A 57021-nucleotide genomic window follows, 5' to 3' on the forward strand; every position below is an offset into this window, starting at 1 on the left:
GCCAGTTCTGGTGGTAGCCGTTTTGCGGGCGTTCGTCGCGGTAGTATCCCTGACGGGGTTCCTGGGTCTGGCGAACGGTGTCGGGACGCGGCTGGATCGGCAGATCATTGGCCGGCAGTTGCGGCGGCGGTGGCGGCTGGCGCACCGGGTTGGGGTTGTAGGCCGGACGCGGCTGGTTCTGGTTCTGCCACTGGCCATTGTTCTGCTGGCCGCGGTTCTGCTGCCCGTTGTGCTCGAACTGGCGGCTGTTGTCGCCACGAATGATGTCGTTGTTCTGCCGCTGCGGATTGTCTTGGCCACGCTGCTGATTGCCACCGCCATGGCCCTGATTGTTGCCCTGGTGCTCCGGCCCGCGTCCGCCGCCGTCGGGGCCGCGATTCTGCGGCTCATCCGCCAGCGCTTGCGCACCGACACTCACACACAGCAAACCAACACTGGCCAGACGCCAGATGCGCGACTTCATGAAATTCCTCACTGCGGACTAGAGCCTGAAATTAAGAGGGCGTGTAGCTAAGACCGGGGATGGGCACACCGGGTTCTGCTACAGGTTATCAGTCACGTCATTTATTTATTGAGCGAGATGGGTCAAATCGCGGGCAAGAAAAAAGGGAGACCCGTCGGCCTCCCTTCTAGAGAACTTCGTCCTGGCTCGACGCTTTTGACGTCGGCTCACCTCACGCCGTCTTCTGGACAGTGTGCAGCTCGGGGGCCGGCACAACCCCGGTGGGGGTGGCGGCCGCGGCAGGCCGGATTGGGCGGGCCGCGTGGACTGTGTTACCGAGCAGTGATTCTGGTGATAAGAATAGGCCCGAAGCTGCGACAGATGATTGCGAAGATTGCTCAAATAAACATCACTTGCGCAATTTTTAACCCTGGATAGATAATCCGCCGCAATAGTTAAGACAAAGGATCGTTTGATGAGCAAACTCGACCGTTACGACCTCAGTATTTTGGCGGAATTGCAGCGCGACGCCCGCATCTCCAACCAGGAACTGGCCGAGCGCATCGGTCTGTCGCCCTCCCCGTGCTCGCGCCGGGTCAAGCAGCTGGAGGACGATGGCTACATCTCCCGCCAGGTCGCCCTGCTCGATCGCAAGATGCTCGGTCTGAGCCTGACCGCCTACGTGCTGATCGGCATGGACCGGCACACGCCGGAGCGTTTCGAGAACTTCGAAGCGGCGATCCGTACTTTGCCGCAAGTGCTGGAGTGCAGCCTGGTGACCGGGGTCGATGCCGACTATCAGCTGAAAGTGGTGGTGCCGGATATGGATCACTATCAAAAGCTGCTGCTGGGGCATCTGACGCGGATCGAAGGCGTGACCAGCGTGCGTTCGAGCTTTGTGTTGAATCAGGTGCTCAACAGCACTGAATTGCCGCTGACTCATCTGCGCAGCTGAAATCGACGAATGACTGCGGCACACCGACGCAGGTCAATGCTGCGTCGTTCGCCGCTGGCGTATACTCCCGGCCGCCCTTTCAGCCGCGCAGCGCCGGAGATGCCCGATGGATCCAGCAGTATTTGAAGAGTGGATGATGACCGGTCTGGTCAGCATCCTGATCATTTTCATGGGTTTCATCGTCTGGGATCTGGCGAAGAAGTCCAAGGCCGGGCGCTTTGGCTCGTTCATTCTGTTCTTCGTGCTGGGCCTGGGCGTGGCCGCGTTCATTATCAAGAGCGTGGTGATCGGCCTGATCGAGTCCGGCGCCTTATAAGCGCGCCGGCACTTCTTTCCACTGGCCCTGATCGAGCCCTTCGATCGTCCAGTCACCAATTCTGACCCGCACCAGCCGCAACGTCGGCAGCCCCACCGCCGCCGTCATCCGCCGCACCTGACGGTTGCGCCCTTCGCGAATCACCAATTCCAGCCAGGTTGTCGGAATCGTTGCGCGAAAGCGTACCGGCGGATTGCGCGGCCACAGCTCGGGCTCATCCAGTTGCCGCGCTTCGGCGGGCAAGGTCAGGCCGTCATTCAATTCAACACCGTCACGCAGACGCTGCAACTGCTCGGCCGTCGGCACGCCTTCGACCTGCACCCAATAGGTTTTCGCCAGTTTGTGCTTTGGGTCGGCGATCCGCGCCTGCAACTGGCCGTCATTGGTCAGCAGCAGCAAACCTTCGCTGTCGCGATCCAGCCGCCCTGCCGGGTAGATGCCCGGAATGTCGATGTAATCCTTGAGCGTCGCCCGCCCTTCGCCGTCGCTGAACTGCGTCAGCACATCGAACGGTTTGTTGAACAGGATCAGCTTCGGTTCGGCCGGTGGTGCCTTGGCGACCCGGCGCGGGGCTGAAGAAGCTGGCTTCGCGCCGGGGCGGCGGGAAGGTGGACGCGGTGGACGGGACATAAGAGAGAAGACATTTAGCGATCAGGGCAGACAATGCTAGTGCCCCGACCGCCAAATGACCACGACAAACCGTTAGCGGAACGGCGGCTCGTCGAAGCTGCGCAGTTTGCGCGAGTGCAGCGAGTTGAGTTCGGTACGCAGCAGATCCACTGCTTCGATGCCGATCTTCAAGTGCTGGCTGACCGCACGCTCGTAGAACGCGTTGGCCGAACCCGGCAGCTTGATTTCACTGTGCAGCGGCTTGTCCGACACACACAGCAACGTGCCGTACGGCACCCGCAGGCGATAACCCTGGGCGGCGATGGTGCCGCTTTCCATGTCCACCGCCACGGCGCGGGACAGGTTGATCAGCGGTCGCTCCTGAGCCCAGCGCAGTTCCCAGTTACGGTCGTCGTAGGTCAGCACGGTGCCGGTGCGCAGGCGTTTTTTCAGCTCTTCACCTTTTTCCCCGGTGATGTTGGCCGCCGCTTGCTGCAACGCCAGCTGCACTTCGGCCAGCGCCGGGATCGGAATGTTCGGCGGCACCACCCGGTCGAGAATCCCGTCGCGACGCATGTAAGCGTGAGCCAGCACGTAGTCGCCGATGGTCTGCGACTGACGCAGGCCGCCGCAGTGACCGATCATCAGCCAGCAATGCGGACGCAGCACGGCCAGGTGGTCGGTGATGTTCTTGGCGTTGGACGGGCCGACACCGATGTTCACCAGGGTCACACCGTGGCCATCACTGGCGATCAGGTGATAGGCCGGCATCTGGTAGCGGTGCCAGACCACACCGGCCGCAATCGCCGAGGCTTCGCCGTGATCCATACCTTTTTCGATGATCACGTTGCCAGGCAACACCATGCGTACGAAACGCGGGTCGCGGCGCAGTTGCTCCAGACCATGGACGATGAACTGGTCGACATAACGGTGGTAGTTGGTCAGCAGGATCCACGGCTGCACATGGCGCCAGTCGCTGCCGGTGTAATGCACCAGACGACGCAGCGAGAAATCGACGCGGGCTGCATCGAACAGCGCCAGCGGCAGCGGATCGGTGTTTTCCCAGTCGTAGAGACCGTCGGCGATGCCATCGGTGGCAGCGGACAGGTCAGTACTCGGGAACACTCGCGCCAGCACGGCGGCAGTGACGCCGGAGCCGGCCAGTTCATCGCCCTGCTCGACCACGTAGGGGTACGGAATGTTTTGCTCGCTGACCCCGACTTCGACGGTCACGGTGAAGTCATGCATCAGCGGCGTGAGCTGTTCCAGCAGGTATTTGCGAAACGCCGCCGGGTGGGTGACGGTCACGCTGTAGGTGCCCGGCAACTGCACCTTGGCGTAAGCGCGGGTGGTTTGCGGGACTTCGCCCTGGCAGTGGTAGGTCAGACGCAGTTCGGGATAACGGAACAGGGCACGTTGCTCGGCGTCGGGCTCGACGCGATCCTTGAGATAACGCTTGAGCGCCGAGTTCAGCGCCGTGGTGGCCCGCTCATGCAGCTCGGCGAGACGATCCACGGCCTGTTCGGCGGTTTGAACGACAATAAACGCTTCGGTCACGATCAGCTTCCTGTGTTCTGACTTGCAGAGCTTCATCTTGCCTGCATCGTGGCGTCACGGAAACAGTGGCGTTGTGGCTATTCATCAATCTGACAGGCATATGCGGTCCCTGTGGGAGCGGGCTTGCCCGCGAAGGCGTCAGCACAGCCAACATTGATGTTGAATGTACCGGCCCCTTCGCGAGCAAGCCCGCTCCCACAGGGATGCTTCAGAAACCTTGCGGCGTAGAGCGGGCGACGATGGCCTCAACATCCAGCCCGCGCGGCAACGCGCCGTAGGCCCGCCCGCCTCCGTTCAGACGACTGGCGATGAACGCATCGCTGACCGCCGAATTCCCGGCTTCCAGCAGCAGCTTCGCTTGCAGTCCCAAAGCGATGTCTTCGGTCAGTTGCCGAGCGCGGTATTGAATGTCGCTGGTGTCCTTGAACTGTGCCTGCAATTGCTGAATGTGCGCGGCCAGTCGCTTGTCGCCATGACCGTCGCCCAACTCGCTGAACAACACATCGAGTACTCCCGGCTCTTTCGACAAGGCGCGCAACACATCGAGGCATTGCACGTTGCCGGAGCCTTCCCACGTCGAGTTCACCGGCGCTTCGCGGTACAGCCGCGGCAGGATGCTCTCCTCGACATAGCCAGCACCGCCCATGCACTCGGCGGCTTCGTTGATCATCCCCGGCGCACGTTTGCAGATCCAGTATTTACCCACCGCCGTCACCAGTCGGGCAAACTGCGCTTCATGGCGATCGTCCAGATGATCCAGCGCCTTGCCCATGCGCAGGCTCAGCGCCAGCGCGGCTTCGCTTTCCAGCGCCAGATCGGCCAGCACGTTCTGCATCAGTGGCTGTTCACTGAGCAGTTTGCCGCCGACCTTGCGATGGGCGCAGTGATGGCTGGCCTGAGTCAGCGCCTGACGCATCAGCGAGCTGGAGCCGACCATGCAATCGAAACGGGTCATCGCCACCATCTCGATGATGGTCGGCACGCCGCGCCCTTCTTCGCCGACCATCCACGCCAGCGCGCCTCGGAATTCCACTTCGCTGGAAGCGTTGGACTGGTTGCCGAGCTTGTTTTTCAGGCGCTGGATGTAGAACTGATTGCGCGTGTCGTCCGGGCGATGGCGCGGCAGCAGGAAGCAGCTCAAGCCCTTGTCGGTCTGCGCCAGCGTCAGGAACGCATCGCACATCGGCGCCGAACAGAACCACTTGTGCCCCACCAGTTCATAAGCCTGACCGGGCCCGCTGGCGCCGACCGGATAGGCCTTGGTGGTGTTGGCACGGACGTCGGTGCCGCCCTGTTTCTCGGTCATCGCCATGCCGATGGTGACGCCAGCCTTGTGGGCCATGCCGACATTGCGCGGGTCGTATTCGGTGGCGAGAATTTTCGGCAGCCACTGTTCGGCCAGATTCGGCTGCAAACGCATCGCGGGCACACTGGCGAAGGTCATGGTCAGCGGGCAACCGCTGCCGGCCTCGGCCTGGCTGTGTAGGTAGCTCATGGAAGCGCGGGCAACATGCGCGCCGTCCTGTGGATGAGCCCAAGGCAACGACGTCAGGCCATGTTCAATGGCGGTGCGCATCAGCTCGTGATACGCCGGATGAAACTCCACCAGGTCGATGCGATGACCGTAGCGGTCATGGCTGGCGAACACCGGTTTGTTCTGGTTGGCGAGGAACCCGGCCTCCATCAGCGGCCCGCCGGCCAGCGCGCCGTAGGCATCAATCCGCGACTCGGCCCAGCCGGCGCCGAACCGCCGCGACCACTCCTGCAACGGCAGATCGATGCGGTACAGATTGGTGCCGTCCAGCGACGGTGGCTGGTTGGTGACTTCGTGGGTTTCGGCGAACTGATGCAGGTTCATGACGGGGCTCCTTGATCGGCCAGAGCTTCAGTTAAGCACCGGCCCCGCACCGATCAAAGTGTCATATTGGCCTAAATACCGGCGCTTTCACCCTATCAGCAACTCAATACCCGCCGCTGCATCGCAACCTGCAGATCCTCGAATTTCACCGGTTTGCTCAGGTAATCGATCGAACCACCCGACGCGCAATGCTCGCGATCCGCCCCCAGCGCGATCATGAACACCGGCAAATGGGCGCATCCCGGCAGGTCACGAATCTGGCAACACAGCGATGCCCCATCGAGCGGCGGCAGCTGGCAATCGATCAGCACGGCATCGAAGCGCTCGCGCTGCAAACAGTCGAGCGCCGCCGCGCCGTGGTCGGCGGTACGCACGCGGAAACCGAGCTTGAGCAACATGCCGCGCATCACCAATTGATTGACGCTGTTGTCGTCCACCAGCAGCACGGTGCAATCTTGCGGCGCGCGCACGGTGTCGCGGGTGAACGCGGGCACGGCTTCCTCTTCCGGCAACTCAAACTCGACATCCAGTTGAAAACGGCTGCCACTCCCCGGTTCGGAGCGGTGTGTGAGCTTGCCACCGAGCAACTCCACCAATTGACGGCAGATCGCCAGACCGACACCCAGCCCGCCGTATTCGCGGGTCATCGAACCGTCGAGCTGGAAGAACCGTTGATACATCGTCGCCTCGCCAAGATCGGTGAAACCGATGCCGGTGTCGATCACCGCGAAGGACAGCGCCAGGCGATTGTCCGTCGATGGCTTGCCAGTGACCCGCAAGGCCAGACCGCCGACGCGGGTGAACTTGATCGCGTTGTCCAGCAGGCATTCCAGGCATTGCGCGAGTTTCGCGCTGTCGCCATGCAGGCGATCCGGCAGGGTCGACAGTACGTCGACCTTGAAGTCCAGCGACTTGCTTGAGGCGTTGCCATCGAACTGAATCCGCAACGCCTCGACCACCCCGCGCAGGCTGAAACTGCCCGGCGTGGCCTTGAGCTTGCCGGCCTGCAGTTCGGTCAGGGTCAGGATGCCGTTGACCATGCGCATCATGTCCCGCGCCGAACCGGCGGCGGTCTGCTGGTATTGCTCCAGCTCCGGATCGAGTTCGACGGTCTGCATCAACTCGAGCGAACCGATCACCCCGTTCATCGGCGTGCGCAGTTCGTGGGTCAGGGTCGCGAGGAATTCGTCCTTGAGCTTGTTGCTGTGGGCCAATTGCTGGTTCAGCACTTCGAGTTTCTGGCCGGCGTCGAACAGGGTCTGCGCCTGTTGTTCGCGCATCGCGTTGATGCGGTCGGCCAGCGCCAGAGACAGCAACGCCACTTCGATGGCTGAACCGATCTGGCTGGCGTACATGGTCAGGAACACGTTTGGCAGCAGGCCCAGCACCATCATGGTGTTGACGATGCCGCCGATCAGGAACGCCGACCAGGCAATGATGAAATAACGCGCCACCCGCAGGCCGCGCCACCAGGCCAGGATCCCGGCGGCGAAAATAACCACGGTAAAGGTCAGTGCCAGGGTCGTCGCCAGGCGCAGGGCCAGGCCATAACTGGTCATCAACGACAGGCCGATCACCACGGCGCCGAACGCGATCAGGGCCATCAGCAGGCGATCGAGCCAGCGGCTGTGGTTCTTCGTCTGCAGGAAACTACGGGCGAACTGGCTGCCGAACAGTCCCGCGCAACCAATGAAGAACGGCGTGGCGGCGTTGGCCCACCATGGGTTGTCCGGCCAGAAATACTCGACCGCCGCGCCATTGACCGACAGCTGATAAAGGCCGAACGAAGCGATATAGAAGATGTAATAGAGGTAACTGGTGTCGCGCACGCTGAGGTAGATGAACAGGTTGTAGACCAGCATCCCCAACAGCACGCCATAAATGATCCCCAGCACGTACAGGCGCACCGGCTGGTCTTCGAGGTACGCGGTGCTCGACCACAGCGTCACCGGCGCCTGGATCGAGCCTTCGCTGGACAACCGCAGGTAAACGGTTCGCTGTTGATCCGGCTTGAACGCCAGGTCGAACAGGTAATTGTTCTGGCGGATCTCGCGACTGGCGAACGGCAAGGCGTCCCCGGTCTGCCGCACCAGACGATAGTCGCCGGCGGCATCGGGCAGATACAGGTCGAGATGATCGAGCGGCGGATACGCCAGCTCCAGCAACCAGCTGCGCTGCGCCGACGGATTGGTCGGGCGGTAATGCAGGTCGATCTTCAGCCAGAACGCCGAACGCGAATAACCGGCATTGAGCGTGGCTTTGTCATGGGGTTTGAAGTTTCCGGCGGCGGCTTGCGCGCGGACGTCGGCAATGCTCGCCTGACCGCTCGGGTCTTCGAACACTTGCAGGGATTGACCCAGCGGGAGGCTCTGGGTGAACTCGTCGAACTCGACGGCGCTTGCCAGGAGGGGCAAGCAGAACAGCAACATCAACAAATAGCGCATTGAAGCCCCAGCGTGGCTTGGCCGGTTGTGTCAGGAAGCCCCCCATTCCCTTTGAGATGACGTAAAACCGGTATTACCTGTTATTGGTTTGGATCCACTCTAGCATAGCCGTTGATGGCCATTGAGCACCATGGAAATTTTTCCTACAAAGGCTCTAGAACGGGCGTTCCAGAGCAGAACGCCGGGCTAGAGCTGTTGGCTCGGTCAGATTGTGACAAGCGCTGTGGATCTCGCTACCCGTGTTATCGGCCGCGCACTGCGCCACAACACCCGGAAAACAGGTTTGGTGGTAAGCTCGCGCACCATGAATATCTACAGCTCACGCCCCGTTGTCCTCTGTCTCTCCGGCCACGACCCCAGTGGTGGCGCCGGCCTGCAGGCAGATATCGAAGCCCTGCTCGCTCAGGGTTGCCATGCGGCTCCGGCCGTCACCGCCCTGACCGTGCAAGACACGGTCAACGTCACTGACTTTCGCGTCCTCGACCGTGAGTGGGTACTGGCTCAGGCCAATGCCGTGCTCAACGACTCCGAAGTCGCGGCAGTGAAACTGGGCATGCTCGGTTCCCTGGAAATGGTCGACACCGTCGTCGAACTGCTCCAGGCGCACCCGCACCTGCCAGTGGTCTGCGACCCGGTGCTGCGCGCCGGCGGCGGTGGACGCCTGGGCAAGGACGAAGTCGGCTACGCCATGCGCGAACGCCTGCTGCCGCTGTCGATCATCGCCACCCCCAACCTTCCCGAAGCCCGGATCCTCGCCGAACTGCCAGAAGGCACCGCGGACGAGTGTGCTGAAAAACTGTTGCCGTACATCAAGAACCTGCTGATCACCGGCGGTCACGGCGACGAAACCGAAATCCACAACCGCCTGTACAGCCGCGACGGTCTGCGCGAAACCTTCAAGTGCCAGCGCCTGCCGGGCAGCTATCACGGTTCCGGCTGCACCCTGGCCAGCACCCTCGCCGGTCGCCTGGCACTGGGCGAAAACCTCGCCAGCGCGGTGCGTACCGCGCTGGATTACACCTGGCGCACCCTGCGCGATGCCGAACAGCTGGGCAAAGGCCAGTTCGTGCCGCGTCGCCTGCCGCTGGATTTCTGTTCCTGAAGTTTCGAGCCTGAGGTCTGCGCGATGAAACTACGTGGCCTGTATGCCATCACCGACAGCCAGTTGCTGGCCGGCAAGTTTCTGTCCTACGTGGAGGCGGCGCTGGAAGGCGGCGTCACCCTGCTGCAATACCGCGACAAGAGCAGCGACGAAGCCCGTCGCCTGCGTGAGGCCGAAGCCCTGCGCGATCTGTGCGAGCGCTACAAGACGCAACTGATCATCAACGATGACGCCGAACTGGCCGCGCGCCTGAACGTCGGTGTGCACTTGGGCCAGACCGACGGCCCGCTGTCGCCGACCCGCGCCCTGCTCGGTTCCAAGGCGATCATCGGTTCGACCTGCCACGCGCAGCTTGAACTGGCCGAACAGGCCGCCAAAGAAGGCGCGAGTTACGTCGCCTTCGGTCGCTTCTTCAATTCCAATACCAAACCCGGTGCACCGAGTTGCAGCCTCGATCTGCTCGACGAAGCCAAACGCACCCTGCACCTGCCGATCTGCGCGATCGGCGGCATCACCCTCGACAACGCCGCGCCGCTGGTGGCCCACGGTGTCGATCTGCTGGCCGTGGTCCATGGCCTGTTCGGCGCCGACAGCACCGCCGAAGTGACCCGCCGCGCCCGCGCCTTCAATGAATTACTAAAAGTCTGAGAGCCCGATCATGTCTCGTTCCGAAACCCTGTTTGCCAACGCCCAGAAACACATTCCCGGTGGCGTGAACTCGCCGGTGCGCGCGTTCAAGAGCGTCGGCGGCACGCCGCTGTTCTTCAAGCACGCCGAAGGCGCCTACGTCACTGACGAAGACGACAAGCGTTATGTGGATTACGTCGGCTCCTGGGGCCCGATGATCCTCGGCCACAGCCACCCGGACGTGCTGGACGCAGTGCGCAACCAGTTGCAACACGGCCTGTCCTACGGCGCGCCGACCGCGATGGAAACCGAGATGGCCGATCTGGTCTGCTCGCTGGTGCCGTCGATGGAGATGGTGCGCATGGTCAGCTCCGGCACCGAAGCGACCATGAGCGCGATCCGTCTGGCCCGTGGTTTCACCGGCCGCGACAGCATCATCAAGTTCGAAGGCTGCTACCACGGTCATTCCGACAGCCTGCTGGTCAAGGCCGGCTCCGGCGCACTGACCCAGGGCGTACCGAGCTCGGCCGGCGTACCGGCAGCGTTCGCCAAACACACCCTGACCCTGCCGTTCAACGACATCGACGCCGTTGAAAAAATGCTCGCCGAAGTCGGCCAGGACGTCGCGTGCATCATCGTCGAGCCAGTGGCCGGCAACATGAACTGCGTACCGCCGGCGCCGGGTTTCCTCGAAGGCCTGCGCAGCCTGTGCGACAAGCACGGCGTGGTGCTGATTTTCGACGAAGTGATGACCGGTTTCCGTGTTGCCCTCGGCGGTGCCCAGGCTTACTACGGCGTAACCCCGGACCTGACCACCTTCGGCAAGATCATCGGCGGCGGCATGCCGGTCGGCTGCTTCGGCGGCAAGCGCTCGATCATGGAGCGCATCGCGCCGTTGGGCCCGGTCTATCAGGCAGGCACCTTGTCGGGTAACCCGCTGGCGATGGCCGCCGGCCTGACCACCCTGCGCCTGATCAGCCGTCCGGGCTTCCACGCCGAGCTGACCGACTACACCACGCGTCTGCTCGATGGCCTGCAACAGCGCGCCGATGCCGCCGGCATTCCGTTCGTGACCACCCAGGCGGGCGGCATGTTCGGTCTGTACTTCAGCGGTGCCGACGACATTGTTACTTTTGAAGACGTGATGGCCAGCGATGCGGCACTGTTCGGCCGCTTCTTCCACCTGATGCTGGAAGGTGGCGTGTATCTGGCACCGAGCGCCTTCGAAGCCGGTTTCACCTCGATCGCCCATGGCGAAGCCGAGCTGAAACTGACCCTCGACGCCGCCGAGCGCGCCTTCGCCAAGTTGAAGTAAAACGCCCCGCCGCTGACGTTGGCCATTGCCAGCGTCAGCGTTCTCCTACATCCGCACGCCTTTTCCGACACTCCTGCCAAAAATCTCCCCTAAAGTGGGCGATATATTTCCCGCGCAGCAGAAAATCGAGTAAAGACTTTGTAAGGATGGCCCTGCTTATTTCATAATGCGCGCTTATTGGATCCCTCGACGGGTCCGCGCGCCCTTCAGAGGTAAGTCGATTCCCATGAACCGCACCGGCCGCACCCTTGCCTTGGGCTGCCTGTTGCTCCTTCAGCCGCTGCTCGCACATGCACAAGCAGGCGGCAACTCGTTGTTGATCCCGGCGATGGGTCGCTGCACCCTCAATACTCAGCCGCAAGATGTCACGCAGGCCCTCGCCGCCTGCCAAAAGGCAGCGGATGAGGGGGATGCGCAAGCGCAATACGAGTTGGGTGAGTTCTACTACGACGGCAAGAACGCGCCGCGCGACCTCAATCAAGCCCTGAGCTATTTCGAAAAGGCCTCGCTGCAAGGCCACGCCCAGGCGCAATTCAAGCTCGGCACCATGTTCTTCCACGGCGAAGGCGTGCAGGCCAACAACATTCAGGCCTACATCGTGCTGAAGATGGCGGCGGTCAACGGTGCTGAAGATGCGCTGGATACGGCCGACGAAGTCTCCGAAAAAATGTCCCGCGAAGATCTTGAGACTGCCACGCAAGTGCTCGGGCAAATTTTCCGTAAATACCTGATGGAATTGCAGAGCGCCGACGGGCGTACGCCGTTTTCGCCTCTTCCCTGATTTCTCTATAGATTTTTCTGGCCTCTTCGCGAGCAAGCCCGCTCCCACATTGGAATGCATTCCTCTGTGGGAGCGGGCCTGCTCGCGAATGAGGCGACCCGGACTTACGGTTTACTTCTCGGGCATCGGCACCGGAAACGGCATCACGTTGCCAACGCCGCCACGGGCTTCGCTGATCTTTGGCGTACCCAGACGCTCCACTTCATCGATGCGCACGATCGAGTGCATCGGCACAAAGCTGCGCACCACGCCTTCGAACTGCGCCTTGAGCTTTTCTTCGCTCGGATCGACGACCACTTGCGTGCGCTCGCCAAAGACGAACTCTTCCACTTCCAGGAAACCCCACAGATCACTTTGATAGATCTGCTTGGCGTACATTTCGAACACCTGGCCCTGGTTGAGGAAAATCACCTTGTAGATTGGAGCTTCGCGTTTGGTCATGGCGGGCGGACGACATCGGGGTAAAAATGAGGGCGCGAACTATAGCATAGCCACCGGACGCGCAGCGGTAGGAACCTGGGGACATGTTCCCTATAATGCGCGGTTCTTTGAACCACGTGACGACCCTATTCCATGGCCAAGAAGCTTTACATCGAAACCCACGGTTGCCAGATGAACGAGTACGACAGCTCGCGCATGGTCGATCTGCTGGGCGAACACCAGGCCCTGGAAGTCACGGCGCGCGCCGAAGATGCCGACGTGATCCTGCTCAACACCTGCTCGATCCGCGAACGCGCCCAGGACCGGGTGTATTCCCAGCTCGGCCGCTGGCGCGAACTGAAACTGGCCAACCCGGACATGGTGATCGCCGTCGGCGGTTGCGTGGCCAGCCAGGAAGGCGCAGCGATCCGTGATCGCGCCCCGTACGTCGACGTGGTGTTCGGCCCGCAGACCCTGCACCGTCTGCCGGAAATGATCGACGCCGCGCGCATCAGCAAGCTGCCGCAAGTCGACGTCTCGTTCCCGGAAATCGAAAAATTCGACCACCTGCCCGAGCCGCGCATCGACGGCCCGAGCGCCTACGTGTCGGTGATGGAAGGCTGCAGCAAGTACTGCACGTTCTGCGTGGTGCCTTACACCCGCGGCGAAGAAGTCAGCCGACCGTTCGACGACGTGATCGCCGAGATCATTCACCTGGCCGAACACGGCGTGCGCGAAGTGACCCTGCTGGGGCAGAACGTCAACGGCTATCGCGGGCTGACCCACGACGGTCGCCTGGCGGACCTGGCCGAACTGATCCGTGTGGTCGCAGCGGTCGATGGCATCGACCGCATCCGCTACACCACCTCGCACCCGCTGGAGTTTTCCGACAGCCTGATCCAGGCCCACGCCGAAGTGCCGGAACTGGTCAAGCACCTGCACTTGCCGGTGCAGTCGGGTTCGGATCGGATCCTGGCCGCGATGAAGCGCAACCACACGGCGCTGGAGTACAAATCCAAGCTGCGCAAACTGCGCGCAGCCGTACCGGGCATCTGCATCAGTTCGGACTTCATCGTCGGCTTCCCGGGGGAAACCGAGAAAGATTTCGAACAGACCATGAAGCTGATTGCCGACGTCGGTTTCGATTTTTCCTACTCGTTCGTCTACAGCCAGCGCCCGGGCACCCCGGCCGCCGATCTGGCCGACGACACCCCGGAAGAACTGAAGAAAGAACGCCTGAACGCCTTGCAGCACCGTTTGAATCAGCAAGGGTTCGAGATCAGCCGACAAATGGTCGGTTCGGTCCAGCGGATTCTGGTGACCGATTATTCGAAGAAAGACCCGGGCGAGCTGCAAGGGCGCACCGAGAATAACCGTATCGTCAACTTCCGCTGCGATAATCCGACCCTGATCGGCCAGTTCGCCGACGTGCACATCGACGCGGCGCAACCGCACTCGCTGCGCGGCTCGCTGATCCAGTAACACCGCAAGGAGACCCCGCCAGACGGCTGAATCGATGCAAGGCTTTTTAAGAGCTTTCGCACCCACGCCGCTGGCGTTATCCTTGATTTCATCCTAATTGCCCCAGGGCGGCTAAATACGACCTTGAACGCACCCATCGAACCACATCGTTTTATCCTCGAGCCCTTTGAGGCTCGCCGCTTCGCCAATCTGTGCGGGCAGTTCGACGAGCACCTGCGCCTGATCGAACAGCGCCTGGCCATCGAGATCCGCAACCGCGGCAATCAGTTCGAGCTGATCGGCGAACCCAAGCACACCACTTCCGCGGAAAACCTCATTCGCCGCCTGTACCGGGAAACCAAGGGTTCAGAGCTGTCGCCGGATACGGTTCACCTGTTTCTCCAGGAATCGGCCGTCGAGCAGCTGGACAACCACGCCCCCGCCGAAGCCTCCGTCGCCCTGCGCACCAAGAAAGGCATGATTCGCCCACGCGGCTTGAATCAGTTGCGCTACGTGAAGGAAATCCTCGGCAACGACATCAACTTCGGCATCGGCCCGGCCGGTACCGGCAAGACCTATCTGGCTGTCGCCTGCGCGGTGGATGCCCTGGAGCGCGAGCAGATCCGTCGCATCCTGCTCGTGCGTCCGGCGGTCGAAGCGGGTGAAAAACTCGGCTTCCTGCCCGGCGACCTGTCGCAAAAGATCGACCCGTACCTGCGCCCGCTCTACGACGCGCTCTATGAAATGCTCGGCTTCGAATACGTGGCCAAGCTGATCGAGCGTCAGGTGATCGAAGTCGCGCCGCTGGCCTACATGCGCGGCCGTACGCTGAACAACAGCTTCATCATTCTCGATGAAAGCCAGAACACCACCGTCGAGCAGATGAAGATGTTCCTGACCCGGATCGGTTTCGGCTCCACGGCCGTGATCACCGGCGACATCACCCAGGTCGACCTGCCGCGCGGCACCAAGTCCGGACTTCATCACGTCATCGAAGTCCTGAAAGATGTGCCGGGCATCAGCTTCACCCACTTCCAGCCCAAAGACGTGGTGCGCCATCCGTTGGTGCAACGCATCGTCGAAGCCTACGAGCGCTTCGAGAATCGCGTGGCCGATGAAGCGCCAAAGGACACCCGCCACGATGCTTGAGCTTGACCTGCAAATCGCGACCGAAGCGTCTGCGCCGACCGAAGCCGAGTTCCGCCAATGGTGCGAACTGGCCCTGCGCCAGCGCACCGCTGACTCGGAAATGACCATTCGTCTGGTCGACGAGGAAGAAGGCCGCGAACTGAATCACACCTGGCGGCACAAGGATTACGCGACCAACGTCCTGTCCTTTCCCGCCGAAGTGCCCGACGAGTTTCTCGACATTCCATTGCTGGGCGATCTTGTGATCTGCGTGGCAGTGGTCGAGCGCGAAGCTGCCGAACAGGGCAAGGAACTAAAGGCCCACTGGGCACATCTGGTCATTCACGGCTGCTTGCATCTGCTTGGTTACGACCATATAGATGACGAGGAAGCCGAGGAAATGGAAGCACTGGAACGCGAGTTGCTTGCCGAGTTGGGTTATCCCGATCCGTACGCGGACGACGAAACCGAAACATCCCCTACTGTTACAACAAAGGATTCAGAGTAATCGCTATGAGCGAAGATCGATCGAGCAACGGGCAAAAGTCATGGCTGGGTAAACTGACCCAGGCTTTTGCCCACGAGCCGAAGAACCGCCAGGAGCTGCTTGAGCTGCTGCGCGATGCACATCAGAACAAACTGCTGGACAGCGAAGCGCTGGCCATCGTCGAAGGCGCCATCCAGGTGGCTGACCTGCAGGTTCGCGACATCATGGTGCCGCGCTCGCAGATGATCAGCATCAAGGCGACCCAGACACCCCGCGAATTCCTCCCCGCTGTGGTCGACTCGGCCCACTCGCGCTACCCGGTCATCGGCGAAAGCCATGACGACGTGATGGGCGTGCTGCTGGCCAAGGATCTGCTGCCACTGATCCTCAAGGAGAACGGCGACAGCTTCAACATCAAGGACCTGCTGCGCCCGGCCACCTTCGTGCCGGAGTCCAAGCGTCTGAACGTGTTGCTGCGTGAATTCCGCGCCAACCACAACCACATGGCCATCGTCATCGACGAATACGGCGGCGTGGCCGGTCTGGTGACCATCGAAGACGTGCTTGAACAAATCGTCGGCGACATTGAAGACGAGCACGACGTCGAAGAAGACAGCTACATCAAGCCGCTGCCCAGCGGTGATTTCCTGATCAAGGCCCTGACGCCGATCGAGAACTTCAACGAGTTCTTCGACAGCGAATTCTCCGACGACGAGTTCGACACCGTCGGCGGGCTGGTGATGAGCGCGTTCGGGCACTTGCCAAAACGTAACGAAATCACTGAAATCGGCGCCTATCGTTTCCGCATCCTGAATGCCGACAGCCGTCGGATTCATTTGCTGCGACTGACCCCAATCGCCCGGTAAAAAATCTAAGGATTGAAATGCGCTGGACAACCCGTCCCGGCTGGCCCGGTAACCTGCTGGCCGTGGCGGCCGGTGCAATCACCACCTTCGCTCTGGCACCGTTCGATCTCTGGCCGCTGGCATTGCTGGCGGTCGGCCTGTTCTATGCCGGCCTGCGCGAACTGAGCCCGCGTCAGGCACTGGGTCGTGGCTGGTGCTTCGGTTTCGGCCTGTTCGGCGCCGGCACCAGCTGGATCTATTACAGCATCCACCATTTCGGCGGCGCTTCGGTGCTGTTGGCCGGGTTCCTGATGCTGATCTTCACGGCAGCCATTGCCTGGTTCTTCGCCCTGCCTGCGTGGCTCTGGGCGCGCTGGTTGCGGCGTAATGAAGCGCCAGTGGCCGACGCCCTGGCGTTTGCGGCGTTGTGGGTCGGTCAGGAAGCTTTCCGTGGCTGGTTCCTCACCGGTTTCCCGTGGCTGTATTCCGGTTACAGCCAGCTCGACGGCCCGCTGGCCGGGCTCGCGCCAGTGGGCGGCATGTGGCTGGTGTCGTTCGTTCTGGCGCTGACCGCTGCACTGATCTACAACGCACCGCGCCTGCTGCAAACCCGCCGCAAAGCCTTCATCGCCGCCGGCCTGGTATTGCTGATAGGGCCATGGGCGGCAGGCATTGCGCTCAAGGGCCATGCCTGGACCAGCCCGGCGGGCGCGCCGCTGACCGTTGCCGCGATTCAGGGCAACGTCGCACAAAGCATGAAATGGGACCCGGCCGAGCTCAATGCGCAACTGGCGCTGTACCGCGACCTGAGCTTCCGCTCCAAACCGGTCGACCTGTTGATCTGGCCTGAAACCGCTGTCCCGGTGCTCAAGGAGTCCGCCGAGGGCTATCTGACCATGATGGGCAACTTCGCCGCCGAGCGTAAATCGGCGCTGATCACCGGCGTGCCGATCCGCGAAATGGTCCGTCACGAAAAACGCTTCTTCAACGGCATCACCGTGGTCGGCGAAGGCGATGGCACTTATCTGAAACAGAAGCTGGTGCCGTTCGGCGAATACGTACCGTTGCAGGACATCCTGCGCGGGCTGATCGCATTCTTCGACCTGCCAATGTCCGACTTCGCCCGCGGCCCTGCCGATCAGGCCCTGTTGCAGGCCAAGGGTTATCAGATCGCGCCGTTCATCTGCTATGAAGTGGTCTACCCGGAGTTCGCCGCAGGTCTGGCGGCACGCAGCGATCTGCTGCTGACGATCAGCAACGACACCTGGTTCGGTACGTCCATCGGCCCGTTGCAACACCTGCAAATGGCGCAGATGCGTGCGCTTGAAGCCGGACGCTGGATGATTCGCGCGACCAACAACGGCGTGACCGGGCTGATCAACCCGTTTGGGCAGATTACCGAGCGTATCCCGCAGTTCGAACAGGGCGTGCTGTACGGCGAAGTGGTGCCGATGCACAACCTGACGCCGTATCTGCAATGGCGCTCGTGGCCGCTGATCATCCTGTGCGTGGTGCTGTTCGGCTGGGCGCTGATGACCAACCGGATGTCCAAGACGCTCTGAAAGCCTGTTCACTCCCGCGTCCTGCGCGGGAGTGATCAATCGGCGCTTTCCTTCCCTCGGTAGAACAGCGAATAGCCAATCTGCCCCACCGCCTCGTTCATCAACTGCCCGCTCTGCCAGATCGACTTGAACTCCGGCAGCCAGCCGCCAAACGGCCGGGCGTTGTCAGTGCCGAGGAAACCGACCGGCGCCGGCACCACTTCGAATCCGGCCTGTTGATAACTCCACACCGCTCGCGGCATGTGCCAGGCCTGGGTCACCAGCACGATGCGTTTGACGCCTTCCGGCAACAGCATTTTGGCACTGAATTCGGCGTTCTCCCACGTGGTGCGGCTCTCCCCTTCCTGCCAGCGCACCGTCACACCGAAATCATCGCGCAACGAATCGGCCATCAATTTGGCTTCAGTCGGCGGCGTACCGTAATGCAGGCCACCGCTGGTCAGAATCGGCAACCCCGACGCCTTGGCCAGTCGCGCCGCATAACGTTGGCGCTCCAGCCCGACACCGGTCGGTTGATCCTCGCCCCAGGCCAGATCGCCGCGCTCGCGACCGGAGCCCAGCACCACAATCGCATCAGCACGCTGCACCAGGCTTGTCCATGCTTCCCGGGCCAGCGGCGGCTCGCGCTCCAGCGCCTTGGCGCCCCACTGCACGACCACCGGCAGACTCATCAGCAAAAAGCCGCCAAACCCCAATGCAAAACACAGCCCGGCCAGCCGTGGCCGCGAGCGACGCAGCCACCAGGCCGCCAGCAACAGCAGCAAAAGAAGGCCAGGCGGCAATAGAAGTTGTTTAATGAAATAACGAAAAGGCATCGAGCATCTCCAGAGATGCCCGAAGCCTAAGTGGGTTGATACAACGCGACAACCAGTAGGGTCGGATCTTGTTGAAAAAGATCCGCTTTTTGACCTGCCATGCGTTTACTTGGCCTGCAGAGTCCGAACCTTGACGGGGTCTCTGCCGGGCGCCTTGTCCTTGAGCCAGATGACATTGGCCGTATGGGCTGCATCGAGTTGTTTCACCGCTTGTGACAGGTATCCGTGGGTTTCACGCTCACTGCGATCCAGATAGGCCTTGACCAGTTTGAACTCGGCGGGACTCAAGCCACGCAATTCCAGCTCCAGGGGGCGCTCGTCGCGCAGCCTTCCAGCGGTTTTTGCCGCGTCCAGGGCCATACCCAGACGATCGATCAACCGCTCGTACAACTCGGGTTTGGTAACGTTTTTTTGCTGTGACTCCACCATCCCTCACCTCATTGAAGATAAGACTCACTCCCCAGTTAGAGCTTAGCTTCGCTGCACAAACCGGCTGCACGCCGCGACCAACGGCCCTCGCCGCGATTTCAGCCGGTCAAACGGCTGCAATCAGGGTTTCCCTAGGCCGAGCGCGGTCATGTATGCTACGGCGCTTCCTGTAACTCCACTTCCAGCTCGTCCGGCACGCCCCGAACGTCGCATTGAAGAGGATTAGGCCACCCCTATCCAGTACAAAAGTAGCCATGCACGAACAATATCAGCCCCGTGAAATCGAAGCCGCCGCCCAGTCGTTCTGGGACGAGCAAAAGTCCTTTGAAGTCAGTGAACAGCCAGGCAAGGAGACTTACTACTGCCTGTCGATGTTCCCTTACCCCAGCGGCAAGCTACACATGGGGCACGTGCGCAACTACACCATCGGCGACGTGATCTCCCGCTACCAGCGCATGCTCGGCAAGAACGTTCTGCAACCGATGGGTTGGGACGCCTTCGGCATGCCGGCGGAAAACGCCGCGATGAAGAACAACGTGGCCCCGGCCAAGTGGACCTACGAAAACATCGCCTACATGAAATCCCAGCTGCGCAGCCTGGGCCTGGCGGTGGACTGGTCGCGCGAAGTCACCACCTGCAAACCGGATTACTACCGCTGGGAACAATGGCTGTTCACTCGCCTGTTCGAAAAAGGCGTGATCTACCGCAAGAACGGCACCGTGAACTGGGACCCGATCGATCAGACCGTTCTGGCCAACGAACAGGTGATCGACGGTCGCGGCTGGCGTTCCGGCGCGCTGATCGAAAAGCGCGAAATCCCGATGTACTACTTCAAGATCACCGCCTATGCGGATGAGCTGCTGGAGAGTCTCGACGAACTGACTGGCTGGCCCGAGCAGGTCAAGACCATGCAGCGCAACTGGATCGGCAAGTCGCGCGGGATGGAAGTGCAATTCCCGTACAACGTCGACTCGATCGGCGAAAGCGGCACCCTGAAAGTTTTCACCACCCGTCCGGACACCCTGATGGGCGCGACTTATGTCGCCGTAGCCGCCGAGCACCACCTGGCCGCCCTCGCCGCGAAGAACAACCCCGAGCTGCAAGCGTTCATCGCCGAATGCAAGGGCGGCAGCGTCGCCGAAGCCGACGTCGCCACCCAAGAGAAGAAAGGCCTGCCGACCGGCCTGTTCGTCGAGCACCCGCTGACTGGCGAAAAACTGCCGGTGTGGGTCGCCAACTACGTGCTGATGCACTACGGCGACGGCGCGGTCATGGCTGTGCCGGCGCACGACGAGCGCGACTTCGAGTTCGCCCACAAGTACAACCTGCCGGTCAAATCCGTGGTTCGCACCAGCTCCGGTGAAACCAACCCGGCGCCATGGCAGGACGCCTACGGCGAGCACGGCACGCTGATCAACTCCGGCGAATTCGACGGTCTGGACTTCGCTGGCGCGTTCGACGCCATGGAAGTCGCCCTGATCAAGAAAGAGCTGGGCGCCTCGCGCACCCAGTTCCGCCTGCGCGACTGGGGCATCAGCCGTCAACGCTACTGGGGCTGCCCGATCCCGATCATCCACTGCGATGCCTGCGGTGACGTGCCGGTGCCGGAAGATCAACTGCCTGTCGTCCTGCCGGAAGACGTGGTGCCGGACGGCGCCGGTTCGCCGCTGGCACGCATGCCGGAGTTCTACGAGTGCGCTTGCCCGAAATGCGGTCAGCCTGCCAAGCGTGAAACCGACACCATGGACACCTTCGTCGAGTCGTCCTGGTACTACGCCCGTTACGCCTCGCCGCACTTTGAAGGCGGTCTGGTGGAAAAATCCGCGGCCGACCACTGGTTGCCGGTGGATCAATACATCGGCGGTATCGAACACGCCATTCTTCACCTGCTCTACGCGCGCTTCTTCCACAAGCTGATGCGCGACGAAGGCCTGGTGAGCTCCAACGAGCCGTTCAAGAACCTGCTGACCCAGGGCATGGTGGTCGCCGAGACTTACTATCGTCGTGAAGCCAACGGTGCCTACACCTGGTTCAACCCGGCGGACGTGGAACTCGAGCGCGACAGCAAGGCCAAGGTCATCAGCGCCAAGCTGATCGCCGACGGCCTGCCGGTAGAAATCGGCGGCACCGAGAAGATGGCCAAGTCGAAGAACAACGGCGTCGACCCTCAGTCGATGATCGATCAGTTCGGCGCGGACACCTGCCGTCTGTTCATGATGTTCGCCTCGCCACCTGACATGAGCGCTGAATGGTCCGACTCCGGCGTGGAAGGCTCGCACCGCTTCCTCAAGCGCGTCTGGCGTCTGGCTCAGGCCCACATCACTCAGGGCCTGCCGGGCAAACTGGACATCGCCGGTCTGAATGACGAGCAGAAAGTCATTCGCCGCGCGATCCACCAGGCGATCAAGCAGGCCAGCCACGACGTCGGCCAGAACCACAAATTCAACACCGCCATCGCTCAGGTGATGACGCTGATGAACGTGCTGGAAAAAGCCGCGCAAGCGACCGAACAGGATCGCGCACTGGTTCAGGAAGGTCTGGAAACCGTAACGCTGCTGCTGGCTCCGATCACGCCGCACATCAGCCACGAGCTGTGGAACCGCCTGGGCCACGCCGATCCGGTGATCGACGCCGGCTGGCCGGTGCTGGACGAAAGCGCGCTGGTGCAGGACAGCCTGACCCTGGTGATCCAGGTCAACGGCAAGCTGCGCGGCCAGATCGAAATGCCGGCCGCCGCGACCCGTGAAGAAGTCGAAGCGGCAGCCCGCGCCAACGAAAACGTGCTGCGTTTCGTTGACGGCCTGACGATTCGCAAAGTGATCGTAGTGCCCGGGAAACTGGTCAATATCGTCGCCAGCTAATTGGATCGGGCGTCAGGTGAGCCTGACGCCCAGTAAAACCTTTCGGGCCACAGAGTCGGCCCACATGGTTTCAAGGGGAGCAACACAATGATCAAACGCAATCTGCTGGTGATGGGCCTCGCCGTCCTGTTGAGCGCCTGCGGTTTCCAGCTGCGTGGTACCGGCACCAACGAACTGTCGATCAAGGAGCTCGATCTGAGCGCCCGCAACGCCTACGGCGAAACCGTGACGCAACTGCGTCAGGTGCTGGAGGCCAGCGGCGTCAAGATCATTTCCGGTGCGCCATACAAACTGTACCTGGCCGATGAGCAAGAAACTCAGCGCATCCTCAGCTATGCCGGCGCCGGTCGTACTGGCGAATATCAGGTGAGCACCGTGCTGACCTACGATATCCGTGGCGAAAAAGACCTGCTGCTCAAAAGCGACAAGCTTGAAGTGCAGAAAGTGTTCATCCACGACGGCAACAACCTGGTGGGTTCCGACCAGGAAGCCAACGATGCACGCCGTGAAACCCGCCGCGAGCTGGTTCAGCGCATGATGCTGCGTCTGCAACAGCTGACGCCGGCACAGCTGGACGCTCTGCAGCAAACCGCCAACGCCCGTGCCAAGGCAGAGGCCGACGCCCTCGAAGCGGCGCAGAAGGCTGAAGCGGAAACTCCGCGTCAGTCGCCGCTCGAACTGCCGCAGCAGTAAGACGTTCGGGGCGCTCAGGCGCCCCGTTCGCCCTTTCTTATGAAGCTCGCTCCCGCCCAACTCGGCAAACACCTGCAAGGCGCCCTTGCGCCGGTCTACATCATCAGCGGCGATGACCCGCTGCTGTGCCAGGAAGCTGCCGACGCCATTCGCTCCGCTGCCCGTCAGCAAGGATTCGACGAACGCCAGGTCTTCGCCGCCGACGCCAATTTCGATTGGGGGACGTTGCTGCAGGCCGGCGCCAGCATGTCGCTGTTCGCCGAAAAACGCCTGCTGGAACTGCGCCTGCCTTCGGGCAAGCCCGGTGACAAGGGCGCTGCCGCACTCATCGAATACTGCTCGCGCCCGGCTGAAGACACGGTGCTGTTGATCAGCCTGCCGAAGCTGGACGGCAGCGCGCAGAAAACCAAGTGGGGCAAGGCGCTGGTCGAGGGTCAGCAGACCCAGTTCGTGCAGATCTGGCCGGTGGACGCCAACCAGTTGCCAAGCTGGATTCGTCAGCGCCTGTCCCAGGCCGGCCTGTCAGCCAGCCAGGACGCGGTCGAGCTGATTGCCGCGCGGGTCGAAGGCAACCTGCTGGCTGCTGCGCAAGAGATCGAAAAGCTCAAGCTGATGGCCGAGGGCGGGCAGATCACCGTCGAAACCGTACAGGCGGCCGTGGCCGACAGTGCGCGTTTTGACGTGTTCGGCCTGACCGACGCGGTGCTCAACGGCGAACCGGCTCACGCTCTGCGCATGCTCGAAGGGCTGCGCGGTGAAGGGGTCGAACCGCCGGTGATCCTCTGGGCCCTGGCCCGGGAGTTGCGCCTGCTGGCTAACATCTCGTTGCAATACAGTCAGGGCACGCCGCTGGACAAGTGCTTCAGTCAGGCCAAGCCGCCGGTCTGGGACAAGCGCAAACCGCTGATGAGCAAGGCCTTGCAACGCTACTCGGCGCAACGCTGGGCGCAGTTGCTGCTCGAAGCCCAGCGCATCGATGCGCAGATCAAGGGCCAGGCGGCGGGCTCGCCGTGGATGAGCCTGAGCCGGTTGGCGCTGCTGATGGCCGGTCAGCGGCTGACATTGCCTGCCGAATGAGATCCGGGATCGCGCTCTGCGATCCCGTTCTTTACCGAGTCCATTTCCTACAGAACATCCCGCCCTCGGTCCTATAGACAGACGCCCGAGATCGGCAGATTATCTGCCGCGCAAAACCCCACTCGATCGAGAGAATCCTCATGAGCAAAAAGCCATCGAAACATGGCCACAACAAGGCCAAATCCATCGTCGCCCAACCCCTGTTCCGCAGCCGCCAGGAACGACCAACCAAGGGTAAAGGCAGCTACCGCCGCGAAGCCTTCCAGTCTGACAGCTGGGAGGCTTCTTACTTTCTGGCCGCTTGAAGCACAGCACCCCCTCCTCATGTTAAGGTCTGCACCTGATTAGTATTCCCTGGACCTGTGCATGCCCCTCAGTCTTTCCCGTCGTTGGCCCTTGCGCCAACTGATCGCTGCCTCCAGCTTCGTACTGCTCGTCGCCTGCGCGGAAAAACCCACCGCCGCCGACGCTCAACCGCTTCAGACCGTCCCCGTTGCCACAGCCCCAGCGGTCATCCCGCCGGTAGTGCCGTCCGGTGACAACCTCGACCTGCAACCGACCCAGACCTTTGCCGAATGGCAGGCAGGGTTCCGCAAGGAAGCTCTGGCTGCCGGCATTCGTGCCGACCTGTTCGACCGCGCGTTCGCCAATGTCAGTTTCGATGCCAGCGTGATTCGCGCCGACCGCAGCCAGCCGGAATTCGCCCGGCCGGTCTGGGAATACCTGGACGGCGCCCTTTCGCCCTTGCGCGTGCGCAAAGGCCAGGCCCTGATCAGCCAGTACGCTGACATCCTGCAAAGCATCGAACAGCGTTATGGCGTCGATCGTCAGGCGCTGGTATCGGTGTGGGGGATGGAAAGCAATTTCGGCCAGTTCCAGGGCAGCAAGTCGGTGATCAACTCGCTGGCAACACTGGCTTATGAAGGTCGCCGTCCGGGCTTTGCCCATGCGCAGTTGATTGCGGCGTTGCAGATCCTGCAACAGGGCGACATCACGCCGGAGAAAATGCTCGGTTCCTGGGCCGGTGCCATGGGCCAGACCCAGTTCATCCCGACCACCTACAACACCCACGCCGTGGATTTCGACGGTGACGGTCGCCGCGACATCTGGGGCAGCCCGGCTGACGCATTGGCCTCCACCGCGCATTACCTGCAAAGCTCAGGCTGGCAGCGTGGCCAGCCGTGGGGCTTCGAAGTGCAACTGCCGAGCGGTTTCAACTACACCCTGGCCGACGGCGCAATTCGCAAGAGCGTCGCTGAATGGCGGCAATTGGGCGTAATCCTGCCGAACGGCGGCCAGGTGCCGGCCGGTTCCGAGCAACTGTCCGCCGCCCTGCTGCTGCCGGCCGGTTATCGTGGCCCGGCGTTCCTGATCCTCGATAACTTCCGGGCGATCCTCAAGTACAACAACTCGTCGTCCTACGCACTGGCCGTGAGCCTGTTGTCCGAGCGCTTCGACGGCGCCGGCCTGATCAATGGCAGCTGGCCAAAAGACGATCTGCCGTTGAGCCGCACCGAACGGATCGAATTGCAAAACCTGCTCACCGCGCGCAACTATGACGCAGGTGCGGCAGACGGGATCATCGGCGCCAATACGCGCAAGGCGATCCGCAGTGCACAGCAGTCATTCGGCTGGCCGGCGGACGGTTATCCGACGCACAAGCTGCTGGAAAGCCTGCGTAACCAGTAAAAACAAAAAGACCGCCGCCTCTTCAGGCGGCGGTCTTTTTTTGTGGCTCGCTCAGCGAATCACCACATCCTGCTCCAGCATCAATTCCTTCTTACCCGCATCCAGTCGAACCAGCGCCCCCAGCGGCAGCGTCAGGTTCGGATCGCAGTGCCCGCTGCGCCAGCCGGACAGTACCGGAATCCGCAGCGGTTCAAAGGTCTGCTTGAGCAAGCGGTTCAAAGCCTCGATATCCACGCCAGCCACATCCCCGACCAACACGCCTCGCAACCTGGCCAATTTGCCCGCCAGACGCATCTGGGTCAGCAAGCGGTCGATCCGGTACAACGGCTCGTTGATGTCCTCGATGAGCAGAATCACCCCTTCGACGTCGATTTCGTAAGGCGTGCCCAAAGTCGCAGCGATCATCGCCAGATTGCCGCCCTGCAAACGCCCGTGGGCAATGCCGGGCTCCACGGTGGTCAATGGATAAGCCGCCGGATGACTCAGCACACTGCCGGCCTTCAACTGACCGCGCAGCATGGCGAAGAACGACGTCACCGTCGGCGGTTCCTTGTCACCCAGCAGATCGGCATTCAATAACGGCCCATGAAAGGTCACGAACCCGGCGTAGCGACTAATAGCCAGATGCAGCGCGGTGATGTCGCTGTAACCGACGAAGGGCTTGGCATGGCGGCTCAGCAGGTCGTAGTCGATCCGGTCCAGCAACCTTGGCGTGCCGTAGCCACCGCGCAGGCAAATGATTGCATCCACCTCTTCGTCAGCGAACGCCGCGTGCAGATCGTTGAGCCGTACCTCGTCGCTGCCGGCCATATAGCCATCCTTCTCGTATACGCCGGGGAACACTCGCAAACCATAACCCCGGGCGCGCATCCACTGAACGGCCTTTTCGGTATCCAGCGTGCCAGGGCCGGCGGGCGCAATCACGCCTATCAGTCCTTCCGACGGCAGTGCAGGCACAGGCTTGTGCGGAAAAAGGGTGTGGGTCGGTCGAACGGTCATCCATGGATCTCCCTGTGTGAAGTCATGCTCACACAGTAGTCAGGAACGGCGACAAACAGAAGAGGCTAAGCCGCGCCGCAGATTGCAGGAAAAGTCAGTAACGAGTGTAAGCCAGGCAAAAAAATGCCCGCCGGGTGATAAACCCCGGCGGGCATTTTTTATTCAGCGCTGAATCAGGAACCGAGCAGCTCGGCCTTGACCAGTTTCGCCTGCTCGTCGGCGTGGTACGAAGAACGCACCAACGGGCCGGACGCGACGTTCTTGAAGCCCATCTTGTAACCTTCCTCGGCGAACCAGGCGAAGGTGTCCGGGTGCACGAAACGCTGCACCGGCAAGTGGCTGCGGGACGGTTGCAGGTACTGGCCCAGGGTCAGCATGTCGATGTCGTGTTCGCGCATGCGCTTCATGACTTCGATGACTTCGTCGTCGGTCTCGCCCAGACCCAGCATCAGGCCGGATTTGGTCGGGATGTGCGGCATCATCTGCTTGAAGCGTTGCAGCAGGGTCAGCGACCACTGGTAGTCCGAACCCGGACGGGCAGCCTTGTACAGGCGCGGTACGGTTTCCAGGTTGTGGTTGAACACATCCGGCGGCTCGGCCGCGGTGATTTCCAGGGCGATGTCCATACGGCCACGGTAGTCCGGGACCAGGGTTTCGAGTTGCACGTTCGGCGACAGTTTGCGGATTTCGCGGATGCAGTCGGCAAAGTGCTGGGCACCGCCGTCACGCAGGTCGTCGCGGTCAACCGAGGTGATCACCACGTACTTGAGCTTCAGGTCGGCGATGGCGATGGCCAGGCTTTCCGGCTCGTTGACGTCCAGTGGCTTCGGACGACCGTGACCAACGTCGCAGAACGGGCAACGACGGGTGCAGATGTCACCCATGATCATGAAGGTCGCGGTGCCGCCGGAGAAGCACTCGCCCAGGTTCGGGCAGGACGCTTCTTCGCAGACGCTGTGCAGCTTGTGTTTGCGCAGCAGGCTCTTGATGCGGTCGACTTCCGGCGAAACCGGGATGCGCACGCGGATCCAGTCGGGTTTCTTCGGCAGTTCGGTGGTCGGAATGATCTTCACCGGGATGCGTGCAACCTTCTCGGCGCCGCGCAGCTTGACGCCGGCTTCAACCTTGGGACGCGGGGCCGGGCGCTCGGTCACGTCGAGCGTCGGGATCATGGTTTGCACTGCATCAGTAGTCATATCAGTCGATTCCGCCCGTCAGGGTCGTCTGCTCAGCATAGTCGAGGTGTTTGACGAGCTGCGCGCGCAGCCGGGCACTTACCTCGGCAAATTCAATCGATCCTGCGTGCTCGCTCAGCTGGGTCATCGCCAGCCCGGCATAGCCGCAGGGATTAATCCGTCGAAACGGCTCCAGGTTCATGTCCACGTTCAGGGCCAAGCCATGAAAGGAACAACCGTGGCGAATCCGCAAACCCAGAGAAGCGATCTTCGCTCCGTCGACGTAGACGCCGGGAGCATCCGGCTTGGCCACGGCGGTCACGCCGTAGCTGGCCAGCAGTTCGATCAGGCAGCGCTCCATGCGGCTGACCAGATCGCGCACGCCGAAACCGAGTCGGCGCACATCCAGCAGCAGGTAAGCCACCAGCTGGCCGGGGCCATGGTAGGTCACCTGACCGCCGCGGTCGACCTGCACCACCGGAATATCCCCCGGCAGCAACAGGTGCTCGGCCTTGCCGGCCTGGCCCTGGGTGAACACCGGCGGGTGTTCGACCAGCCAGATTTCGTCCGGGGCCGTGGTGCCACGCTCGTTGGTAAAACGCTGCATGGCCTGCCAGACCGGCTCGTAAGCCATCTGGCCAAGCTCGCGAAAGCCCAGCGTGCCCGGCATCACAGCACCATGTGCACGAAACCGGTAGCCCGCAGTTCGCTGTTGATGTTGTACAGCTGATCCTGGTCGGTCGCGACGATGTGCAACTGGATGGTGGTGTACTTGCCGTTGCTGCTTTGACGCTCGTCGACACGCTCATCGTTGATCTTGGCGTGTTTCTTGACGATGTCGATGATCTTGTCTTTGTTGCCGACGCCCGTATCGCTGATCACCTTAACCGGATAATCAACCTGGGGAAATTCGATCTTTGGCGCCTTTACTTCGGTATCGGTCATGGCGTAACGGCCTCGTAAGCGTAAGCCCGGTAACGAACAAGGCCCCGCTCCGGATCGGAACGGGGCCATGCAGGTCAACTCAAATCAGTTGAACAAGCCGTAGAAGAATAGACGGATGCTATCCCACATGCGGCGGAAGATACCACCCTCCTCGACAGCGTCCAGAGCGATCAGGTCGGCGCTGTGCACCACCTTGTCGTCCAGTTTCACTTCGACTTTACCGATCACGTCGCCCTTGGCGATTGGCGCGGTCAGTTGCGGGTTCATGGTCATGCTGGCAGCGAGCTTCTTCAGCTGGCCTTTCGGCAGGGTCATGGTCAGGTCTTGTGCCAGGCCGGCCTTGACTTGACTGGTAGTGCCTTTCCACACCGGGGCCTGAGCCAGTTCGGTGCCCTTCTGGTAGAAGGTCTGGGTTTCGAAGAAGCGGAAACCGTAGGTCAGCAGCTTCTGGGTTTCAGCGGCACGTGCCACTTCGCTGTTGGTGCCGAACACCACGGCGATCAGGCGCATGCCGTCACGTACGGCCGAAGACACCATGCAGTAGCCGGCTTCGTCGGTGTGACCGGTTTTCAGACCGTCGACGGTCTTGTCGCGCCACAGCAGCAGGTTGCGGTTAGGCTGTTTGATGCCGTTCCAGAAGAACTCTTTCTGCGAGTAGATCGCGTAGTGAGCCGGGTCTTCGTGGATGATCGCGCGCGCCAGGATCGCCATGTCGTGAGCCGACGAGTAGTGCTCAGGGTTCGGCAGACCGGTCGGGTTCATGAAGTGGGTATTCGTCATGCCCAGATCGGCGACGGTCTTGTTCATCAGGTCGGCGAACGCATCTTCGCTGCCGGCGATGTGTTCAGCCACCGCGACGCTGGCGTCGTTGCCGGACTGGATGATGATGCCGTGCAGCAGGTCGCTGACAGTGACTTGCGAGCCGACCTTGATGAACATCCGCGAACCGCCGGTGCGCCAGGCGTTTTCGCTGACGGTCACCGGGTCGTTTTCACCGATCTGGCCGCGACGGATTTCCAGCGTGGCAATGTACGCGGTCATCAGTTTGGTCAGGCTGGCCGGCGGCAGACGCTGGTCACCGTTGTTCTCCACCAGCACGTTGCCGCTGTTGGCATCCATGAGCACGTAGGATTTGGCGGCCAGTTGTGGTGGCGACGGCATCATCTCGGCCGCGAACGCGGCAGGCGAGAGGAGCAGCGGGACTAGCAGACACAGGCGTTTGGCAAAGGTGGTGATGTTCATCCGTCTCTCGAAATCGCTAATGGAAACTGTCCTGGCGGACAAAATTTAATCAGATGTCTTTCAGGTTTTGCCCGAAACCTGCCTGCGCGACGATCATGCTGCGTTAAAAACAGATTCGAAATGCTCATGTAGGTCCCCTACACTCCGCTTCCTCACCTGTTTTTGCCTTGCCTGATCGCCGCTCGGCGAGCTTTCGAGCAAACCCTACGAGCATCGCGTGTTCAGTTGCTCACTCCAGTCACCCTTGCCGGGCTTTTGTTCTTCGACGAGCCAACAACCTGGTTCACCCCCCAATCGCTGGTGAACCGTCAATCAAGTCCTACGTTTACTCGGTGACCACACTTGGCGAACCCAGGTTGGCCAGGCGCACGCTGTTCTGTACCTGGGCAATTTCACCCGGCGAACCGATCGGTCCCAGGCGAACCCGGTGCAGGGTCTGCTGATTGCGCACGATCGAGCTGATAAACACCGGAGCGCTCACCATCCCGCTGAGCTTCGACCTCAGGAGCTCTGCAGCGTCCGGGTTGGCGAACGCGCCCACCTGCAGATACTGGCCAGACGCTGGTGCAGAAGCGTTTTTTTTTGCATCAAGCTGAACTGGCACGACGGCCGCGGCGTGCTGCTGCGGCGGCGGAGTCCATTGCTCGACGGTGCCGGCCGAGGCCGTGATCACCGGGGCGCTATTCTGCGCGACTTGCGGCTCGTTGAGCATCAAAGGCGCCGGACGGCCCTTGGCGGCCCACCATTGCTGCGGGTCGATGCCTTCGACCTTGACCCGCGCGGTGCCGATTTCGGCATAACCGAGCTTCTTGGCGGCGGCGTAGGACAGGTCGATGATCCGGTCCGAGTAGAACGGGCCACGGTCGTTGACTCGCAGGATCACCGTGCGGTTGTTGTCCAGGTTGGTCACCCGAACGTAACTCGGCAGCGGTAATGTCTTGTGGGCGGCACTCATGCCGTACAGGTCGTAGACCTCGCCGTTGGCGGTGTTCTGACCGTGGAACTTGGTGCCGTACCAGGACGCGGTGCCGGAGGCCACGTACGTCTTGGATTCCTGCAACGGGAAGTAGGTCTTGCCCAGCACGGTGTACGGGTTGGCCTTGTACGGGCCGGTGTGCAGGGTCGGCGTGGCATCCGGGATGCGCGATACGTCGACGTCCCACCACGGCGCGCCGTCCTTGTGGGCCCGGTTGATGTCCAGGCCCGGCTGCGAACGCACGGCGGTGGTCGGCTTCTGGCTCGGCGAACGGCTGGTCGAACAACTGGCGACCAGCACCGCCAACGCAGCGAAAGCCACCAGCTTCAGGGGTTTATTGATAGGCAATGCCCGCATTACTTGACGCCCCGTGCTTGTACCAGCTGTTCAGACAGTTGATGTACGGCCATGGCGTACATCACGCTGCGGTTATAACGCGTGATCGCGTAGAAATTCTTCAGGCCCATCCAGTATTCCGGGCCATTGTCGCCTTCGAGGCGGAATGCGGTGACCGGCATGTCATCGCGCAGCGCATCATGACTCGACCAGCCCAGCGCTCGCAACTCCCCGACGGTTTTCGTCGGCTCGATGCCGGTGGTCAGGCCTTCATCCACCTGCTCTCCCCGTACATCCGCGCGACTGACCACCGGCTCGCCGGCGACCCAGCCGTGACGCTTGAAATAGCTGGCGACGCTGCCGATCGCATCATCCGGGTTGTTCCAGATATTGATGTGGCCGTCGCCGTCGAAATCCACCGCGTAGGCGCGGAAACTGCTCGGCATGAACTGCGGCAAGCCCATCGCCCCGGCGTAGGAACCCTTGAGGGTCAGCGGGTCGACCTGCTCTTCGCGCGCCAGCAGCAGGAACTCACGCAGCTCCTTGCGGAAAAATTCGGCACGGGGAGGATAGTCGAAACCCAGCGTGGACAAGGCATCGATCACCCGGTAATTGCCGGTATTACGTCCGAAAAAGGTCTCAACGCCGATGATCGATACGATCACCTGGGCCGGAACGCCGTATTCCTGCTCGGCGCGGGCCAGAGTCGCCTCGTGCTGACGCCAGAAGTCCACACCGCGGGCGATGCGCGCGTCGGTGATGAACATCGGACGGTATTCTTTCCACTGCTTGACCCGTTCGGCGGGTTTGGAAATGGCGTCGAGAATCGCCTGCTTGCGCTGGGCCTCGCGGAACACGGCCATCAGCTGTTCGCCGGCGAAACCGTAGTCGCGGGTCATTTCACCGACGAATTCGGCCACCTGGGGCGAGCCTTCGTAATCGCCGGCCAACGCTTCCTGCGCGCTGCCAAGGATGCCTACCAGGCCGAGCCACGGTGCGTATCGTGTCGCCCAGTCACGCATTACTTGCATTGAACTCTTCACCTTATTCAAACCTGTGCGATCCACTTGCGATGGGTATGGATCGACATCAAAACCCCAAACGCTGACAGCAGCGTCACCAGCGAAGTTCCGCCGTAGCTAATGAACGGCAACGGCACCCCCACCACCGGCAACAGGCCACTGACCATACCGATGTTGACGAAAACGTAAACAAAAAACGTCATGGTCAGAGCGCCGGCCAGCAATTTGCCGAACAGCGTCTGGGCCTGGGCGGTAATCACCAGGCCACGACCGATCAGCAACAGATAGATCAGCAACAGTGCGCAGATGCCCACCAGCCCGAACTCTTCGCCGAGCACGGCGATAATGAAGTCGGTGTGGCTTTCCGGCAGGAAGTCCAGATGCGACTGGGTGCCCAGCAGCCAGCCCTTGCCGAATACCCCGCCGGAACCGATGGCGGCTTTCGACTGGATGATGTTCCAGCCAGTGCCGAGCGGATCGCTTTCCGGGTCGAGGAACGTCAGGATCCGCTGTTTCTGGTAGTCGTGCATGATGAAGAACCACATCGCGACCGACACCGGAATCGCCGCCGCCAGTACGCTGAGAATCCAGCGCCAGCGCAACCCGCCCATAAACAGTACGAAGGCGCCGCCGGCCAGAATCAGCAGCGAAGTGCCCAGATCCGGCTGACGCACGATCAGGGCGAACGGCACGCCGATCAACAGCAGACTGATGCCGACATGCTTGAGCTGTGGCGGCAGCGTGCGTTTGGACAAATACCAGGCGATGGTCGCCGGCATCAGGATCTTCATGAATTCCGAGGGCTGGAAGCGGATCACCCCGGGAATGTTGATCCAGCGGGTCGCGCCCATGGCATTGTGGCCCATGATGTCCACCACCAGCAGCAGCACCACCCCGATCACGTAGCCGAGCGGCACCCAGCGCGCCATGAACCTTGGCTCGAACTGGGCGATGACGATCATCGACACCAGACCGATGCCGAACGACGTGGCCTGTTTGGCCAGCAGATCCCAGCTCTTGCCGCTGGCCGAGTACAGCACGAACAGGCTGCCGGCCGCGAGAATCAGCAGCAGCACCAGCAACGGGCCGTCGATATGCAAACGTTGCAACAGCGTCGCCCGGCGACGCATCACATCCTCGCTGGAGAGCATGCGATCGAAATTATTCATCACGGGCCGTAGCCTCCGCACTGATAGGGCTGGCGTATTCGGCCTTCAACCGTCCGTCCTGATCCAGCAGCCAGGCATCCATGACCTGCCGCACCACTGGTGCCGCGACGCCGGAACCGGACTCACCGTTCTCGACCATCACCGACACCACGATTTTCGGGTCATCCGCCGGCGCGAAACCGACGAACAAGGCGTGGTCGCGGTGGCGTTCCTGAACCTTGGAGCGGTCGTACTTCTCACCTTGCTTGATTGCCACGACCTGCGCCGTACCCGACTTGCCGGCGATCCGGTATTGCGCGCCGATCGCCGCTTTACGCGCCGTACCGCGTGCACCGTGCATCACCTGTTGCATGCCATGGTTGACCTTGGTCCAGTCCGACGGATCGCGCAGGATGATGTCCGGCATCGGATTCTCATCCACCGGTTTCACGCCTTCGAGGGATTTGGCCAGGTGCGGGCGATTCCACACACCCTTGTTGGCCACCAGCGCAGTCGCCTGGGCCAGTTGCAGCGGAGTCGATTGCATGTAGCCCTGGCCGATCCCGAGAATCAGGGTTTCGCCGGGGAACCACGCCTGACGCCGGGTCGCGCGTTTCCACTCGCGGGACGGCATCAGGCCGGGGGATTCTTCGAACATGTCCAGCGAGACCTTCTGGCCGATACCGAACTTGTTCATGTAGGCCGACAACCGGTCGATGCCCAGCTTGTGTGCCAGGTCATAGAAGTAGGTGTCGTTGGACCGCATGATCGCCGTGTCGAGGTCGACGAAGCCGTCCCCGGTGCGGTTCCAGTTGCGGTACTTGTGATCGTAGTTGGGCAGCATGTAGTAACCGGGGTCGAACACCCGGCTCGACGCCGTCACCACGCCCGCATCGAGACCGGCAATCGCCACCGCCGGCTTGATCGTCGAGCCCGGCGGGTACAGACCGCGCAGCACGCGGTTGAACAGCGGTCGGTCGATCGAATCACGCAGCTCGGCGTACGCCTTGAAGCTGATGCCGGTGACGAACAGGTTCGGGTCGAAACTCGGCTGGCTGACCATCGCCAGCACTTCGCCGGTTTTCGGATCGAGCGCCACCACCGCACCACGCCGGCCACCCAGCGCAGCCTCGGCGGCTTCCTGCAATTTGATGTCGAGGCTCAGGACAATGTCCTTGCCCGGCACCGGATCGGTACGCTTGAGCACGCGCAGAACGCGGCCACGGGCGTTGGTCTCGACCTCTTCGTAACCCACCTGACCGTGCAGCTCGGCTTCATAGAAGCGCTCGATGCCGGTCTTGCCGATGTGGTGGGTGCCGCTGTAGTTGACTGGATCGAGGGTCTTCAGCTCTTTCTCGTTGATCCGCCCCATGTAACCCACCGAGTGCGCGAAATGCGCGCCCTGCGGGTAATGACGCACCAGTTGCGCGACCACCTCGACGCCCGGCAGGCGGAACTGATTCACCGCGATCCGGGCGATCTGCTCTTCGCTCAGCTCGAACAGGATCGGCACCGGCTCGAACGGCCGGCGGCCCTGACGCATGCGTTTCTCGAAGATCACCCGGTCTTCCGGCGTCAGCTGCAAGACCTCGACGATCACGTCGAGCACCTGCTGCCAGTCGCCGGAGCGCTCGCGGGTCATGCTCAGGCTGAAGCTCGGACGGTTGTCCGCCACCACCACGCCGTTGCGGTCGAAAATCAGGCCACGGGTCGGCGGGATCGGCTGGACATGCACCCGGTTGTTTTCCGACAGGGTCGAGTGATATTCGTACTGAATCACCTGCAGGTAGTACAGGCGCGCAATCAGCACGCAGATCAGCGCCACCACCGCAATTGCGCCGAACACGACGCGACCACGCACCAGACGGGCGTCTTTTTCGTGGTCCTTGATGCGGATCGGCTGAGACATGAGGGCGGATTACTTGTGGTAAGGGTGGCCGGACAGCACGGTCCAGGCACGATACAACTGCTCGCCGATGAGGATGCGCACCAGCGGGTGCGGCAGCGTCAGCGGCGACAACGACCAGCGCTGATCCGCGCGGGCACAGACTTCCGGCGCCAGTCCTTCCGGGCCACCGACCATGAAGTTGACCGTGCGCGAGTCCAGGCGCCAGCGATCGAGTTCGACCGCCAGTTGCTCGGTGCTCCACGGCTTGCCATGAACTTCGAGGGTGACGATCCGCTCGTTCGGCCCGACCTTGGCCAGCATGGCTTCGCCTTCCTGACGGATGAAGCGGGCCACGTCGGCGTTCTTGCCACGGGTATTGAGCGGAATTTCCACCAGTTCCAGCGCCAGCTCGGACGGAAGACGCTTGGCATATTCATGCCAGCCTTCTTCCACCCACTTGGGCATGCGTGAACCGACGGCGATCAGTCGCAGTCGCACAGCAATCCCTTACAGCTGGTCTTTGTTGAGCTTGGTGAAATGCTCGTGGGTGTTTTCCGGGCTGTGGTGCTTGGCGTCCGCCGCACGGCTTTGCTCGGCACCGGCCCACAGGCGCTCCAGGTCGTAGAACTGACGTGCCGAGGCGGTCATCATGTGCACGATCACCAGGTCCAGGTCCAGCAGCACCCAGTCGCTGTCGCCCTTGCCTTCTTCGCCCAGCGGCTTGGCGCCGTTCTTTTTGACCTCTTCGCGGACCTTGTCCAGCATCGCGTTGATCTGGCGGTTGGAAGTACCGGTGGCGATGATCATGTAGTCGGTGATGCTCTGCTTGTCGCGCACATCAATGATCTGGATGTCCTGGGCCTTGACGTCTTCCAGGGCTGCAACGGCCACCTTGACCAGCTCGTCGCCCTTGAGCGGTTCGTTGGTGTTGACCGGCTCTGGCAGCGGGGCGCTCTTGAATGTGCCTTTGCGCTTTACTTTGGTTTGGTCTTTGTCAGTCATATAAAACTCGTTTTGCTCATATTTTCGGCGGCTTGGCGACACGTGGATTCGTATCAGTGAAGCACGCCTTGTTCAGTTCGACGCACGGTACAGACCGTGCGCATCGATGTAGGCCAGGACCGCGTCGGGCACCAGGAAACGTACCGACTTACCGCTGGCCAGCAGTTGACGGATCTGGGTGGCGGAAACCGCGAGCGGTGTCTGCCAGACGAATGCAATCTGTCCGCTCGGCCCCTTCAGGGCCAGCGGGTCGCTCACCGAACGCGCTGCCAGCAGGTTGCGCAAGGCATCCGGCGGTTCGCTGTCGGCGTCCGGGCGCTGTAGCACCAGGATGTGGCAATGCTGGAGCAACTCTTCCCAGCGGTGCCAAGTAGGCAGGCCGCAAAACGCGTCCCAGCCCAGAAGCAGAAAAACCTGGGTCTCGGCGGCCATTTCGGCGCGCAGCGACTCCAGGGTATCGATGGTCCAGGACGGTTTGTCCCGCTGCAATTCGCGGGCGTCCACCACCAGCGGCGGCACACCGGCCACCGCACATTCAACCATTGCCAGCCGGTCCTGCGCCGACACCTGCGGCGTATCGCGGTGCGGCGGCCGGGCGCTGGGCATCATGCGCAACTCATCGAGCCCCAGCGCTTCGGCGACTTCCAGCGCGCCGCGCAAATGGCCGACATGCACCGGGTCAAACGTCCCGCCCAGTACGCCAATGCGCCGGGGACGGGATTTCTTGCCGGGTTTCGGCGCTTTCAGGTCGAGGTCGGACAAGTCAGACCGTCGCCTGGCCGCGCAACTGGCCATCACCGACCACGATGTACTTCTCGCAGGTCAGTCCTTCGAGGCCCACCGGGCCACGGGCGTGCAGCTTATCAGTAGAAATGCCGATCTCGGCACCCAATCCGTATTCGAATCCGTCGGCGAAGCAGGTCGGGGTGTTGATCATCACCGACGCCGAGTCGACCTGAGCCACGAACTGGCGGGTGTCGGCGAGGTTTTCGCTGACGATCGAGTCGGTGTGGTGGGAGCCGAAATGGTTGATGTGCTCGATGGCCTGATCCAGACCATCCACCACGCGGATCGACAGAATCGGCGCCAGGTACTCGGTGCTCCAGTCTTCTTCGGTCGCCGCTACGGCCTCGATGATCGCCCGGGTGCGTTCGCAACCACGCAGTTCGACGCCTTTTTCGCGGAACTGCTTCGCCATCGACGGCAGGAAATCCTTCGCAACACTTTGATCGACCAGCAAGGTCTCCATCGCACCGCAGATGCCATAGCGATAGGTCTTGGCATTGAAGGCGATGCGCTGAGCTTTCGGCAGGTCGGCGTGTTCGCTGACATAAACGTGGCAGATGCCGTCCAGATGCTTGATCACCGGCACCCGGGCGTCACGACTGATGCGCTCGATCAGGCCCCGACCACCGCGCGGCACAATCACGTCGACGTACTCGGGCATGGTGATCAACGCGCCAACGGCGGCGCGGTCGGTGGTTTCCACCACTTGCACCACGGCGGCCGGCAGTTCGGCTTCGGCCAGGCCACGCTGGATGCAGGCGGCAATCGCGCGGTTGGAATGAATCGCTTCGGAACCACCGCGCAGGATGGTCGCGTTGCCGGACTTCAGGCACAGGCTCGCGGCATCGATGGTCACGTTGGGACGGGATTCGTAGATGATCCCGATAACGCCCAGCGGTACGCGCATCTTGCCGACCTGAATGCCCGACGGACGGAAGCTCATGTCGCGGATCGCACCGACCGGATCCGGCAGCGCTGCGACCTGACGCAGGCCGACGATCATGCCATCGATGCGCGCCGGGGTCAGTTCCAGACGCTCCAGCAGTGCCGGCTCCAGACCGTTGGCGCGACCGGCGGCCAGATCCTGTTCATTGGCTGCCGCAAGCTCGGCGCGGGCGGCGTCCAGGGCATTGGCGGCAGCCAGCAGGGCGCGGTTTTTCTGCACGGTACTGGCACGACCGATGACGCGGGAGGCTTCGCGGGCGGCGCGACCCAATCGGGTCATGTAGTCAAGAACGGACTCAGTCATGGTCTGCTGGGGTCTTGGCAAAGAGGAAAGCGGCAGATTATAGCTGTCGCGTCCCGGGACTAACAGCGGTGACGGGCGGATGGTCGAAATGGACGGTGATTTGCCGACGTTCAGCCGGGATTAAGCCGCGAATTGTTATCATCACGACCTCCTCCGCCTGGATAAACCCTGTTTGCCATGTCCAACCTGACCGTTCGCGCCACCTCCGCGCGCCAGCCTGTCGGCCTTGCGGACGCCTTTTTCGACCGCGACGCCCAGACACTGGCCCGTGATCTGCTCGGCAAAGTCATCCGCCACCGCGTCGGCGATTTGTGGCTCAGCGCCCGAATCATCGAAACCGAAGCGTATTACTGCGAAGAAAAAGGCAGCCACGCGTCCCTCGGCTACACAGAAAAGCGTAAGGCTTTGTTTCTGGACGGCGGCCACATCTATATGTACTACGCCCGTGGCGGCGATTCGCTGAACTTCAGCGCGCAGGGACCGGGCAACGCGGTGCTGATCAAATCGGCCTATCCGTGGGTCGACGAGATCAGCGGCCCGGCCAGCCTGGCGCAGATGCTGTTGAACAACCCCGACGCCCAGGGGCGCCCGCGTCCGTCGCAGAAACTCTGTGCCGGACAGACGTTGCTGTGCAAGGCGCTGGGGCTGAAAGTGCCGGTGTGGGATGCCAAACGCTTCGACCATGAAATCCTGCTGGTGGAAGACACCGGCCCTGCGCCAACTCATGTGATTCAGACCACCCGCCTGGGCATTCCCCATGGCCGTGACGAACACTTGATGTATCGCTTCGTCGATGCTGCCTATGCCCAGTGGTGCACGCGGAACCCGCTGCGCCGGGGTCAGGTCGAAGGTCGCGATTATTTTCTGCTGTGAATGCACACCCTTCGGCTCGCCGATCAGGGACATCAATGAAATGGAGTGGTTTGTATGGGCCCATGGCTCGATAGCGTGACCGGGTGGCTGGCCGCCAATCCGCAGTGGCTGGCCGCTGCAGTGTTTGTCGTGGCCTGCGTGGAATGCCTGGCGATTGCCGGGTTGATCGTGCCCGGCACGGTGCTGCTGTTTGCCGTGGCGGTGCTGGCCGGCAGCGGCGCCCTGTCGCTGAGTGAAACCCTGTTGCTGGGTTTCCTCGGCGGGATTCTCGGCGATGTGATTTCGTATTTCCTCGGCCGCCACTTCCACCAGAACATCCGGCGTCTGCCGGGGTTGCGCCATCACCCGGAATGGATGGCCGGCGCGGAAACCTACTTCCAGCGTTATGGCATCGCCAGCCTGCTGGTCGGACGCTTCATCGGCCCGTTGCGGCCGATGCTGCCGATGGTCGCCGGGATGTGCGACATGCCCTTCCCGCGCTTCGCCGCCGTGAGTCTGCTGGCAGCGGCCGGCTGGAGCCTCGCGTACCTGCTGCCGGGCTGGGCCACCGGGGCGGCGATTCGACTGCCGTTGCCGGAGGGTTTCTGGCTGCAGGCCGGGATCGTCGCCGGCAGCATTGCGGTGATGGTCGGCCTGAGCGCCAACAGCAGCCTGCGCCGCCATCGCCGGGCGACGATCTGGATCAGCAGCATGAGCCTGTTGATCCTGATCGGCCTGTTCATCGGTTACCCGTACCTGACCGCCCTCGATCAGGGCATCATGACCCTGGTGCAGGAACACCGCCGCCCGGCACTGGATGAGGTGGCAGTGGTCTTCACCCTGATCGGTGAGTTCCGCAACATGCTGCTGTTCAGCGCCCTGCTGACTGCGCTGCTGTTGCTGTGCCGCCAGTGGCGCCACGCGATCTTCGTGGGCGGCACCCTGCTTGTCACGGCCCTGGCCAACACCGGCACCAAGATGTTCTTCGCCCGGGTGCGCCCGGAAGTGCTGACCGATCCGCTCACCAGTTACAGCATGCCCAGCGGCCATGCGTCAGGATCGTTCGCGCTGTTCCTGACCTTGGCCGTACTCGCCGGACGCGGGCAACCGCCGAGACTGCGACTGACCTGGTTGCTGATCGGCTGCATTCCGGCACTGGCGATTGCCTTGTCGCGGGTGTATCTGGGCGCGCACTGGCCGACGGATGTGCTGGCCGGCGCCATGCTTGCCGCGTGCGTATGCGCCGCCGGACTCTGGCTCAGCCAGCGGCAGTCACCGCTCGGCGCCATGCCGCAGAGAGTCTGGTGGCTGGTGTTGCCGGCGCTGGTCGCCCTGTTCGGTTTTTTTGTGCTGCGACACTTGCCGCATACCATGCTGCGCTATTCGTACTAGGCGACGGCAGACAGCAGCGAAGGATTGGTCCTCAAGACGAACGACACCGACGAAGGGTTGTAGGCATTGTGCCCGGTGTCGTTCGGATTCTTGTCCAGGAAGTAGGTGAGCCCTTCCTTTGTCTCATGCTGAAACAGGCGCATCTTCTTCTCTACGCTGAACAGCGCCACAGAAACCGGATTGGACGGCAGGTCACCAAACGACTTGAGCTTTCCGGCATACGTTTCCAGCTCAAAGTAACTACCGCCACTTTTCGCGGCCAGAAGATGCCTTGTACTTTGATCAAGTCGCAGCTGCCAATCAAAGTAACGACCGGCCGTTTTGACATTAAGTGCATATCGCCCCTGATAATCCGGAACAAACTCCAATAACAGCGGCTCGGCATCATCATGATCCGCAAGCGTCACGATTGGCGAACTGATTTCATCATTCAGGGAAATCTCCGCATTCAACCTCTGCCCCATTGTTATCCGCGGCTGCTTCAAACGTTGCTCCATGACTTGATAATTGAGCACCAGCGGAAGTCCATCCGCGAACAGTTGCCCCGTGAAGGTAATATTATTGGCATCAGACATGTGAAGGTTCTCTTCTTGTTAAGAACGGACTGAACAACAGACAGGATTTCATTTACCAGCAGCCTGGGCGGGATCGTTCCTCACACGCCTGCGCTTGCGTCGTTCAAGCACCATGGAATCCGCGTAGTAACCGGCAGCCTTCAGGACAATCTCGGCATTCAGATCAACGCCCGCATGTTTGAAAATATACTTTCCGGCAATATCATCCCAGAACGCCCACTCATCTTCATAAATTGTCATAACGCTCTCCTTGTTCATGAAGCCCGCTTCCTGCGAGTCAGGTTCAACGCTAAATCAAAAACATCCCACAGACCACTTCAAAGGCAATACAAAAAACAACAATACAATCGGCAAAACAATAACAACTGAACACAACCACCCGCCATGCCAAAGTCTTTCGACACTTCACAAGCGAGCATTGATTTTGGCCAAACCCTTTAACATCAATCCTGAAACTATTCTTACAGCCCCCATAACAATTTCCGACATTAACATTCCATCAAATTCAACGACGGCCGAAACCGATACAACGCCCGGCAAAGTTCCCGACCTGAATTACCTGGACAAACTGTTCGGGCCCATGCGCTTTGGCGAACTGACCGTGAGCCGCCAGACACTTCAGGCGCTGGGTGCCCGGGTCAACGGCGAGGCCATTACAGCGGCCAACACGTACTTCCCCGAGCCCGATCAGGCCTTTATCGATGGGCTGCAATTCGATCCCGCCCAGGTTGAGCAGCGGATCAAGTCAGTCGATGGTCAGGAGCACCAACATGTACCGGAATTACTCTACGAAATCGTCACTCTGCGCTCCCCCGAAGCAGCACCGCTTCTACGCGAAATATCCGCCAGTGATGCTGAGCATCCCCTGCAGAAAATCGGCAAACTGCTGACCGCCACTCAACAGCTGGATATCCACAGAAGCCCGCTGCCCGAACACCTGCCGGGCTGGGTAGACAAGGCTAAAAGTCGCGGCATGACCAGTATGGGCGCCGGGCTGCAGGCCTACGGTTTGTACAGCGCCTACATGGGCGCCATCGACGGCCTCAAGAAAGGTCAGATGGGCGAATTGCTGATCAATGCGGGGGGTGCTCTCGCCGAGATCACTTCACTGGGCCTCGAATACGCGCTGAACAAGACCGGCGAACAGATGATCCGTCAGGGATCCATGGCCCTCGAACAATTCGGCAAGACCACCATGGGCAAATGGCTGAGCCGGGGCGCGGGTCTGATCGCCAGCGTGCTGACGCTGCCCTTCGACATCTACACCGCCATCAAATCCTTCAACGATGCCGCCAAGGCCCAAGGCAAGGAAGCTCAGGATCTGTACGTCACCGGCGGCTTGAGCGTGTTCAGCGGCGCATTGTCCATTGCCCTTGGCTGCGCAGCCCTGATGGGTTTTCAGGCGGCGGGCCCGGTGGGGATTGCAGCGGCGGCGATCATGATTGTCGGTGCCCGAATCTACGGTGCCGCGCGCATGGTCGACGACATCGACGATTACATCGAGCTGACCGTGCACGAACGCTGGCGTGCCGGCTGGTTCGCGTTCACCGGACAAAGCCAGGACAAGGCGCTGATGGATCGCTACCTGGTTGCAAAGACCACGGGCGATTATGCCAAAGCCTTGAAAACCCGCAGCCTTGGCTGGCTCGACAATGAATTCAAGGAAAGTGTCGACGTGATCGTCAATGGCCGTTTCGAGGTTACGTTGCAGCCGACTCGCCTCTATCGTTTCCAATGGGATGAAAGCAAAGGCGAAACGCCCTATACCAGCGAAAACCGCCCTGTCATCAGCGACACGGATGACACCTACGACGCCAGGAAGGGATTACCCGACTCGGACGCTGTCATCGCCAATGCGAAAAGCGACCCGGCGAAAGGGGTATTCTGGAACCTGGGCGGCGGCCACGACACGGTTCAAGGCGTCGAGGACAAGCCGAATTTCTTCAGCTATGCCAGCGGCCGCAAAACCCTGGACGGTGGCAACAAGGATGACTCCTTTCTGTTTCAGTCGGCATCAGACGCGCTGTCTGACGACCCGACCACCGTCAGTGAGCTGTCCGGCGGTGACGGCACCGATCTGCTCTGGCTGCAAGGCAAACACAAAAACCAAGACCCTGTCGCCAACCCGCCGCGCCATATCGGTTTTGATGTCGACCTTAAAAGCGGCAGGCTGGCAGTGCGCCCTGTGGACCCGTCGCGTGAGCCGGTGCTGCATTCAACCTTCAGGTCCATCGAAAAGGTCGAGACACTGGCCGGCGCGCTCAACCGCGTGACCGGTTCCGATCGCGCCGACACCATTGCCGCCAATGGCGATGACCGCGTCGATGCCGGGGCCGGCGATGACCGCATCTCTGTCCGTGGACTTCATGGCACGGTCGATGGCGGCAGCGGTAGCGATACCTATGAAATTGCCCCTGACTGTCTCAAGGTCTCCCTCCACGAAGATGGCCAGGAGCCGAGCAAGGTCTATCTGGGCGTGACACTCGAAGCCATCCAGCGCTGGTACGTACGCAATGACGCGCTGGTCATTGAATCCCTGCGCGACGACGACATCCGGTCGCCAAGGCGGGAACTGGTGCTGGAGGCGGTGTACCGGACGGTCGATGGCAAACGCACCCTGCGCAACGACAAATGGACATTCATTACACAGGACGGCTACCACTTGCAGCCGGCGTGGCCTGCCGATACCCCGGACCTGGCCGACCTGACCGTGAAAGTTACCGTTCTGACCGTCGGCACGACGAAAACCTCGCCGGTGCCGGTCAACGATCATCCCTTCAGGATCTCGAACAAACCGCACTCGTATTACTTCATCTCGCGCCAGATCCGTCACGCAATCCTGATGGCAACACCACACGAAAATCCGACCCGAAGCACTCTGTACGTCGACCGCGACAGCACGGAGATCGATGAAGTCCGGGCGATTTATACCGTTACAAAAACACGGCCAAATGCATTCACGCAGCTCAGCTACACGGACATTCACCACACCCTCACGTTCCACGAAGGTGGTGGCCTGCTCTCGTTGCACGGTGCTGCAAGAGAAACTCCGGGCAAGAAACGCGACATGGGAGCCGGAATCCTGGCCTCTGGCTGGCAGATGATTCATCCGATGACGCTGGTCATGCGAGACGGGATTTCCTATCACCTCGACTTTCCACGTCCCGCGTATCTAAACGACGCAAGGAACCCGGGTTATACGGTTGTGCAAAGCCGCACCGCGCTGCGCGAGCGAGCCGGTCGGTATATGTTCGTCCGACCCTCTGTGGAGAAACGCACGTTGAAGGCAACCCCGCAGCGGGTCGACTTTCAGGCAGCCGAGCACAACGCGACCTACTGGCTGGAGGGACGATCGTCCAGCTATGAACTGTTTCCCGCCAGCGCAACGTCCATCCGGCTGTCCACCGCAGACGCAGATGCCCAGATCTCGGGTTCTTCCACCTGGCTCATTCACACACAACATCTGGAGGAACAGGTCAGCCACCGCGATCTCGCCATCAAGGACAACCTGCTCAGAATCGGCAGCATCCGGATTCAACTGCCGGACAGCAACGATCCGCTGCTGCCACTGGAAACCATTGAAGTCGTGGTCTCCTCGGGAAACCGTTATCGGATCAATGCACTGTTCGAGGTGATCGGTCTGTGCGCCATCGATGCCCGAGCCTACCCATCGGTTCAGGCCATCGCCCAAGACGTTCATGAGCATCAACTGCGTGAAGAGCTTGAGTCCGACGAAGTGTCGGTTCACCACATTCGCCTGAGCGAAACCGCTGCCGGCAAGATCTCCTACAACGTTGCCACCAACGTCTGGAGCAGCGAAACCACTGCGTTCCGCTCGATATCTGCCGAGCACCTGATCATCATCAAGGAATGACACCATGCGACCAAAAACACCCTCGCCGCCAGGTTTTTCCAAAGGTAATACGGCCGCTGACTCGCTCGCTGAACTCACACGATTGCGACCGCAAGCTCCAGACCCGCAGCTACCGCATTCGTTGCCAGACCAGACGGCCGCGCATCAACGAAACCCGGGACACACCCCGCCTCTCGCGGACACACCCGGATTGCCGAAAATCGAAGTGTCTGACCTGCCGGTCGCTTCTCGTGAAACGTCGACCGGACTGGACAGTTACCGTTTGAACTCCGGATTGCTGCGCAACCTGCAACCGGCCAACGAGGAGGGTCTGCGCTACATCGTCGGACGCGCATTCGTCGATGTGAAAGACAGCGGCACGGTCTATGTGGAGTTCGATGCGAACCTGGGCACCTATCGGGTAATGGATCTGTACAAAAAGTTGTCTCCCGGGCCGGCGCTCTACAGAAATACCGGTGAATCGACATGGAGCCCGGCCTCAAACAACCCCGTGAAACGCCCCTACCCAGAGGCCGGTGACACCGATACACACGTACCAGCCAAACATCCGCTGACTTCGCCACTGTCGGCACATGAAGCCACTACCCGATTGCTGAACGACTCACTGCTCAAGATGTATCCGCTGATGACGTTCGGCCAGCGCGTCGAATTTTTGCGCGCCTATAACCTGTCGCCACGCCAACACATCCGGTTGCACAGTGATCTGACCGCCAATCCCCGGGTGATGCCGGAGTGGGCCGAGCAGCATCACTTACGCTCCCGGGACGAGAACGATCCGACCCGCTTCGATCAACTACAGGAGGAAATCGAACCACTGCTCCTACCCGTGAGGAACGGAACACTGCGCAGCGATCTGGTCGACTTCGACAAAAGCGTCACCCGGGAATTTCTCGATGCTTTTCTGACCCGACTCGGTTACCTGCGAAACAGCAGCGACTGCCTGTACCGCACGGATATTCCGGGCCTGTTCAGGGCCGATGAACGCACGCCTTTCGAGCTCTACAACGACGGACGCATGCTGCCGCGCTTGAAACACCCGCGCGGCGCCACGACCGAAAAACCGATCAGTGCCACGGTCAGCCACAAGCTGGTCAAGAGGTATGGCGCCAGGGGCACCAAGGCTCCCGATCCGGAGTACCTGCGTTACAACAGTCAGAGAAACAAATATCCCGGCAAGAAACCGGGTGAATCGGACAACGAGTCGGGGAACTCCGACAACGACTGGTCCGATGCATCGGACGTGGAACTGGACACCGAACGCAATTACGAGACGATCCGCCACGATCAGCAGTTCATCTTCTCTTACGTCATCGATACGCGAAGGATGGAGGTGGTCCTCAACGAGGAGAACCACTTGCTCAATCTGGCGGCACTGGAAAAGAACGCCTGGTTTCCCGAGGACGAACTCGAAGCCCTGATTTCAACGTCCAGGCGAGGCATCGAATCAGAGCGTCTGTGGCTGCTCGACTCGACGTTCACCCGCGCCGCGAAGGTCGACGACGTTGCCGCCCTCGCTCAAAGCAGCTACATCGGCAATGACATCGAAGCGCGGACCCACAGTGGCGTTTCCAATCAACATGAATACGACGCTTTGATCGATGCGGTGGCCAAGGCCGGCAAGCCGATCCTTTCATTGCCGAGCGGCAAGGACTGGTTCGCCAACGACATCGTCTGGCCGGAATAACCGGGCTGAGTCTTAAGCGAACAACTCGCCCTGCAACTCATCGAGCAGCGCCTGGATCGCATCCAGTCGCTGCTGCGGGTCGTCGAGTTGCAACAGGTCGATCTTGTCTTCCTCGGCGAACGGCAGCAGATACGCCAGCTGATTGGCCAGCGATTGCTGCCCCGCTGCTTCGATGCCCATGTTCAGCGCCTCGACCATCGGGTGTTCGGCCAGGGCCTTGAGCAACGCCACCAGATCGGCGTCCTCATCCTGCAACGGTTGCTCGGGTTCTTCGTCCAGCCACTCGACCTCGGCCATGATCAGTTGATCGCGTTGCACGTCGGTGCGCTGCACGATGAACCGGCGCCCGCCCTGCACCCGGATACCCAGCAGTCCGTTGTCCTGCTGCTGGAAATCGGTGATCCGCGCTTCGCACCCGACCATGGCGAAACCTTCCGGCGCGACGCCGACTTCGCTGCCCTCCAGGATGCACACCACGCCGAACCCGCCGCCCTGTTTCATGCAGCGGCCGATCATGTCCAGGTAGCGCGCCTCGAAGATCTGCAAATCCAGATTGCAGCCGGGAAACAGCACCGTGTTCAGCGGAAAAAGCGGCAGACTCATAGACATTTCCTTACACCACCATCGACACCGCCAACGGCAGGAACACCGCCGTGGCCACGCCCATCAGACTCATCGCCAGCGCCGCGAAGGCGCCGCACTCATCGCTTTCCTGCAACGCCACCGACGTGCCGACTGCATGCGCCGTCATGCCCAGCGCCATGCCGCGCGCCTCCGGGCTGTGCACGCCGAGTCGGGTCAGCAGCGCCGGACCGAAGATCGCGCCGATCACCCCGGTGATCAACACAAACACCGCCGCCAATGCTGCGACACCGCCGATCTGCTCGGCCACCAGCATGGCGATCGGCGAGGTCACCGATTTGGGCGCCATGGTCATCAGGATCATGTGATCGGCACCGAACCACCAGCCCAGCGCCACGCCCATACCCGTGGCGACCACGCCGCCTATCACCAGCGTAGTAAAAATCGGCCAGAACAATTGACGGATGCGCCGCAGATTCAGATACAGCGGCACCGCCAGCGCAACGGTCGCCGGGCCCAGCAGAATGCTGAGGATCTCGGTGCTCTTGCGGTACTCGGCGTAGGTCAGGCCGCAGCCGACCAGCACGCCGATCACCAACAGCATCGAGACCAGCACCGGTTGCAGAAAGATCCAGCGGGTTTTCTCGAACGCCGCCAGCACCAGTTGATAAGCCCCGAGGGTGATGCCGATGCCGAACAGCGGATGGTGAATCACCGACGCCCAGGCACCTTGCCAGTCGAACAGCATCAGGACTCCTCCGAATGCGGCGCGTGACGCTTGACCAGCCGTTGCATCAGCACGCCGGCGAAGGCCATCGATAGAATCAGCGAGACCACCAGCGCACCGACGATGGCCCAGAAATCCGCGGCTATCGCCGTGGCGTAGACCATCACGCCCACCGCCGGCGGCACCAGCAGCAATGGCAGATAACGCAGCAGACTGCCGGCGGCGAGGTTCAACGGCTCGCCGACTTCACCGCGCACGATCAGAAATACCAGCAACAGCAAAAGGCCGATGATCGGCCCCGGCAGTACCGGCAACAGCAAATGATTGAGGGCCGTGCCGAGCAATTGAAACAGCACCAGCATGGTCAGGCCGCGTAGCAACATCCGTCATCTCCGTCCGACTTCCCGACAAGCACGGGCCGGGCATTATAAGCACGCCTGCGCTATGGATCGGCATTCGCCAAAAGCATGGTCGGTTGACCTGAGCAAATCGCCATGATGATCTACAGTGGTTCGCAGGGCGGTCAAATCCCCCACCTGAAAAACTATAAAACCGATGAACCCAAGGAGAGTCTCAATGCCCTATGTTCCAGTTGCAGAGCTCAAAGATTATGTCGGCAAGGAACTCGGACGTTCCGAATGGCTCACCATCGATCAGGAGCGCATCAACCTGTTCGCCGAAGCCACCGGGGATTACCAGTTCATCCATGTCGACCCGGTCAAAGCCGCGCAAACGCCATTTGGCAGCACCATCGCACACGGTTTCCTGTCGTTGTCGCTGATCCCCAAACTGATGGAAGACATCCTGATCCTGCCGCAAGGCGTGAAGATGGTGGTCAACTACGGCCTGGACAGCGTGCGTTTCATCCAGCCGGTCAAGGTCAATTCCAAGGTCCGGCTCAAGGTCGACCTCGGTGAAGTGACCGAGAAAAAACCTGGCCAGTGGCTGCTCAAGGCCACCGCCACCCTGGAGATCGAAGGCTCGGACAAACCGGCCTACATCGCCGAACCGCTGTCGCTCTGCTTCGTTTAAGCGCCTGGATGCGAAGCGGCTCACGCTGTTTCGCATCCGCTCCTCCCTGCCGGCTGTATAAGGTCACATAGCTGCGGCATACTCGGTCGCCTAATTGCCCGGATCCCGCTATGCGCTCATTCGCTCCTCTTGCTCCCCTTGCCTTGACCCTGTTGCTGGCCGCGTGTGGCGACGGCGAATCGCTGTTGCCGCCGGATGCGCGCCTGCCCGACGGCGGCCGCTATCGCGGTGAACTGGTCGATGGCTTGCTGCAAGGCCAGGGGCGGGTCGACTACCCCAACGGCAGCTGGTACGCCGGGGCGTTCGACAAGGGGCAATGGCATGGCCAGGGCGAATGGCACGGCAGCAATGGCGAGGTCTATCGCGGCAACTTCCAGCAAGGGCTGTTCGACGGCCAGGGCACGTTGACCACCACGGCCGGCAGCTACTCCGGCGGCTTCAAGCTGGGCCGGCGCGACGGCGAAGGCACCCTCAAAGAAAACGCGATGACCTATCGCGGCGAATTCAAGGCCGACCAGTATTCCGGGCTCGGTCGCCTCGAGCTGGACGACGGCAGCTCCTACCAGGGCCAGTTCGCCCACGGCAAACCCAACGGCGAAGGCCAGCGCGGCGATGCCAGCGGCAATCAGTTCACCGGCCACTTCGTCAACGGCCAGCTCGAAGGCAACGGCACCTTCAACAGTGCCGACGGCGACATCTACGTCGGCGGCTTCAAGAACAATCAACTGCACGGCAAGGGTCGCTACGAAAACGCCGATGGCGATGTCTGGCTCGGGCAGTTCAAGGAAGGCGCGCTGACCGGCAAGGGCGAACTGATCGGCGCCGACGGCAGCCACTACGTCGGTTACTTCAATGATTGGCGCTTCAGCGGCCAGGGACGCCTGAACCTGTCCGATGGCAGTTTCTACGTCGGCGGGTTCGACAGCGACAGCTACGCGGGCCGAGGCACGCTGGTGCTGACTGACGGCACGGTACTCAGCGGCACCTGGATCAACGGCCAGCGGGTACGCGATGCCGACGGCAAGTTGCTGCCGGACACCCTAGAACTCGGCCTGCTGGCCCAGGGTCGCCTGCTCGATGAAGCGCTGGCCAATGTGCCGGTCTCGACCCCGGCAGTGGAGCTGTACACCCTGACCCTCGGCGGCGATGGCAAACAGAGCGTGTTCCTGCGTGAATCCGATTACGTGGCCAACATGCTCACCAGCCGTTTCGGCGCGTTTGGCCAGATCCGCCTGGTCAACCATCGCGACCACCTCGGCGACCGGCCGATGGCCACCCGCGAAAACCTGCGCCGCGCAGCGCAGACCCTGGCCGAACGCAGTGGCCCGGAAGATCTGGTGTTCATCTACCTGACCAGCCACGGCACTGCCGAACACGAGCTGGTGCTCGACCAGCCGCGCATGGAACTGGCCGACCTGCCCGCCGACGAACTCGCCGCCGTGCTCGCGCCACTGAAGAACCGCGACAAGATCATCGTCATCTCCTCGTGCTATTCCGGTGGCTTCATTCCGGCGTTGAAGGATGAACGCACGCTGATCATGACTGCCTCGCGCGCCGACCGCGTGTCGTTCGGCTGCTCCGAGGAGGCCAACTTCACCTACTTCGGCGACGCCCTGTTTGCCCAGGCGCTGAACCAGACCGACGACCTGGAACAAGCCTTCAAGCTGGCCAAGGCCACCGTCGCCGAACGGGAATTGGCGGACAGCTTCGAAGCCTCTGAACCGCAGATCTGGGCGCCGAAAACCGTACTGGCACATTGGCAACTGCTGCGTAAACAGCAAGCGAGAAAAGCATTGCAAAGTGCTGCGTTGAACGACGGAGCGATAAAGAGCAACTAAGCTGAACAGTATCAAGGGAGAGACACTATGTACTTGACGCCTCAGCATGTCTTGCTTGCCGGAGCCACCGGATTGACCGGTGAACATCTGCTCGACCGCCTGCTCAACGAGCCGACGATCAGCCGCGTCCTTGCCCCCTCACGCCGGCCGCTGGCCGAACACCCGCATCTGGAAAACCCGGTCGGTGATCCGCAGACCTTCCTGCCGCAACTGGCCGGTCGGGTCGACATCGCCTATTGCTGCCTCGGCACCACGATCAAACAGGCCGGCTCCGAAGAGGCGTTTCGCGCCGTGGATCTGGACATGGTGGTGGCGTTCGCCAAGCGCGCCCGGGAGATGGGCGCACGGCACCTGATCGTGATCAGCGCCCTGGGGGCCGATCGCCGGTCCTCGGTGTTCTACAACCGGGTCAAAGGCGAGATGGAATACGCATTGCGCGCGCAGGACTGGCCGCAACTGACCATTTGCCGGCCATCGCTGTTGCTCGGCGAACGCAGCGAGCCCCGCCTGGGCGAACAGCTCGCCGCGCCATTCTCTAAATTGATTCCCGGCAAATACCGTGGCATCGAAGCCTGCCAACTGGCCCGTGCCATGTGGCGCCTGGCGCTGGAGGAGCAGGATGGCGTGCGGATTGTCGAGTCGGACGAACTGAGAAAACTCGGCAAGTAAGCTCACTCGCCACAGCGGTTCAACGCGGGTCCCGGGTAACCATTTCCAATGAAGCCCGAGGATCTTGCGTGAACTGGCCGACATTCGAAATGAAGTGAATCGAATCAACCCGCGTGTAGTAACTATCTACTACGTGCCCCTTCCCTTTCATGGATAACGTGCCCTCCAGCACACCTGCGTCTACGGCCATTCCGCCACGGGATGACACCACAGCACGTCAGGCAATCAATGAAAGGATTCCTTGATGGCACCGCAAACAAAAACGTCGAAAGGCACCAGCAAAAATACCCCCACCCTCGACAGGACTCCGGAAACGTCGTTGACTCAGCGTCATGATTTCCCGGGTTCGATTCGATTCCCGGAAACAGACAGCGTCAGCCGCCCCACGGAGGCGCCTGCACCCCACTCTTCAAGTGACACATTGCCCGCGATACAGATTCAGGATCTGACCCACCCGGCTGGAGACACCGAAGGAGGATCACCCAGCAACCCACACGCGAGCGGATCGATCCGTCAGTACGAGTTGCCGACGCAATTGCGAACGCTATTGCCTGCCGTCAACACCGAAGGGTTGCGGGTTCACAGGGGGCGCATTTATGCCGAGGTGCAATACACCACGACCACGACGGTCATGGTGGCCTGGGACGAAGGCCTCGGCACCTACCGAGCCATGCGGTCACAGGAAGCGCAGCCCTCGGGCCCCGTCCTGCAATTCGACTCCGAAAGCAATACCTGGCGGGTCGCTGAGCCGCGGATTATCAGTCAGCCCCTCGAGTCCACGGTACACCGGCAGGCAGACAATACCGACGATAACGCAGCACAGCCCCACCTGCAGGGACCGGCCCGGACGCAACCGAACGCTGCACCGATTTACGTAGACACCCAACATTACGTATGGAACGAGAAGGCCAACAATCACCATGGCTATGTGGTCCTGCACCGAAAAATGCGCCGGACCCACGAGGTCGGGCCGCCGCTGCATCATGCGTTCATGGACGAAAGCGGCTCGTTTGTCAGTGTCGAGCCTTCCGCCTCGCGAATCGATCAGCCAGCCGAACTGTTGACAGCCTGGACAGACCGCGATATCTGGGATCTCTACGGGATACAGGGCGCAGAAATCACCCGTTTCCGCAGCGAAGCGCACAGCACCGGCAAGAAACCTCTATGGGCTACCGTTCGGACACAACGGATGGAAAACGCCTATCTGTTTGACGAGCTGTACCGCTGGTCTGGCATGGACATGGATCGCGACCTGTTCAACAGCCTCCTGAACCATCAGAAACGCACGCCCGCCCAATGGGCAGAACACCTCCAGTCCGTCACCTTGCACCGCAGCCCATCTGGCCCGCAAACGCCATTGCCAAGCCCGCCAACACCCGGCTCGCCCTCTCCACGCCCATCAACACCCGACACGTCCAGGACAGCGGACGCCACGCTTGCCTACGGTGATCAGCGCCACTACACCTGGGATCTCGACAAGTCGAATTTCCATGGTTATGTCGAAATGCAGCGCAAGCCTGGCCTGAATGACAATCATGGACCTCTCACCCAACTGGCGTTTCGTGAAGGCGCCAGCCTGATTGTCGTCAAAGCCACCGATTATCCGATCTACAAAGAGAATGTTCTGCGCCCGTTCTGGCGGGACATCGACATCTGGAACCTTTACCGGATCGAAGGACCCGACATCGTGCGCTTTCGTCGGGAGGTTGCGCTCCATCAGAAACCACCTGCCTGGGTCAAACAACGGGAATACCCTTCCCAGCGTGAACAACTGATCGACTACCTGCGGCTGTGGACCAACCCTGATTCTCCGCTCAAAACACGAGAGCAAATCCTCGCCCGGTTCCAGCCCTACAATCTTTCCGTCCAGCAACTAATACGACTGTGCAAGGAGCTGTCGCCGACAGGGCAGTTCAAGAACCTGATCAATGATGAAATGCCTGGATGGGTCAAGACCTATCAGGAACGCACCCGGCTGGTAACCAACGAAAAACTCTTCGAACCGTTTCTGCCGGAAATCGATGCTGAAATCATCCAGCTGAGAAATCAGGGAGAAGGCACCAGCCTGCTGAAGGCGAGTCTGACCGAACCCTTCTTTCAGGAGCTGTTGCGGCTCAGCGGCTTCAAGCGCAACACGCACAATTATCTGTACAGAACCGACATTCCTGCCGTGTTCAAAGTGGATGACCGGACACCTTTCGAAATAGCCCGGCCTGGGGCCATGGTCCCACGCGTGGTATCGGCCGTGGGCGCCACAAGCGAGACGCCCGTCAGTGCAATGTTCAGCCTGAAGACCGCCATGGACTTTGCGAATGAAACCAGAGGAGTGACAGGCATAGAGGCGCACCAGACAACCAGCGGCACTTCGACGCCCCCCGCTCAACGCATCCGGTTTTGCTACCTGCTCGATACCCGCAATGTGGAAGTCGTTGCGGGACAGGACAATCGCGTCTACAACCCGACGCGGCTCGAACGAAGCCCCGCGGACGGCAAAACGTGGTTCCCGAGCATGAAAATGGAGGGGCATGTTTCGATGTCATCGATCGGTTTCACGTCGAGGCGCGTCTGGCTGGTCAACTCAGGCATGACCCGCGCGGCGACAGTGGAAGATATCCATTTGCAGGCGCTGACACACGCCACGGGATCAGATCAGAACCCTGCAGACGTCATCGAAGCCCGCACACGGGCAGGAGAATTGAACCGGGACGAATATGACGGGTTGATCGATGAAGTGGCGAATGCCGGCAAGCGCGTTATCGAATTGCCGGCAGGACAGGACATATTCTCCGACGACATCGTCTTTCCGCCCGAAACGATCACGTTGTAGGGAGCTTCAATAGCACGCCCTTGTGGGGTCGTGCCATTGGCTCATAACCCGCCAGTCGCTTGAAACCCTACACCGATGACCGTCAGCAACGACAACGGCAACAGCAGCGTATCGAGCAATGCGCTGGCCGGCAGATCCACGCCGGGATAGCTCGGTGCCTCGGCGCCGAATCGATCCATCGCGCAACAACCGCCATTCATTGCATACAGATCAAGCCGGGTGCCGGAATACACCACCGGCGCGCCGGGCTTGGCGGCATCCAGCGTGCGCGCCGTGGCGCAGCCGGTCAGTTGCAGCGCCAGCAGGATCGCCAGCAGCTTATTCATCGCTGCTCAGGTGGTGTTCGCCCCAGCGCGGCAGCATGTCCTGGGGAATGCCCAGCAGATTGAGAATCCGCGCCACCACGAAATCGATCAGATCATCGATGGTCTGCGGCTGGTGATAGAAACCCGGCGAGGCCGGCAGGATGGTCACGCCCATGTTCGACAACTTGAGCATGTGCTCCAGGTGAATGCTCGAATACGGCGCTTCGCGCGGCACCAGAATCAACTGGCGACGCTCCTTCAACGTCACGTCCGCCGCCCGCTCGATCAGGTTGTTGCAGGCGCCGGTGGCGATGGCCGACAGCGTACCCGTCGAGCACGGCACCACCACCATGGCGGCCGGGGCGCCGGAGCCCGAGGCCACCGGCGACATCCAGTCTTCCTTGCCGTACACACGGATCTGCCCGGCGGCCGCGCCGGTGTATTCGGTGAGGAACGCCTGCATCATTTGCGGCTTGGCCGGCAGCGACACGTCGGTCTCGGTGGCCATCACCAGTTGCGCGGCCTTGGAGATCAGGAAGTGCACCTCGCGATCCTCGCGCACCAGACAATCCAGCAGGCGCAAACCGTACTGGGCGCCGGATGCGCCGGTCATCGCCAGCGTGATGCGTTCGGGGCCATTGCTCTCGAAACGAGTGTTCATTTCAGCGCCTCGGCGAGTTTGCCGTGCAGGCCGCCGAAGCCGCCGTTGCTCATGATCACCACGTGGGTGCCGGGCTGGGCCTGGCTCTTCACGCGTTCGATGATGCCTTCCAGCGAATCGCTGACGATCGACGGCACGGTGCACAACGCGGCGGTGCCTGCCAGATCCCAACCGAGGTTGGCCGGGGCATACCAGATCACCTGATCGGCATCGACCACGCTGTCCGGCAGACCGTCACGGTGGGCGCCGAGCTTCATCGAGTTGGAGCGCGGCTCGATGATCGCGATCAGCGGCGCATCGCCAATGCGCTTGCGCAGGCCGTCGAGGGTGGTGGCAATCGCGGTCGGGTGGTGGGCGAAGTCGTCGTAGATGGTGATGCCGCGCACCTCCGCGACTTTCTCCATCCGGCGCTTGACGCTCTTGAACGCGCTCAACCCGGCGATGCCCATCGACGGTACAACACCGACGTGACGCGCGGCGGCCAAAGTCGCCAAGGCGTTGGCAACGTTGTGCTGACCGGTCAGTTCCCACTCGACCACGCCTTGGGACACGCCTTCGAACATCACTTCGAATGCCGAGCCGTCGTCTTTCAGCAACTTGACCTGCCACTGACCGCCGGCACCGGTGGTTTGCACCGGGGTCCAGCAGCCCATCTCGATCACGCGCTGCAAGGCCGGTTCGGTGGTCGGATGAATCACCAGGCCTTCGCTCGGGATGGTTCGCACCAAGTGATGGAACTGCCGTTCGATGGCCGGCAGATCGGGGAATATGTCAGCGTGATCGAACTCAAGGTTGTTGAGGATCGCGGTACGCGGACGGTAGTGGACGAACTTCGAACGCTTGTCGAAGAACGCACTGTCGTATTCGTCGGCCTCAATCACGAAGAACGGCGTGCCGCCCAGACGTGCCGACACCGAGAAATTCTGCGGCACGCCGCCGATCAGGAAACCCGGGCTCATGCCGGCATGTTCCAGCACCCAGGCGAGCATGCTGCTGGTGGTGGTCTTGCCGTGCGTACCGGCAACCGCCAGCACCCAGCGACCTTGCAGCACATGGTCGGCCAGCCATTGCGGGCCGGAAACGTACGGCAGGCCTTTGTTCAGCACATATTCCACTGCCGGGTTGCCGCGGGACATGGCGTTGCCGATCACCACCAGATCCGGTGCCGGATCAAGCTGCGCCGGGTCGTAACCCTGGGTCAGCTGAATGCCCTGGGCTTCGAGCTGGGTGCTCATCGGCGGATAGACGTTGGCATCGGAGCCAGTCACGTGATGGCCCAGCTCTTTGGCCAGAACCGCCATCGAGCCCATGAAAGTCCCGCAGATACCCAGAATATGAATGTGCATAGTCGACCTCGTAAAACATGGCCGCAGGTTAGCGCAGGGAGGGGGAAATCGCACTCTTTAGCTGATCACACGACATGATCGTTCCCACGCTCTGCGTGGGAATGCAGCACAGGACGCTCTGCGTCCAAAAGCGGACGCGGAGCGTCCGGGGAGGCGTTCCCACGCAGAGCGTGGGAACGATCGGCAGGAGTATTCAGGCGGTTCGGGCAATCCCGTGCTTGCGCAGTTTTCTATAAAGCGTATTGCGACTGACACCCAGTTGCTGCGCCGTGTGGGTCATGTGCCAGCGCGCGTGTTCCAGCGCATTGAGCAAAGTCAGCCGCTCGGCATCTTCCAGCGGATGTTCAGATGACGATTCATCGGTTTTTACCAGCAACGGCTGCACCTGCCGAAACATCGCCGGCAGATCATCCAGC

The 57021-nt window shown here is 61.4% G+C and carries 54 protein-coding genes (2 of these 54 running past the window's edge); 24 read left to right on the plus strand and 30 right to left on the minus strand.

What is annotated here, in order from left to right; translation table 11 throughout:
• Window positions 1-463, minus strand: the beginning of a protein-coding gene (locus LOY31_RS25340) for a DUF6515 family protein (protein WP_258712357.1). The gene continues 587 nt to the left of window position 1, outside the view; only the first 463 of its 1050 coding nucleotides appear in the window; its start codon is at window positions 461-463; the stop codon falls past the left edge of the window.
• 454 nt (window positions 464-917) lie between these two features.
• Between LOY31_RS25340 and LOY31_RS25345 the strand changes: the two genes are divergently transcribed.
• Both LOY31_RS25345 and LOY31_RS25350 read left to right on the plus strand, forming a co-directional pair.
• Window positions 918-1397 (plus strand): Lrp/AsnC family transcriptional regulator, encoded by a 480-nt coding sequence (locus LOY31_RS25345; RefSeq protein WP_007909658.1) that lies wholly within the window; start codon window positions 918-920, stop codon window positions 1395-1397.
• A 106-nt stretch (window positions 1398-1503) separates the two neighbouring features.
• A complete protein-coding gene (locus LOY31_RS25350; RefSeq protein WP_003228500.1) occupies window positions 1504-1713 on the plus strand; it encodes a DUF2788 domain-containing protein in 210 nt (69 codons plus the stop codon).
• Here the strand turns inward: LOY31_RS25350 and LOY31_RS25355 are convergent.
• The 4 genes from LOY31_RS25355 to LOY31_RS25370 form a co-directional block, all read right to left on the minus strand.
• Entirely contained in the window at window positions 1708-2343 is a 636-nt protein-coding gene (locus LOY31_RS25355; RefSeq protein WP_258712358.1) for a pseudouridine synthase, read from the minus strand. The two genes, LOY31_RS25350 and LOY31_RS25355, sit on opposite strands and share 6 nt — an antisense overlap.
• Window positions 2344-2415: 72 nt before the next feature.
• Entirely contained in the window at window positions 2416-3915 is a 1500-nt protein-coding gene (gene amn, locus LOY31_RS25360; protein ID WP_162130486.1) for an AMP nucleosidase, read from the minus strand.
• Between the two features lie 172 nt (window positions 3916-4087).
• Window positions 4088-5737, minus strand: coding sequence for an acyl-CoA dehydrogenase family protein (locus LOY31_RS25365; RefSeq protein ID WP_258712359.1), 1650 nt, complete (start codon window positions 5735-5737; stop codon window positions 4088-4090).
• A 95-nt stretch (window positions 5738-5832) separates the two neighbouring features.
• Window positions 5833-8181 (minus strand): hybrid sensor histidine kinase/response regulator, encoded by a 2349-nt coding sequence (locus tag LOY31_RS25370; protein ID WP_258712360.1) that lies wholly within the window; start codon window positions 8179-8181, stop codon window positions 5833-5835.
• 304 nt (window positions 8182-8485) lie between these two features.
• On the opposite strand from LOY31_RS25370, the gene LOY31_RS25375 reads away from it, so the two are divergent.
• The 4 genes from LOY31_RS25375 to LOY31_RS25390 all read left to right on the plus strand — a co-directional run bounded on the left by LOY31_RS25375 (window position 8486) and on the right by LOY31_RS25390 (window position 12006).
• Window positions 8486-9283, plus strand: a complete 798-nt coding sequence (locus LOY31_RS25375; RefSeq protein WP_007958699.1) for a hydroxymethylpyrimidine/phosphomethylpyrimidine kinase — start codon at window positions 8486-8488, stop codon at window positions 9281-9283.
• Window positions 9284-9307: 24 nt separating this feature from the next.
• Complete coding sequence (thiE, locus tag LOY31_RS25380; RefSeq protein ID WP_085608753.1) at window positions 9308-9931, plus strand: thiamine phosphate synthase; 624 nt, start codon at window positions 9308-9310, stop codon at window positions 9929-9931.
• Window positions 9932-9941: 10 nt separating this feature from the next.
• Window positions 9942-11225 (plus strand): glutamate-1-semialdehyde 2,1-aminomutase, encoded by a 1284-nt coding sequence (hemL, locus tag LOY31_RS25385; RefSeq protein ID WP_064599654.1) that lies wholly within the window; start codon window positions 9942-9944, stop codon window positions 11223-11225.
• 226 nt (window positions 11226-11451) lie between these two features.
• Window positions 11452-12006, plus strand: a complete 555-nt coding sequence (locus tag LOY31_RS25390) for a tetratricopeptide repeat protein (protein WP_003228518.1) — start codon at window positions 11452-11454, stop codon at window positions 12004-12006.
• Window positions 12007-12117: 111 nt separating this feature from the next.
• On the opposite strand, the gene LOY31_RS25395 is transcribed toward LOY31_RS25390, so the two are convergent.
• Complete coding sequence (locus LOY31_RS25395; RefSeq protein ID WP_007958692.1) at window positions 12118-12447, minus strand: DUF1820 family protein; 330 nt, start codon at window positions 12445-12447, stop codon at window positions 12118-12120.
• A 132-nt stretch (window positions 12448-12579) separates the two neighbouring features.
• Here LOY31_RS25395 and miaB point away from each other — a divergent pair, with 132 nt between their 5' ends.
• The 5 genes from miaB to lnt all read left to right on the plus strand — a co-directional run bounded on the left by miaB (window position 12580) and on the right by lnt (window position 17909).
• The gene (miaB, locus tag LOY31_RS25400; protein ID WP_074691567.1) at window positions 12580-13908 is read left to right on the plus strand and encodes a tRNA (N6-isopentenyl adenosine(37)-C2)-methylthiotransferase MiaB; all 1329 of its coding nucleotides are present in this window, start codon (window positions 12580-12582) and stop codon (window positions 13906-13908) included.
• A 123-nt stretch (window positions 13909-14031) separates the two neighbouring features.
• Window positions 14032-15036, plus strand: a complete 1005-nt coding sequence (locus tag LOY31_RS25405) for a PhoH family protein (RefSeq protein WP_258712361.1) — start codon at window positions 14032-14034, stop codon at window positions 15034-15036.
• Window positions 15029-15523 carry an rRNA maturation RNase YbeY gene (ybeY, locus tag LOY31_RS25410; protein WP_007958682.1) on the plus strand — a complete coding sequence of 165 codons (495 nt, stop codon included), beginning with the start codon at window positions 15029-15031 and terminating at the stop codon, window positions 15521-15523. The genes LOY31_RS25405 and ybeY overlap by 8 nt, the downstream gene beginning before the upstream one ends.
• A 5-nt stretch (window positions 15524-15528) precedes the next feature.
• Complete coding sequence (locus LOY31_RS25415) at window positions 15529-16368, plus strand: HlyC/CorC family transporter (RefSeq protein ID WP_007909641.1); 840 nt, start codon at window positions 15529-15531, stop codon at window positions 16366-16368.
• A gap of 17 nt (window positions 16369-16385) precedes the next feature.
• On the plus strand, window positions 16386-17909 hold the full coding sequence (lnt, locus tag LOY31_RS25420; protein WP_039771840.1) for an apolipoprotein N-acyltransferase: 1524 nt from the start codon (window positions 16386-16388) through the stop codon (window positions 17907-17909).
• A 35-nt stretch (window positions 17910-17944) separates the two neighbouring features.
• On the opposite strand, the gene LOY31_RS25425 is transcribed toward lnt, so the two are convergent.
• Together LOY31_RS25425 and LOY31_RS25430 are read right to left on the minus strand one after the other, a co-directional pair.
• The gene (locus LOY31_RS25425) at window positions 17945-18724 is read right to left on the minus strand and encodes a YdcF family protein (protein WP_258712363.1); all 780 of its coding nucleotides are present in this window, start codon (window positions 18722-18724) and stop codon (window positions 17945-17947) included.
• Window positions 18725-18829: 105 nt separating this feature from the next.
• Window positions 18830-19153 (minus strand): hypothetical protein, encoded by a 324-nt coding sequence (locus tag LOY31_RS25430; RefSeq protein WP_007958676.1) that lies wholly within the window; start codon window positions 19151-19153, stop codon window positions 18830-18832.
• A 254-nt stretch (window positions 19154-19407) separates the two neighbouring features.
• Here LOY31_RS25430 and leuS point away from each other — a divergent pair, with 254 nt between their 5' ends.
• From leuS to LOY31_RS25455, 5 genes are all read left to right on the plus strand, one after another.
• Entirely contained in the window at window positions 19408-22014 is a 2607-nt protein-coding gene (gene leuS / locus LOY31_RS25435) for a leucine--tRNA ligase (protein ID WP_007958675.1), read from the plus strand.
• A gap of 87 nt (window positions 22015-22101) precedes the next feature.
• Window positions 22102-22707 (plus strand): LPS assembly lipoprotein LptE, encoded by a 606-nt coding sequence (gene lptE, locus LOY31_RS25440; RefSeq protein ID WP_007958674.1) that lies wholly within the window; start codon window positions 22102-22104, stop codon window positions 22705-22707.
• A gap of 39 nt (window positions 22708-22746) precedes the next feature.
• Entirely contained in the window at window positions 22747-23784 is a 1038-nt protein-coding gene (gene holA / locus LOY31_RS25445) for a DNA polymerase III subunit delta (RefSeq protein ID WP_007958673.1), read from the plus strand.
• 140 nt (window positions 23785-23924) lie between these two features.
• Window positions 23925-24089 (plus strand): alternative ribosome rescue factor ArfA, encoded by a 165-nt coding sequence (arfA, locus tag LOY31_RS25450; protein WP_007958672.1) that lies wholly within the window; start codon window positions 23925-23927, stop codon window positions 24087-24089.
• A gap of 61 nt (window positions 24090-24150) precedes the next feature.
• On the plus strand, window positions 24151-25473 hold the full coding sequence (locus tag LOY31_RS25455; RefSeq protein ID WP_258712367.1) for a lytic murein transglycosylase: 1323 nt from the start codon (window positions 24151-24153) through the stop codon (window positions 25471-25473).
• A 51-nt stretch (window positions 25474-25524) separates the two neighbouring features.
• On the opposite strand, the gene LOY31_RS25460 is transcribed toward LOY31_RS25455, so the two are convergent.
• The 13 genes from LOY31_RS25460 to LOY31_RS25520 form a co-directional block, all read right to left on the minus strand.
• Window positions 25525-26472: an LD-carboxypeptidase gene (locus tag LOY31_RS25460; RefSeq protein ID WP_258712368.1), complete on the minus strand. Its 948-nt coding sequence runs from the start codon at window positions 26470-26472 to the stop codon at window positions 25525-25527.
• A 173-nt stretch (window positions 26473-26645) separates the two neighbouring features.
• Entirely contained in the window at window positions 26646-27644 is a 999-nt protein-coding gene (lipA, locus tag LOY31_RS25465; protein ID WP_162130488.1) for a lipoyl synthase, read from the minus strand.
• 25 nt (window positions 27645-27669) lie between these two features.
• Window positions 27670-28317 carry a lipoyl(octanoyl) transferase LipB gene (lipB, locus tag LOY31_RS25470; protein WP_039771855.1) on the minus strand — a complete coding sequence of 216 codons (648 nt, stop codon included), beginning with the start codon at window positions 28315-28317 and terminating at the stop codon, window positions 27670-27672.
• A complete protein-coding gene (locus LOY31_RS25475; protein ID WP_007958664.1) occupies window positions 28317-28592 on the minus strand; it encodes a DUF493 domain-containing protein in 276 nt (91 codons plus the stop codon). Before LOY31_RS25475 ends, lipB begins: the two co-directional genes overlap by 1 nt.
• 84 nt (window positions 28593-28676) lie before the next feature.
• Window positions 28677-29834 (minus strand): D-alanyl-D-alanine carboxypeptidase family protein, encoded by a 1158-nt coding sequence (locus LOY31_RS25480; protein WP_011336095.1) that lies wholly within the window; start codon window positions 29832-29834, stop codon window positions 28677-28679.
• Window positions 29835-30159: 325 nt separating this feature from the next.
• Window positions 30160-31167: a septal ring lytic transglycosylase RlpA family protein gene (locus LOY31_RS25485; RefSeq protein WP_085608761.1), complete on the minus strand. Its 1008-nt coding sequence runs from the start codon at window positions 31165-31167 to the stop codon at window positions 30160-30162.
• The gene (gene mltB / locus LOY31_RS25490; protein WP_007958658.1) at window positions 31167-32177 is read right to left on the minus strand and encodes a lytic murein transglycosylase B; all 1011 of its coding nucleotides are present in this window, start codon (window positions 32175-32177) and stop codon (window positions 31167-31169) included. The genes LOY31_RS25485 and mltB overlap by 1 nt, the downstream gene beginning before the upstream one ends.
• Before the next feature lie 17 nt (window positions 32178-32194).
• Window positions 32195-33298 (minus strand): rod shape-determining protein RodA, encoded by a 1104-nt coding sequence (gene rodA / locus LOY31_RS25495; RefSeq protein ID WP_052026248.1) that lies wholly within the window; start codon window positions 33296-33298, stop codon window positions 32195-32197.
• A gap of 31 nt (window positions 33299-33329) precedes the next feature.
• Entirely contained in the window at window positions 33330-35225 is a 1896-nt protein-coding gene (gene mrdA / locus LOY31_RS25500) for a penicillin-binding protein 2 (protein ID WP_007958656.1), read from the minus strand.
• A 9-nt stretch (window positions 35226-35234) separates the two neighbouring features.
• Entirely contained in the window at window positions 35235-35702 is a 468-nt protein-coding gene (rlmH, locus tag LOY31_RS25505) for a 23S rRNA (pseudouridine(1915)-N(3))-methyltransferase RlmH (RefSeq protein WP_003185785.1), read from the minus strand.
• 9 nt (window positions 35703-35711) lie between these two features.
• A complete protein-coding gene (gene rsfS, locus LOY31_RS25510) occupies window positions 35712-36206 on the minus strand; it encodes a ribosome silencing factor (RefSeq protein ID WP_007958654.1) in 495 nt (164 codons plus the stop codon).
• A 72-nt stretch (window positions 36207-36278) separates the two neighbouring features.
• Complete coding sequence (gene nadD / locus LOY31_RS25515) at window positions 36279-37001, minus strand: nicotinate-nucleotide adenylyltransferase (RefSeq protein WP_007958652.1); 723 nt, start codon at window positions 36999-37001, stop codon at window positions 36279-36281.
• The gene (locus LOY31_RS25520; protein ID WP_258712372.1) at window positions 36970-38241 is read right to left on the minus strand and encodes a glutamate-5-semialdehyde dehydrogenase; all 1272 of its coding nucleotides are present in this window, start codon (window positions 38239-38241) and stop codon (window positions 36970-36972) included. Before LOY31_RS25520 ends, nadD begins: the two co-directional genes overlap by 32 nt.
• A 177-nt stretch (window positions 38242-38418) precedes the next feature.
• Between LOY31_RS25520 and LOY31_RS25525 the strand changes: the two genes are divergently transcribed.
• Together LOY31_RS25525 and LOY31_RS25530 are read left to right on the plus strand one after the other, a co-directional pair.
• Complete coding sequence (locus LOY31_RS25525) at window positions 38419-39114, plus strand: DNA-3-methyladenine glycosylase (RefSeq protein ID WP_007958648.1); 696 nt, start codon at window positions 38419-38421, stop codon at window positions 39112-39114.
• Between the two features lie 54 nt (window positions 39115-39168).
• Complete coding sequence (locus LOY31_RS25530; RefSeq protein WP_258712373.1) at window positions 39169-40485, plus strand: bifunctional DedA family/phosphatase PAP2 family protein; 1317 nt, start codon at window positions 39169-39171, stop codon at window positions 40483-40485.
• Here LOY31_RS25530 and LOY31_RS25535 read toward each other — a convergent pair.
• Both LOY31_RS25535 and LOY31_RS25540 read right to left on the minus strand, forming a co-directional pair.
• Complete coding sequence (locus tag LOY31_RS25535) at window positions 40482-41060, minus strand: hypothetical protein (protein ID WP_258712374.1); 579 nt, start codon at window positions 41058-41060, stop codon at window positions 40482-40484. The genes LOY31_RS25530 and LOY31_RS25535 overlap by 4 nt on opposite strands.
• Before the next feature lie 48 nt (window positions 41061-41108).
• A complete protein-coding gene (locus LOY31_RS25540; protein ID WP_258712375.1) occupies window positions 41109-41318 on the minus strand; it encodes a hypothetical protein in 210 nt (69 codons plus the stop codon).
• Between LOY31_RS25540 and LOY31_RS25545 the strand changes: the two genes are divergently transcribed.
• Entirely contained in the window at window positions 41317-44934 is a 3618-nt protein-coding gene (locus LOY31_RS25545) for a calcium-binding protein (protein WP_258712376.1), read from the plus strand. The two genes, LOY31_RS25540 and LOY31_RS25545, sit on opposite strands and share 2 nt — an antisense overlap.
• A gap of 205 nt (window positions 44935-45139) precedes the next feature.
• Window positions 45140-46618 (plus strand): hypothetical protein, encoded by a 1479-nt coding sequence (locus tag LOY31_RS25550; RefSeq protein ID WP_258712377.1) that lies wholly within the window; start codon window positions 45140-45142, stop codon window positions 46616-46618.
• A gap of 12 nt (window positions 46619-46630) precedes the next feature.
• Here the strand turns inward: LOY31_RS25550 and LOY31_RS25555 are convergent, their stop codons facing one another.
• The 3 genes from LOY31_RS25555 to LOY31_RS25565 are packed head-to-tail and all read right to left on the minus strand — an operon-like array spanning window position 46631 to window position 48310.
• Window positions 46631-47221 carry an LON peptidase substrate-binding domain-containing protein gene (locus tag LOY31_RS25555; protein WP_085608768.1) on the minus strand — a complete coding sequence of 197 codons (591 nt, stop codon included), beginning with the start codon at window positions 47219-47221 and terminating at the stop codon, window positions 46631-46633.
• A gap of 10 nt (window positions 47222-47231) precedes the next feature.
• Entirely contained in the window at window positions 47232-47948 is a 717-nt protein-coding gene (locus LOY31_RS25560) for an LrgB family protein (protein ID WP_007958637.1), read from the minus strand.
• The gene (locus LOY31_RS25565) at window positions 47948-48310 is read right to left on the minus strand and encodes a CidA/LrgA family protein (protein ID WP_007958636.1); all 363 of its coding nucleotides are present in this window, start codon (window positions 48308-48310) and stop codon (window positions 47948-47950) included. The genes LOY31_RS25560 and LOY31_RS25565 overlap by 1 nt, the downstream gene beginning before the upstream one ends.
• Window positions 48311-48503: 193 nt before the next feature.
• On the opposite strand from LOY31_RS25565, the gene LOY31_RS25570 reads away from it, so the two are divergent.
• The 4 genes from LOY31_RS25570 (at window position 48504) to LOY31_RS25585 (ending at window position 54293) form a co-directional block, all read left to right on the plus strand.
• A complete protein-coding gene (locus LOY31_RS25570) occupies window positions 48504-48959 on the plus strand; it encodes a MaoC family dehydratase (RefSeq protein ID WP_007909575.1) in 456 nt (151 codons plus the stop codon).
• A gap of 110 nt (window positions 48960-49069) precedes the next feature.
• Window positions 49070-50797, plus strand: a complete 1728-nt coding sequence (locus tag LOY31_RS25575; protein WP_258712379.1) for a C13 family peptidase — start codon at window positions 49070-49072, stop codon at window positions 50795-50797.
• Window positions 50798-50824: 27 nt separating this feature from the next.
• Window positions 50825-51466: an oxidoreductase gene (locus LOY31_RS25580; protein ID WP_007958634.1), complete on the plus strand. Its 642-nt coding sequence runs from the start codon at window positions 50825-50827 to the stop codon at window positions 51464-51466.
• A gap of 244 nt (window positions 51467-51710) precedes the next feature.
• Window positions 51711-54293: a hypothetical protein gene (locus LOY31_RS25585; RefSeq protein WP_258712380.1), complete on the plus strand. Its 2583-nt coding sequence runs from the start codon at window positions 51711-51713 to the stop codon at window positions 54291-54293.
• 41 nt (window positions 54294-54334) lie between these two features.
• Here the strand turns inward: LOY31_RS25585 and LOY31_RS25590 are convergent, their stop codons facing one another.
• The 4 genes from LOY31_RS25590 to LOY31_RS25605 form a co-directional block, all read right to left on the minus strand.
• A complete protein-coding gene (locus LOY31_RS25590; RefSeq protein ID WP_064382190.1) occupies window positions 54335-54619 on the minus strand; it encodes a YceK/YidQ family lipoprotein in 285 nt (94 codons plus the stop codon).
• On the minus strand, window positions 54612-55259 hold the full coding sequence (gene ubiX, locus LOY31_RS25595) for a flavin prenyltransferase UbiX (RefSeq protein ID WP_039771880.1): 648 nt from the start codon (window positions 55257-55259) through the stop codon (window positions 54612-54614). Before ubiX ends, LOY31_RS25590 begins: the two co-directional genes overlap by 8 nt.
• Window positions 55256-56605: a UDP-N-acetylmuramate:L-alanyl-gamma-D-glutamyl-meso-diaminopimelate ligase gene (gene mpl, locus LOY31_RS25600; RefSeq protein ID WP_007958628.1), complete on the minus strand. Its 1350-nt coding sequence runs from the start codon at window positions 56603-56605 to the stop codon at window positions 55256-55258. Before mpl ends, ubiX begins: the two co-directional genes overlap by 4 nt.
• 193 nt (window positions 56606-56798) lie before the next feature.
• A protein-coding gene (locus LOY31_RS25605; RefSeq protein ID WP_221535122.1) for a sigma-54-dependent Fis family transcriptional regulator crosses the window boundary here: on the minus strand, window positions 56799-57021 show its end. It continues 1694 nt past the right edge of the window; the window shows 223 of its 1917 coding nt (coding positions 1695-1917); the start codon falls outside the window, past its right edge; it ends in the stop codon at window positions 56799-56801.

Origin of the sequence: Pseudomonas sp. B21-021 (assembly GCF_024749205.1) — a bacterium.
GTDB classification, from domain to species: domain Bacteria; phylum Pseudomonadota; class Gammaproteobacteria; order Pseudomonadales; family Pseudomonadaceae; genus Aquipseudomonas; species Aquipseudomonas paraglycinae.

Bases quoted from the DNA above. Each gene is read 5' to 3' on its own strand.
- LOY31_RS25345 (WP_007909658.1), top strand. From the start codon at position 918: ATGAGCAAACTCGACCGTTACGACCTCAGTATTTTGGCGGAATTGCAG.
- LOY31_RS25350 (WP_003228500.1), top strand. From the start codon at position 1,504: ATGGATCCAGCAGTATTTGAAGAGTGGATGATGACCGGTCTGGTCAGC.
- LOY31_RS25355 (WP_258712358.1), bottom strand. From the start codon at position 2,343: ATGTCCCGTCCACCGCGTCCACCTTCCCGCCGCCCCGGCGCGAAGCCA.
- amn (WP_162130486.1), bottom strand. From the start codon at position 3,915: ATGAAGCTCTGCAAGTCAGAACACAGGAAGCTGATCGTGACCGAAGCG.
- LOY31_RS25365 (WP_258712359.1), bottom strand. From the start codon at position 5,737: ATGAACCTGCATCAGTTCGCCGAAACCCACGAAGTCACCAACCAGCCA.
- LOY31_RS25370 (WP_258712360.1), bottom strand. From the start codon at position 8,181: ATGCGCTATTTGTTGATGTTGCTGTTCTGCTTGCCCCTCCTGGCAAGC.
- LOY31_RS25375 (WP_007958699.1), top strand. From the start codon at position 8,486: ATGAATATCTACAGCTCACGCCCCGTTGTCCTCTGTCTCTCCGGCCAC.
- thiE (WP_085608753.1), top strand. From the start codon at position 9,308: ATGAAACTACGTGGCCTGTATGCCATCACCGACAGCCAGTTGCTGGCC.
- hemL (WP_064599654.1), top strand. From the start codon at position 9,942: ATGTCTCGTTCCGAAACCCTGTTTGCCAACGCCCAGAAACACATTCCC.
- LOY31_RS25390 (WP_003228518.1), top strand. From the start codon at position 11,452: ATGAACCGCACCGGCCGCACCCTTGCCTTGGGCTGCCTGTTGCTCCTT.
- LOY31_RS25395 (WP_007958692.1), bottom strand. From the start codon at position 12,447: ATGACCAAACGCGAAGCTCCAATCTACAAGGTGATTTTCCTCAACCAG.
- miaB (WP_074691567.1), top strand. From the start codon at position 12,580: ATGGCCAAGAAGCTTTACATCGAAACCCACGGTTGCCAGATGAACGAG.
- ybeY (WP_007958682.1), top strand. From the start codon at position 15,029: ATGCTTGAGCTTGACCTGCAAATCGCGACCGAAGCGTCTGCGCCGACC.
- LOY31_RS25415 (WP_007909641.1), top strand. From the start codon at position 15,529: ATGAGCGAAGATCGATCGAGCAACGGGCAAAAGTCATGGCTGGGTAAA.
- lnt (WP_039771840.1), top strand. From the start codon at position 16,386: ATGCGCTGGACAACCCGTCCCGGCTGGCCCGGTAACCTGCTGGCCGTG.
- LOY31_RS25425 (WP_258712363.1), bottom strand. From the start codon at position 18,724: ATGCCTTTTCGTTATTTCATTAAACAACTTCTATTGCCGCCTGGCCTT.
- LOY31_RS25430 (WP_007958676.1), bottom strand. From the start codon at position 19,153: ATGGTGGAGTCACAGCAAAAAAACGTTACCAAACCCGAGTTGTACGAG.
- leuS (WP_007958675.1), top strand. From the start codon at position 19,408: ATGCACGAACAATATCAGCCCCGTGAAATCGAAGCCGCCGCCCAGTCG.
- lptE (WP_007958674.1), top strand. From the start codon at position 22,102: ATGATCAAACGCAATCTGCTGGTGATGGGCCTCGCCGTCCTGTTGAGC.
- holA (WP_007958673.1), top strand. From the start codon at position 22,747: ATGAAGCTCGCTCCCGCCCAACTCGGCAAACACCTGCAAGGCGCCCTT.
- arfA (WP_007958672.1), top strand. From the start codon at position 23,925: ATGAGCAAAAAGCCATCGAAACATGGCCACAACAAGGCCAAATCCATC.
- LOY31_RS25455 (WP_258712367.1), top strand. From the start codon at position 24,151: ATGCCCCTCAGTCTTTCCCGTCGTTGGCCCTTGCGCCAACTGATCGCT.
- LOY31_RS25460 (WP_258712368.1), bottom strand. From the start codon at position 26,472: ATGACCGTTCGACCGACCCACACCCTTTTTCCGCACAAGCCTGTGCCT.
- lipA (WP_162130488.1), bottom strand. From the start codon at position 27,644: ATGATCCCGACGCTCGACGTGACCGAGCGCCCGGCCCCGCGTCCCAAG.
- lipB (WP_039771855.1), bottom strand. From the start codon at position 28,317: ATGCCGGGCACGCTGGGCTTTCGCGAGCTTGGCCAGATGGCTTACGAG.
- LOY31_RS25475 (WP_007958664.1), bottom strand. From the start codon at position 28,592: ATGACCGATACCGAAGTAAAGGCGCCAAAGATCGAATTTCCCCAGGTT.
- LOY31_RS25480 (WP_011336095.1), bottom strand. From the start codon at position 29,834: ATGAACATCACCACCTTTGCCAAACGCCTGTGTCTGCTAGTCCCGCTG.
- LOY31_RS25485 (WP_085608761.1), bottom strand. From the start codon at position 31,167: ATGCGGGCATTGCCTATCAATAAACCCCTGAAGCTGGTGGCTTTCGCT.
- mltB (WP_007958658.1), bottom strand. From the start codon at position 32,177: ATGCAAGTAATGCGTGACTGGGCGACACGATACGCACCGTGGCTCGGC.
- rodA (WP_052026248.1), bottom strand. From the start codon at position 33,298: ATGCGTCGCCGGGCGACGCTGTTGCAACGTTTGCATATCGACGGCCCG.
- mrdA (WP_007958656.1), bottom strand. From the start codon at position 35,225: ATGTCTCAGCCGATCCGCATCAAGGACCACGAAAAAGACGCCCGTCTG.
- rsfS (WP_007958654.1), bottom strand. From the start codon at position 36,206: ATGACTGACAAAGACCAAACCAAAGTAAAGCGCAAAGGCACATTCAAG.
- nadD (WP_007958652.1), bottom strand. From the start codon at position 37,001: ATGGCCAGTTGCGCGGCCAGGCGACGGTCTGACTTGTCCGACCTCGAC.
- LOY31_RS25520 (WP_258712372.1), bottom strand. From the start codon at position 38,241: ATGACTGAGTCCGTTCTTGACTACATGACCCGATTGGGTCGCGCCGCC.
- LOY31_RS25525 (WP_007958648.1), top strand. From the start codon at position 38,419: ATGTCCAACCTGACCGTTCGCGCCACCTCCGCGCGCCAGCCTGTCGGC.
- LOY31_RS25530 (WP_258712373.1), top strand. From the start codon at position 39,169: ATGGGCCCATGGCTCGATAGCGTGACCGGGTGGCTGGCCGCCAATCCG.
- LOY31_RS25535 (WP_258712374.1), bottom strand. From the start codon at position 41,060: ATGTCTGATGCCAATAATATTACCTTCACGGGGCAACTGTTCGCGGAT.
- LOY31_RS25545 (WP_258712376.1), top strand. From the start codon at position 41,317: ATGAAGCCCGCTTCCTGCGAGTCAGGTTCAACGCTAAATCAAAAACAT.
- LOY31_RS25540 (WP_258712375.1), bottom strand. From the start codon at position 41,318: ATGAACAAGGAGAGCGTTATGACAATTTATGAAGATGAGTGGGCGTTC.
- LOY31_RS25555 (WP_085608768.1), bottom strand. From the start codon at position 47,221: ATGAGTCTGCCGCTTTTTCCGCTGAACACGGTGCTGTTTCCCGGCTGC.
- LOY31_RS25560 (WP_007958637.1), bottom strand. From the start codon at position 47,948: ATGCTGTTCGACTGGCAAGGTGCCTGGGCGTCGGTGATTCACCATCCG.
- LOY31_RS25565 (WP_007958636.1), bottom strand. From the start codon at position 48,310: ATGTTGCTACGCGGCCTGACCATGCTGGTGCTGTTTCAATTGCTCGGC.
- LOY31_RS25570 (WP_007909575.1), top strand. From the start codon at position 48,504: ATGCCCTATGTTCCAGTTGCAGAGCTCAAAGATTATGTCGGCAAGGAA.
- LOY31_RS25575 (WP_258712379.1), top strand. From the start codon at position 49,070: ATGCGCTCATTCGCTCCTCTTGCTCCCCTTGCCTTGACCCTGTTGCTG.
- LOY31_RS25580 (WP_007958634.1), top strand. From the start codon at position 50,825: ATGTACTTGACGCCTCAGCATGTCTTGCTTGCCGGAGCCACCGGATTG.
- LOY31_RS25585 (WP_258712380.1), top strand. From the start codon at position 51,711: ATGGCACCGCAAACAAAAACGTCGAAAGGCACCAGCAAAAATACCCCC.
- LOY31_RS25590 (WP_064382190.1), bottom strand. From the start codon at position 54,619: ATGAATAAGCTGCTGGCGATCCTGCTGGCGCTGCAACTGACCGGCTGC.
- ubiX (WP_039771880.1), bottom strand. From the start codon at position 55,259: ATGAACACTCGTTTCGAGAGCAATGGCCCCGAACGCATCACGCTGGCG.
- mpl (WP_007958628.1), bottom strand. From the start codon at position 56,605: ATGCACATTCATATTCTGGGTATCTGCGGGACTTTCATGGGCTCGATG.